50 protein-coding genes and 1 tRNA gene (1 of these 51 cut by a window edge) are annotated in these 57,322 nt (G+C 72.6%); 16 read left to right on the forward strand and 35 right to left on the reverse strand.

Going from position 1 to position 57,322, the window contains the following annotated elements; genetic code table 11:
- Window positions 1-804: 804 nt before the first annotated feature.
- The 13 genes from V6U82_RS15610 to glyA form a co-directional block, all read right to left on the reverse strand.
- Window positions 805-1,260, reverse strand: a complete 456-nt coding sequence (locus tag V6U82_RS15610) for a DUF2550 domain-containing protein (RefSeq protein ID WP_120573385.1) — start codon at window positions 1,258-1,260, stop codon at window positions 805-807.
- A gap of 12 nt (window positions 1,261-1,272) precedes the next feature.
- Window positions 1,273-1,551 (reverse strand): F0F1 ATP synthase subunit epsilon, encoded by a 279-nt coding sequence (locus V6U82_RS15615; RefSeq protein WP_047893558.1) that lies wholly within the window; start codon window positions 1,549-1,551, stop codon window positions 1,273-1,275.
- Between the two features lie 109 nt (window positions 1,552-1,660).
- Window positions 1,661-2,806, reverse strand: coding sequence for an LCP family protein (locus tag V6U82_RS15620; protein WP_128136759.1), 1,146 nt, complete (start codon window positions 2,804-2,806; stop codon window positions 1,661-1,663).
- Window positions 2,807-3,021: 215 nt separating this feature from the next.
- Window positions 3,022-4,467: a F0F1 ATP synthase subunit beta gene (gene atpD, locus V6U82_RS15625; RefSeq protein ID WP_128136758.1), complete on the reverse strand. Its 1,446-nt coding sequence runs from the start codon at window positions 4,465-4,467 to the stop codon at window positions 3,022-3,024.
- Window positions 4,467-5,396, reverse strand: a complete 930-nt coding sequence (locus V6U82_RS15630) for a F0F1 ATP synthase subunit gamma (protein ID WP_120573382.1) — start codon at window positions 5,394-5,396, stop codon at window positions 4,467-4,469. Before V6U82_RS15630 ends, atpD begins: the two co-directional genes overlap by 1 nt.
- A gap of 4 nt (window positions 5,397-5,400) precedes the next feature.
- Complete coding sequence (gene atpA, locus V6U82_RS15635) at window positions 5,401-7,053, reverse strand: F0F1 ATP synthase subunit alpha (protein WP_128136757.1); 1,653 nt, start codon at window positions 7,051-7,053, stop codon at window positions 5,401-5,403.
- An 85-nt stretch (window positions 7,054-7,138) separates the two neighbouring features.
- Entirely contained in the window at window positions 7,139-7,960 is an 822-nt protein-coding gene (locus V6U82_RS15640; protein WP_128136756.1) for a F0F1 ATP synthase subunit delta, read from the reverse strand.
- A complete protein-coding gene (locus tag V6U82_RS15645) occupies window positions 7,960-8,499 on the reverse strand; it encodes a F0F1 ATP synthase subunit B (RefSeq protein ID WP_091422605.1) in 540 nt (179 codons plus the stop codon). The genes V6U82_RS15640 and V6U82_RS15645 overlap by 1 nt, the downstream gene beginning before the upstream one ends.
- A 29-nt stretch (window positions 8,500-8,528) precedes the next feature.
- Window positions 8,529-8,756: an ATP synthase F0 subunit C gene (locus V6U82_RS15650; protein ID WP_091422600.1), complete on the reverse strand. Its 228-nt coding sequence runs from the start codon at window positions 8,754-8,756 to the stop codon at window positions 8,529-8,531.
- A gap of 70 nt (window positions 8,757-8,826) precedes the next feature.
- Window positions 8,827-9,624, reverse strand: a complete 798-nt coding sequence (gene atpB / locus V6U82_RS15655; RefSeq protein ID WP_128136755.1) for a F0F1 ATP synthase subunit A — start codon at window positions 9,622-9,624, stop codon at window positions 8,827-8,829.
- A gap of 11 nt (window positions 9,625-9,635) precedes the next feature.
- Window positions 9,636-9,872, reverse strand: coding sequence for an AtpZ/AtpI family protein (locus tag V6U82_RS15660; RefSeq protein ID WP_091423295.1), 237 nt, complete (start codon window positions 9,870-9,872; stop codon window positions 9,636-9,638).
- A gap of 174 nt (window positions 9,873-10,046) precedes the next feature.
- The gene (locus V6U82_RS15665) at window positions 10,047-10,478 is read right to left on the reverse strand and encodes a hypothetical protein (protein WP_334461864.1); all 432 of its coding nucleotides are present in this window, start codon (window positions 10,476-10,478) and stop codon (window positions 10,047-10,049) included.
- On the reverse strand, window positions 10,471-11,760 hold the full coding sequence (glyA, locus tag V6U82_RS15670) for a serine hydroxymethyltransferase (RefSeq protein WP_334461866.1): 1,290 nt from the start codon (window positions 11,758-11,760) through the stop codon (window positions 10,471-10,473). The genes V6U82_RS15665 and glyA overlap by 8 nt, the downstream gene beginning before the upstream one ends.
- Window positions 11,761-11,795: 35 nt before the next feature.
- Here glyA and V6U82_RS15675 point away from each other — a divergent pair, with 35 nt between their 5' ends.
- Window positions 11,796-13,259, forward strand: coding sequence for an SDR family oxidoreductase (locus V6U82_RS15675; RefSeq protein WP_334461868.1), 1,464 nt, complete (start codon window positions 11,796-11,798; stop codon window positions 13,257-13,259).
- Window positions 13,260-13,400: 141 nt separating this feature from the next.
- Here V6U82_RS15675 and V6U82_RS15680 read toward each other — a convergent pair whose 3' ends face one another.
- The 4 genes from V6U82_RS15680 to prmC form a co-directional block, all read right to left on the reverse strand.
- Window positions 13,401-15,509 (reverse strand): transglycosylase domain-containing protein, encoded by a 2,109-nt coding sequence (locus V6U82_RS15680; RefSeq protein ID WP_334461870.1) that lies wholly within the window; start codon window positions 15,507-15,509, stop codon window positions 13,401-13,403.
- A gap of 116 nt (window positions 15,510-15,625) precedes the next feature.
- Window positions 15,626-16,237: an arsenate reductase/protein-tyrosine-phosphatase family protein gene (locus V6U82_RS15685; RefSeq protein WP_334461873.1), complete on the reverse strand. Its 612-nt coding sequence runs from the start codon at window positions 16,235-16,237 to the stop codon at window positions 15,626-15,628.
- Window positions 16,238-16,882, reverse strand: coding sequence for an L-threonylcarbamoyladenylate synthase (locus tag V6U82_RS15690; protein ID WP_334461875.1), 645 nt, complete (start codon window positions 16,880-16,882; stop codon window positions 16,238-16,240).
- On the reverse strand, window positions 16,882-17,772 hold the full coding sequence (prmC, locus tag V6U82_RS15695; protein ID WP_436836998.1) for a peptide chain release factor N(5)-glutamine methyltransferase: 891 nt from the start codon (window positions 17,770-17,772) through the stop codon (window positions 16,882-16,884). Before prmC ends, V6U82_RS15690 begins: the two co-directional genes overlap by 1 nt.
- 130 nt (window positions 17,773-17,902) lie before the next feature.
- On the opposite strand from prmC, the gene V6U82_RS15700 reads away from it, so the two are divergent.
- Window positions 17,903-19,456: a GGDEF domain-containing protein gene (locus tag V6U82_RS15700; protein WP_334461878.1), complete on the forward strand. Its 1,554-nt coding sequence runs from the start codon at window positions 17,903-17,905 to the stop codon at window positions 19,454-19,456.
- Window positions 19,457-19,528: 72 nt separating this feature from the next.
- Here the strand turns inward: V6U82_RS15700 and prfA are convergent, their stop codons facing one another.
- The 12 genes from prfA to argS all read right to left on the reverse strand — a co-directional run bounded on the left by prfA (window position 19,529) and on the right by argS (window position 39,362).
- Window positions 19,529-20,617: a peptide chain release factor 1 gene (gene prfA, locus V6U82_RS15705; protein WP_334461880.1), complete on the reverse strand. Its 1,089-nt coding sequence runs from the start codon at window positions 20,615-20,617 to the stop codon at window positions 19,529-19,531.
- Window positions 20,618-20,705: 88 nt separating this feature from the next.
- Window positions 20,706-20,930, reverse strand: coding sequence for a 50S ribosomal protein L31 (rpmE, locus tag V6U82_RS15710; RefSeq protein ID WP_013288272.1), 225 nt, complete (start codon window positions 20,928-20,930; stop codon window positions 20,706-20,708).
- Between the two features lie 363 nt (window positions 20,931-21,293).
- Window positions 21,294-24,722: a phosphodiester glycosidase family protein gene (locus V6U82_RS15715; protein WP_334461888.1), complete on the reverse strand. Its 3,429-nt coding sequence runs from the start codon at window positions 24,720-24,722 to the stop codon at window positions 21,294-21,296.
- 141 nt (window positions 24,723-24,863) lie between these two features.
- A complete protein-coding gene (rho, locus tag V6U82_RS15720) occupies window positions 24,864-26,936 on the reverse strand; it encodes a transcription termination factor Rho (RefSeq protein ID WP_334461890.1) in 2,073 nt (690 codons plus the stop codon).
- A 335-nt stretch (window positions 26,937-27,271) separates the two neighbouring features.
- Complete coding sequence (gene thrB / locus V6U82_RS15725) at window positions 27,272-28,174, reverse strand: homoserine kinase (protein WP_334461891.1); 903 nt, start codon at window positions 28,172-28,174, stop codon at window positions 27,272-27,274.
- Between the two features lie 64 nt (window positions 28,175-28,238).
- A complete protein-coding gene (locus V6U82_RS15730) occupies window positions 28,239-29,483 on the reverse strand; it encodes an MFS transporter (protein ID WP_120573342.1) in 1,245 nt (414 codons plus the stop codon).
- 9 nt (window positions 29,484-29,492) lie between these two features.
- Window positions 29,493-30,314 carry a polysaccharide deacetylase family protein gene (locus tag V6U82_RS15735; RefSeq protein ID WP_334461894.1) on the reverse strand — a complete coding sequence of 274 codons (822 nt, stop codon included), beginning with the start codon at window positions 30,312-30,314 and terminating at the stop codon, window positions 29,493-29,495.
- 116 nt (window positions 30,315-30,430) lie between these two features.
- Window positions 30,431-33,673 carry an efflux RND transporter permease subunit gene (locus V6U82_RS15740; RefSeq protein ID WP_334461896.1) on the reverse strand — a complete coding sequence of 1,081 codons (3,243 nt, stop codon included), beginning with the start codon at window positions 33,671-33,673 and terminating at the stop codon, window positions 30,431-30,433.
- Window positions 33,674-33,785: 112 nt separating this feature from the next.
- Window positions 33,786-34,835 carry a threonine synthase gene (thrC, locus tag V6U82_RS15745; RefSeq protein ID WP_120573339.1) on the reverse strand — a complete coding sequence of 350 codons (1,050 nt, stop codon included), beginning with the start codon at window positions 34,833-34,835 and terminating at the stop codon, window positions 33,786-33,788.
- Between the two features lie 112 nt (window positions 34,836-34,947).
- On the reverse strand, window positions 34,948-36,252 hold the full coding sequence (locus V6U82_RS15750) for a homoserine dehydrogenase (protein WP_334461900.1): 1,305 nt from the start codon (window positions 36,250-36,252) through the stop codon (window positions 34,948-34,950).
- On the reverse strand, window positions 36,249-37,634 hold the full coding sequence (gene lysA / locus V6U82_RS15755; protein ID WP_120573337.1) for a diaminopimelate decarboxylase: 1,386 nt from the start codon (window positions 37,632-37,634) through the stop codon (window positions 36,249-36,251). Before lysA ends, V6U82_RS15750 begins: the two co-directional genes overlap by 4 nt.
- 60 nt (window positions 37,635-37,694) lie before the next feature.
- A complete protein-coding gene (gene argS, locus V6U82_RS15760; protein WP_334461903.1) occupies window positions 37,695-39,362 on the reverse strand; it encodes an arginine--tRNA ligase in 1,668 nt (555 codons plus the stop codon).
- 98 nt (window positions 39,363-39,460) lie between these two features.
- On the opposite strand from argS, the gene V6U82_RS15765 reads away from it, so the two are divergent.
- The 8 genes from V6U82_RS15765 (at window position 39,461) to V6U82_RS15800 (ending at window position 46,640) form a co-directional block, all read left to right on the forward strand.
- The gene (locus tag V6U82_RS15765) at window positions 39,461-40,297 is read left to right on the forward strand and encodes a DUF3105 domain-containing protein (protein WP_128136662.1); all 837 of its coding nucleotides are present in this window, start codon (window positions 39,461-39,463) and stop codon (window positions 40,295-40,297) included.
- A 10-nt stretch (window positions 40,298-40,307) separates the two neighbouring features.
- A complete protein-coding gene (locus V6U82_RS15770; protein ID WP_128136661.1) occupies window positions 40,308-40,982 on the forward strand; it encodes a DUF305 domain-containing protein in 675 nt (224 codons plus the stop codon).
- 312 nt (window positions 40,983-41,294) lie between these two features.
- Entirely contained in the window at window positions 41,295-41,990 is a 696-nt protein-coding gene (locus tag V6U82_RS15775; RefSeq protein WP_026267749.1) for a winged helix-turn-helix domain-containing protein, read from the forward strand.
- A 76-nt stretch (window positions 41,991-42,066) separates the two neighbouring features.
- Window positions 42,067-42,138 (forward strand) — tRNA-Arg (locus V6U82_RS15780).
- Window positions 42,139-42,266: 128 nt separating this feature from the next.
- Window positions 42,267-42,662, forward strand: coding sequence for a GntR family transcriptional regulator (locus V6U82_RS15785; protein ID WP_046568276.1), 396 nt, complete (start codon window positions 42,267-42,269; stop codon window positions 42,660-42,662).
- Complete coding sequence (locus V6U82_RS15790) at window positions 42,659-43,558, forward strand: ABC transporter ATP-binding protein (protein ID WP_334461905.1); 900 nt, start codon at window positions 42,659-42,661, stop codon at window positions 43,556-43,558. The genes V6U82_RS15785 and V6U82_RS15790 overlap by 4 nt, the downstream gene beginning before the upstream one ends.
- Window positions 43,555-44,532 (forward strand): ABC transporter permease subunit, encoded by a 978-nt coding sequence (locus tag V6U82_RS15795; RefSeq protein ID WP_128136659.1) that lies wholly within the window; start codon window positions 43,555-43,557, stop codon window positions 44,530-44,532. The genes V6U82_RS15790 and V6U82_RS15795 overlap by 4 nt, the downstream gene beginning before the upstream one ends.
- Window positions 44,533-44,639: 107 nt before the next feature.
- Entirely contained in the window at window positions 44,640-46,640 is a 2,001-nt protein-coding gene (locus V6U82_RS15800; protein ID WP_334461907.1) for a helix-turn-helix transcriptional regulator, read from the forward strand.
- A gap of 44 nt (window positions 46,641-46,684) precedes the next feature.
- Here V6U82_RS15800 and V6U82_RS15805 read toward each other — a convergent pair whose 3' ends face one another.
- Both V6U82_RS15805 and V6U82_RS15810 read right to left on the reverse strand, forming a co-directional pair.
- The gene (locus V6U82_RS15805) at window positions 46,685-47,836 is read right to left on the reverse strand and encodes a cupin domain-containing protein (protein WP_334461909.1); all 1,152 of its coding nucleotides are present in this window, start codon (window positions 47,834-47,836) and stop codon (window positions 46,685-46,687) included.
- The gene (locus tag V6U82_RS15810) at window positions 47,820-48,065 is read right to left on the reverse strand and encodes a hypothetical protein (protein WP_334461911.1); all 246 of its coding nucleotides are present in this window, start codon (window positions 48,063-48,065) and stop codon (window positions 47,820-47,822) included. Before V6U82_RS15810 ends, V6U82_RS15805 begins: the two co-directional genes overlap by 17 nt.
- Before the next feature lie 186 nt (window positions 48,066-48,251).
- On the opposite strand from V6U82_RS15810, the gene V6U82_RS15815 reads away from it, so the two are divergent.
- Window positions 48,252-48,983, forward strand: a complete 732-nt coding sequence (locus V6U82_RS15815) for a DUF1275 family protein (protein ID WP_334461913.1) — start codon at window positions 48,252-48,254, stop codon at window positions 48,981-48,983.
- A 12-nt stretch (window positions 48,984-48,995) separates the two neighbouring features.
- Here V6U82_RS15815 and ligD read toward each other — a convergent pair whose 3' ends face one another.
- The gene (ligD, locus tag V6U82_RS15820; RefSeq protein WP_334461915.1) at window positions 48,996-49,952 is read right to left on the reverse strand and encodes a non-homologous end-joining DNA ligase; all 957 of its coding nucleotides are present in this window, start codon (window positions 49,950-49,952) and stop codon (window positions 48,996-48,998) included.
- 89 nt (window positions 49,953-50,041) lie between these two features.
- Between ligD and V6U82_RS15825 the strand changes: the two genes are divergently transcribed.
- A complete protein-coding gene (locus tag V6U82_RS15825) occupies window positions 50,042-50,443 on the forward strand; it encodes a winged helix-turn-helix transcriptional regulator (protein WP_334461917.1) in 402 nt (133 codons plus the stop codon).
- Window position 50,444: 1 nt separating this feature from the next.
- Here V6U82_RS15825 and V6U82_RS15830 read toward each other — a convergent pair whose 3' ends face one another.
- Window positions 50,445-51,623, reverse strand: coding sequence for an FAD-dependent oxidoreductase (locus tag V6U82_RS15830; protein ID WP_334461919.1), 1,179 nt, complete (start codon window positions 51,621-51,623; stop codon window positions 50,445-50,447).
- Between the two features lie 56 nt (window positions 51,624-51,679).
- Here V6U82_RS15830 and V6U82_RS15835 point away from each other — a divergent pair, with 56 nt between their 5' ends.
- The 3 genes from V6U82_RS15835 (at window position 51,680) to V6U82_RS15845 (ending at window position 55,116) form a co-directional block, all read left to right on the forward strand.
- Entirely contained in the window at window positions 51,680-52,270 is a 591-nt protein-coding gene (locus V6U82_RS15835) for a PadR family transcriptional regulator (RefSeq protein ID WP_334461921.1), read from the forward strand.
- A gap of 91 nt (window positions 52,271-52,361) precedes the next feature.
- The gene (locus tag V6U82_RS15840) at window positions 52,362-52,907 is read left to right on the forward strand and encodes a TetR/AcrR family transcriptional regulator (RefSeq protein ID WP_128136554.1); all 546 of its coding nucleotides are present in this window, start codon (window positions 52,362-52,364) and stop codon (window positions 52,905-52,907) included.
- Window positions 52,908-52,935: 28 nt separating this feature from the next.
- On the forward strand, window positions 52,936-55,116 hold the full coding sequence (locus V6U82_RS15845; protein ID WP_334461923.1) for an MMPL family transporter: 2,181 nt from the start codon (window positions 52,936-52,938) through the stop codon (window positions 55,114-55,116).
- A gap of 36 nt (window positions 55,117-55,152) precedes the next feature.
- Here V6U82_RS15845 and V6U82_RS15850 read toward each other — a convergent pair whose 3' ends face one another.
- Window positions 55,153-56,409 (reverse strand): erythromycin esterase family protein, encoded by a 1,257-nt coding sequence (locus V6U82_RS15850; RefSeq protein ID WP_334461925.1) that lies wholly within the window; start codon window positions 56,407-56,409, stop codon window positions 55,153-55,155.
- A gap of 92 nt (window positions 56,410-56,501) precedes the next feature.
- Between V6U82_RS15850 and V6U82_RS15855 the strand changes: the two genes are divergently transcribed.
- Window positions 56,502-56,696, forward strand: a complete 195-nt coding sequence (locus tag V6U82_RS15855; protein ID WP_091422483.1) for a DUF2795 domain-containing protein — start codon at window positions 56,502-56,504, stop codon at window positions 56,694-56,696.
- Here V6U82_RS15855 and erm read toward each other — a convergent pair.
- Window positions 56,680-57,322 carry the 3' portion of an ErmE/ErmH/ErmO/ErmR family 23S rRNA (adenine(2058)-N(6))-methyltransferase gene (gene erm, locus V6U82_RS15860; protein WP_334461927.1) on the reverse strand. It continues 164 nt past the right edge of the window, so 643 of the gene's 807 nt are visible here — the last part of the coding sequence; its start codon lies beyond the right edge, outside the window; it ends in the stop codon at window positions 56,680-56,682. The two genes, V6U82_RS15855 and erm, sit on opposite strands and share 17 nt — an antisense overlap.

The following is a 57,322-nucleotide window of genomic DNA, read 5'->3' on the forward strand; positions in this document are numbered from 1 at the left end:
GGGGTGCCTCTGCGCGGCGCCGCAAGCATGTCCAACGACCCACCACCCGCCACCATTCCCGGGGCGGTACACGCCACCGGAGGAGGCAGACGCGGGGGTTCACGTCGTCGGAACCGTGTCCAACGACCAGCCCGCCGGGATCATTCCCCGCGACTCACGTCACCAGAACCACACCCAACGACCAACCGCCCGGGGGTCATTCCCAGGGCTTTGCGGGTGCCGCCCCGCTCGGGGGGCGAGCCGGTGCTCGTCGTTCACCCGGATACAACGCCACCCACCCGCCAGCCATTCCACCGTCGGAGTGCCGCCGACCACCCCCGAACCCGACACCCACCCCACCCACACCCCCCGGGCCCAGCCGAGGCAACACGCCCTACACCCCCCGGTGATCAAGGAGTTTGCGTCGACATCCGGCCCGGCCGAGGACACAAACCCCTTGATCACCGCCGAACAAGCCCTCGGGCAACCACCAAGGCGTCGATCATGAGGTTAGCGGCGACAAAACGGACACCAACCGCGGCTAAGTTCATGATCGACCCACACAGGGCCAGGGCTGGCGCGGAGCGGAGCGGAGCGGGAACGGGAGCAGAAGCGGGAGGGGTCGCCGGGTCGCCCGCGCGATCTTGCAGTTCGCGCCCTCCGCGTGCCCTGTTTGCGCGGTTTGCGGGGTACTGAAGTGCAAGATCACGGGGTGCTGCGGGGACGCTTTGGCGATCTTGGAGTTGTGGTGGCTCGCGAAGGGGGCGAACCGGGCAGCCTGGGCGTCACACGTCCGAGATCGACGGAAGCTGAGGCGCGCGGGGGTCAGGCGGCGGGCCAGTCCTGGGAGGCCAGACGCGGCGAGACCGCCCCGGGTGGGGCGGCCTCGAGCCAGGACAGGAATCCGGTAACGGTGGATCGCGCCATGGCGATCTCGATCGGCGCGTGGTGACTGGTACAGCGCAGGATCACCCACTCGGCGGGCATCGACATGCGCTCCTGCCCCTCGGGCAGCCGGCGGCGCTCGACCGCCAGCCCCTTACGCGACAGCACCCGCTTGGGGCGCAGCGCGAAGCTGAACATGCGATACCAACGGAGCTCGTCGCCCACGAAGCGACCGAACCCGGGTGACCAGCCACGACCGTCGAGGATCGTGTTGACCCGGACGCTCAGCCGGATGATGCCACCGCTACGCGTGAACAGGGCCCGCCGGATGAAGAGGATCAGAAGCGCGACGACGACGATCGCGACGCCGATTCCGATCCCTTCGACGATCTCCATCGGCGGGTCGGCTCAGCGGGCCGGGGTGGCGGGGGTTGCGCTCTCGGCGAGGACCGTGACGCCCTCACCGGTCACCGACAGGAAGCCGCCGGCCACGTCGTACGCGACCTGCTGGCCACCGGCCTGCTTGATGCGTACCTGGCTGGGTTCGGCGAGCTGGCCGAGCAGAGGTGCGTGCCCCGGCAACACACCGAGCTCACCCTCGGTCGTCCGGGCGACGACCATCTCGGCCTCGCCGGTCCAGACCTTCTCCTCGACGGCTACGAGCTCGACGTGAAGCTGCTGTGCCACGCTGTCTCCTTGCTGCGGCGGCGGATTGCCGAAAGTCTAGTCGCGCCCCCGCAGCCCACCCAACGCGGGTGGTGAGAGCCGGACCACCACGGCCCCGCATCCGCTCAGGCTACTTGGTCTTCTGGACGAAGTCGGGGTGCTCCAGCAGGAAAGCGTCGAGCTGCTCGGTACGCAGGGCGGTGAAGAAGTCCTCCGCCGGTTCGAGCAGTTGCTCACCCCGGTAGTTGCTGCCGGTGCCGATCCCCCCACCCGGCAGCTTGATCGTCTCGATCGCGTCCGGGCGGATGTCCTTCAGGGCCAGCCCGAAGTCCACCACGCTGTTGCCGCGCCCGTTGAACACCAGCGACTTCCCGGCCGCACGCAGCACCCGGTCCAGCTTGACCGGGTTGGTCACCACGTCGGCGCTGAACGCCTGGCTCGCCATCGCCTTGACGAACTGCTGCTGGTGCCGCTGCCGGCCGTAGTCGCCGTCCGGCACGCCGTTCTTCGGGTAGCGCTGTCGGACGTAGTCCAGCGCCTGCCAGCCCTCCAGGTGGGCGTTGCCCTTCTCGTACACGGCCTGCGGGCCGAGGTAGCCACCGCCGCCGGGCCGGAGCTGGCGCGGCGTGCCGTCCGGCTGGAGGTGCTCGGAGCGCACCTCCCGCTCGATGTACATGTCGACACCGCCCATGGCGTCGACGATCTTCTTGAACCCGCTGAAGTTGATGATCGCGCCGGCGTCGAAGCGCTTGATGCCGGTGACGTCCTGCACGGTCTTGGCGAGCAGCTCGAAGCCCTGCGCGGTGCTGGGGTTCTGTCCGGGCACGTTGCTGCCGTGCGACATGGCCGCGTTGAGCCGGTCGTTGGCGCCCGCGTAGTCGGCCTTGGGGAACGCCGGGATGTCCACCCGCAGGTCGCGCGGGAGCGAGAAGAGATAGCCGCGGTCCATGGTGGCGGGCACGTGCAGGACCATGATCGAGTCGGCCAGCGGGCGGGCGGTCGACGTGCGGGGGTCCACGCCGACGAGCAGGATGTTGAGCGGGCCCTTGATGTCGCTCTTCTTCTCGTTGGCGCCGGCGGCCTGGTCACCGAAGAGGTCGGCCTTGCCCACCGACCCCTCGTAGCGGGCGACCAGGGCGCGGGAGCCGATCAGCACGGAGCCGCTGAGCACTACCATGACGATGCCCAGGATCGTGCAGACGCGGGCCCACCGGGGCACACCGCGCCACATGGACCGCTTCCCGCGATCCGCGCCGCCCTTACCACCCACGAGCATCTCCAATCGTCGCGCCCACGGGTAGGAAGACGGGCGCGGGGGTCCGTTTGGTTGCAGAGATCAACGGCCGGGATGTGAAGTCGTGTCAGGAACGGTACCGCGCGATCCGGCGAACTGCTTGCCGGAGAACCGGGCATCTGGTAGTGCAGTGGCCGGAAAAGGCGAGGGCCGCCCCGGCTTTCGCCGGGACGGCCCTCGTGGGTGTGAGCGGGCTCTCAGCCCTCCTCGCCCATCAGCTCCTTGGCCTTGGCCCGGAGGTCGTCCAGGCCGCCGCACATGAAGAACGCCTGCTCCGGGAAGTGGTCGAACTCCCCCTCGCTGATCCGGCGGAAGGCGTCGATGGTCTCGGCGATCGGGACCGTCGAGCCGGGCACGCCGGTGAACTGCTCCGCCGCGTACGTGTTCTGCGAGAGGAACCGCTCGATCCGGCGGGCGCGGCCGACGGTGAGCTTGTCCTCCTCGGAGAGCTCCTCGATACCGAGGATGGCGATGATGTCCTGCAGGTCCTTGTAGCGCTGCAGGATCCGCTTCACCTCGGTGGCGACGGCGAAGTGCTCCTCGCCGACGAACTCCGGGGCGAGGATCCGGGACGAGGACGCCAGCGGGTCCACGGCCGGGTAGATGCCCTTGTCGGAGATCGACCGCTCCAGGTTCGTGGTCGCGTCGAGGTGGGCGAACGTGGTGGCCGGCGCCGGGTCGGTGTAGTCGTCGGCGGGCACGTAGATCGCCTGCATCGAGGTGATGGCCTGGCCCCGGACGGAGGTGATCCGCTCCTGGAGCTCGCCCATCTCGTCGGCCAGGGTCGGCTGGTAACCCACGGCGCTCGGCATGCGGCCGAGCAGCGTGGAGACCTCGGAACCGGCCTGGGTGAAGCGGAAGATGTTGTCGATGAAGAGCAGCACCTCCTGCTTCTTCACGTCACGGAAGTACTCCGCCATGGTCAGCGCGGACAGCGCGACCCGCAGGCGGGTGCCCGGCGGCTCGTCCATCTGGCCGTAGACCAGCGCGGTCTTGTCGATGACGCCCGACTCGGTCATCTCGGCGATGAGGTCGTTGCCCTCGCGGGTGCGCTCACCCACGCCGGCGAAGACCGAGGTACCACCGAAGTTCCGGGCCACACGGGTGATCATCTCCTGGATGAGCACCGTCTTGCCCACGCCGGCACCGCCGAACAGGCCGATCTTGCCGCCCTTGACGTACGGGGCGAGCAGGTCGATGACCTTGATGCCGGTCTCCAGCATCTCGGTCTTCGGCTCCAGGTCGGCGAAGGCCGGGGCCTTGCGGTGGATGCCCCACCGGTCGTCGGCCTGGATGGTCTCACCCTCGGTGAGGTTGAGGCACTCGCCGATCGCGTTGAACACGTGGCCCTTGACCGCGTCGCCCACCGGCACGCTGATCGGCGCACCGGTGTCGCGCACCTCGGTGCCGCGGACCAGGCCGTCGGTCGGCTGCATCGAGATGGCGCGGACCAGGTTGTCACCCAGGTGCTGGGCGACCTCCAGGGTCAGCGTCTTCTCGCCGCCGGAGAGCGTCACGTTGACGTGCAGGGCGTTGAACAGCTCCGGCATGGCGTCGCGCGGGAACTCGGCGTCGACGACCGGGCCGATGACCCGGACCACGCGACCCGTGGCCGTCTTGGTCTCAACTGCGGATACAGTCATCACACTTCACTTCCCGACGCGGCCAGCGCGTTCGCGCCGCCGACGATCTCACTGATCTCCTGGGTGATGCCGGCCTGACGGGCCGAGTTCATCTCACGCGTGTACTTCTCGATCATCTCTTCGGCGTTGTCGGTGGCGCTCTTCATCGCCCGCCGGCGGGCGGCCGACTCACTGGCCGCCGACTCCAGCAACGCCGCGAAGATCCGCGTGTTGATGTACTTCGGCAGCAGGGCGTCGAGCAGCGACTCCGGCTCCGGCTCGAACTCGTACGCCGGCAGCAGGCCCTCGGACCGGGGCCGGTCCTCGACCTGCATCGGACCGACGATCCGGGTCACCGGGTTCTGCGTCATCAGGGACTTGAACTCGGTGTAGACGATGTGCAGCTCGTCCACGCCGAGGATCCCGTCGGCGCCGGCGTCGTTGTCCGTGTCGTCCGCGCCCGCGGTGAACGCCTTGATCAGCGTCTCACCGACCTCGCGGGCGTCCTCGAACGTCGGCTGCTCGGAGAAGCCCGTCCAGCTGGCGGCGATCTGCCGGTTGCGGAACCGGTAGAACGCCACGCCCTTGCGGCCGATGACGTAGAGCACGGGCTCCTTGCCGTCGGCGCGCAGGCGGGCGATCAGCGACTCGGCGGTCCGGATCGCGTTCGAGCTGTAACCACCGGCCAGGCCCCGGTCGGCGGTGACCAGCAGGACGCCCGCCCGCCGCACCCGCTCGCGCGGGGTGAGCAGCGGGTGGTCGATCCGCGCGTTCGAGGCCAGCGCCGTCAGCACGCCGGTGATCGCCTCGGCGTACGGCAGCGAGGCCGCCACCTTGGCCTGGGCCTTGGCGATGCGGCTCGTCGCGACGAGCTCCATCGCCTTGGTGATCTTCTTCATCCCCTTGGCGGAACGGATCCGCTGCCGGAGAACGCGTACCTGGGCGGCCATCGGATCAGCTCTCGGCCGGGCGGTCGGTGCTGCCGTCGCGGAAGCGGGTCACCGTCTCGCGGGTCTCCTCGCCCTCCAGCGGCTTGGCCGGCGCGTCGTTGACCCGGACCTCGTCCTCCTTGCCCAGGAAGACCTGCTTGAACTCGGCGATCGCGGAGTCGAGCGAGGAGATGATCTCGTCGTCCCACTTGTTGTCCGCGATCCCGGCCAGGACGCCCTCGTGCTTGTGGCGGAGGTACTGGAGGAACTCGGACTCGAAGCGGCGGACCTCGCCGACCGGGACGTCGTCGAGCTTGCCCTCGGTGCCGGCCCAGACGGAGACGACCTGCTCCTGCACCGGGTACGGCGAGTAGTTCGGCTGCTTGAGCAGCTCGACCAGGCGGGAACCGCGGTCCAGCTGGGCCCGGGAGGCCCGGTCCAGGTCGGAGGCGAAGGCGGCGAACGCCTCCAGCTCGCGGAACTGGGCCAGGTTCAGCCGCAGCGAGCCGGCGACCTTCTTCATCGGCTTCACCTGCGCGGCGCCACCGACCCGGGAGACCGAGGTGCCGACGTTGATGGCCGGCCGGACGCCCTGGTTGAACAGGTCGGTCTCCAGGAAGATCTGGCCGTCGGTGATGGAGATGACGTTGGTCGGGATGAACGCCGAGATGTCGTTCGCCTTGGTCTCGATGATCGGCAGACCGGTCATCGAGCCGCCGCCCAGCTCGTCGGAGAGCTTGGCGCAGCGCTCCAGCAGACGCGAGTGCAGGTAGAAGACGTCACCCGGGTAGGCCTCGCGGCCCGGCGGGCGGCGCAGCAGCAGCGACACGGCGCGGTACGCCTCGGCCTGCTTGCTCAGGTCGTCGAAGACGATCAGGACGTGCTTGCCGCCGTACATCCAGTGCTGTCCGATGGACGAGCCGGTGTAGGGGGCGAGGTACTTGAAGCCGGCCGGGTCGGAGGCCGGGGAGGCGACGATGGTGGTGTACTCCATCGCGCCCGCCTCCTCCAGCGTCCCCTTGATGGAGGCGATGGTGGAGGCCTTCTGGCCGATCGCGACGTAGATGCAGCGAACCTGCTTCTTCGGGTCGCCGGAGCGCCAGTTCTCGCGCTGGTTGAGGATGGTGTCCAGGGCGACGGTGGTCTTGCCGGTCTTGCGGTCACCGATGATCAGCTGGCGCTGGCCGCGGCCGATCGGGGTCATCGCGTCGACGGCCTTGATGCCCGTCTGGAGCGGCTCGTCGACCGACTTGCGGGACATCACGTTCGGGGCCTGGAGCTCCAGCTCGCGGAAGCCCTCGTTGGCGATGTCGCCGAGGCCGTCGATCGGCTCGCCGAGCGCGTTCACCACGCGGCCGAGGAACGCGTCGCCGACCGGCACGGAGAGCACCCGGCCGGTGCGCTTGACGCGCTGCCCCTCTTCGATCCCGCCGAAGTCACCGAGGACGACGACACCGATCTCCCGGACGTCGAGGTTCAGCGCCACGCCGAGCGTGCCGTCCTCGAACTCCAGGAGCTCGTTGGTCATGGTCGAGGGGAGACCCTCGACGTGGGCGATGCCGTCACCGGCGTCGGCGACGGTGCCGACCTCCTCGCGGGAGACGTCGGCCGTGTAGGAGGAGACGTAGCGCTCCAGGGCGCCGCGGATCTCCTCCGTCGAGATGGTCAGCTCGGCCATCCTCTGCTTCCTTAAGTATCAGGGGCCCGGGATACCTAGTACCGACCGGTCCGATGGCGTCGAATCAGGGCTGCTAAGACGCTGGTCAGCGCTTCGCGAGCGCGTTGCGGGTCTCGTTGAGGCGGCGCAGGACGGTCCCGTCGTACAGGTCGGATCCGACCCGTACGCGCACTCCGCCGAGCACGTCGGGGTCGACCGTCTGCTTGACGGACACCTCCCGACCGTACATCTGGGAGAGGCGGGCGCCGAGGCGTCGCTCCTCCTCGTCGTTCAGCGGAGCCGCCACGGTCACGTACGCGACCTGACGGTCCCGCCGGTCGGCGGCCAGCTCGACCAGCCGGGTGAGCGCACCGGTGAAGGAGCGTCCCCCGAAGCCGGCGAGCGCGGCCTCGACGAGGCGGACGGTGACCGGGCGGGCCTTGCCGGCGAGCAGCTGCCGGGCCAGTTCGGCCCGCCGCTCGACAGTGGCCATCGGGTCGGAGAGCGCGTTGGACAACTCGCCGGAGCCGGAGACGACCTGCCCGAAGCGGAACAGCTCGTCCTCGACCTCGCCCAGCTCGCCGGTCGAGTCGGCGCTCGCCAGGAGCGCCTCCACGCCGAGCCGCTCGACGCCGTCGAGCAGCTCCGACGGGGCCGACCAGCGACCGGAGACCATCGTCGTCAGCAGGTCGAGCGCGTCCGCGCCGACCTTGCCGCCCAGGATCCCGGTGAGCAGAGCGGCGCGGTCCTCGCCCGAGCGCGCCGGGTCGGACAGCGCCCGGCGCAGCCGCGGCTCACGCCGCAGCAGGGCGGCGACGGAGAGGATGTCGTCGGCGGTGGAGGCCACCGCCGACGGCTCCGCGCCGCGGGCGTACGCGTCGAGGCGCTCGGCCCCGGCGGAGTACGACTCCCGGCTGGCGGCCTGCATCAGCGGGCCCCCGTGCTCTCGAGACCGCTCAGGAACCGGTCGACGGTGCCCTTGCGACGCGCCTCGTCGGCCAGCGACTCACCGACGATCTTGCTGGCCAGGTCCACCGCGATGGTGCCGACCTCGGTGCGCAGCTCGCGCACGATGGTGGCCCGCTCCGCGGCGAGCTGCTCCTTGCCGGCGGCGATGATCCGGTCGGACTCCTCGCGCGCCTTGGCGAGGATGTCCTGGCGGATGCCCTCGGCGTCGGCCCGGGCGTCGTCACGGATCTTGGCGGCGTCGGTACGCGCCTCCGCGAGCTGGGCCCGGTACTGCTCGAGCAGCTGGTTCGCCTCGGCCTGCGCGGCCTCGGCTCGCTTGATGCCGCCCTCGATCGCGTCCACCCGGGCCTGGAACGTCTGCTCCATGCGCGGGAAGACGAACTTCATCAGCACGAAGCAGAGGACACCGAAGGCGACCAGCCCGACCACGATCTCCTGCCAGACAGGAATGATCGGGTTGTGGGTCGTCTCACCACCCTCAGCGGCGAGGAAGTACATGGGAAAACCTCCCGGTCAAAGGGGCTGGTTCAGCCGGCCCAGATGAAGCCGAAGGCGATGCCCAGCAGCGCCAGCGCCTCGATGACGGCGAAGCCGATCCAGACGTACGGAAGGGTCATCCGGGACGACTCCGGCTGGCGGGCGGTCGACTGGATGTAGGCCGAGAAGACCAGGCCCACGCCGATGCCCGGGCCGATGGCCGCGAGACCGTAGCCGATGGCGGCGGTGCTGCCCTCTACCGCGGCGTAGATGTCCATTGGTTGGTTCCTCCTGGTTATCACGCGTGACGGTCACGCGGGACGACAACGGTTGGTGCGAAAGATCGGATCAGTGCTCGTCGGCGAGGGCGCCCTGCACGTAGCTGGCGGTCAGCACCGTGAAGACGTACGCCTGCAGACAGATCACCAGGAACTCGAGGAAGGTCAGCGCGATCGTCATCACCCAGGACAGCACCGAGACCGGTGCCAGCCAGACGTTGGCGCTGAGCATGGCGAACCCGCCGAGCGTGAAGACCAGCAGGAGCATGTGGCCGGCGAACATGTTCGCGAAGAGACGGACGGCCAGCGAGAACGGCCGCACCAGGAACGTCGAGAAGAACTCGATCGGGATCAGCAGCGGCAGGATGTACCAGGGCGCCGGCGGGACCAGAGAGTTCTTGAAGTACTTCACGAAGCCGTGGTGCCGGATGCCGACCCAGTTGAACATCACGTAGCTGATCACGGCGAGGATGGCCGGGAAGGCGATGTGCGAGTTCGGCGAGATCTGGAAGAACGGCACGATCGCGAAGAAGTTCGTCAGCAGGATGAAGCAGAAGAGCGTGGTGAAGTACGGCGCGAACCGCACTCCCGCGTGCCCGATCATGTCCACCGCGATGTTGTTGCGCACGAAGCCGTAGATCGACTCGGCGAACCACTGCTTCTTGGTGGGAACGAGCTGCGGCTTCCGGTACGTGGCCAGGAAGAAGATGATCAGCACGCCGACGGCGATCCACACCATCGCCGTGATCTTGGTGAACCAGTACGAGTTCTCCGCACCCCAGGGCAGGATGCTGGGCAGGTAGAAGTCCCCCACACTGGGTGGGAATTCCGCCTGGCCCTGAGCCAGGACGTTCGCCTGTCCGAACACCGCGTCCCTTCCTAAGTAGGCGTGCCCAGTCGGCGGACGACCAGGATGATCCCCCCGGCCATGCCGAGCACGACCCCGATACCGGTGGCGACGCCGCCGGTATCGAGCCAACGGTCGACCAGCCAGCCGATGAAACCCCAGACGAGCATGCCCCCGATGAGGTATGAGAGCGCGGTCCAACCCTGACCGGCACCGGACGGAACGTCGCCCGGGCCGCCAGTGTCGGGGGGTTTCTGGTCACCGGCCATGACGGGGCGAACGATATCAGTCGAGCAGAAGAGGCTGTGCCTCACCCCCCGCACAACCTGGTTGTGTGGGACACGGGCGGGCGAAGTCGTCTGGAGGCACGGTACTCCTCCCCCGCCACTGAGAGAATGACCGATCGCGGACAGAACCACGCGTCGCCCGAAGGGTGGGACGGCTCAGTGCGGCAGCCGTCGGGCGTGGACCGTGGTCAGCCACCAGACGTGCACGCCGGTCCACACGACGACTCCCGCGGCGATGCCGAGACAGAACGGAATCAGTCCCGGCCAGCCGGTCGAGGCGACCAGCACCATCACCCCGCCGAGCGCGGTGATCTTGGCGACGTAGAGGCCCAGCCCGAACGGCAGCACGAGCTGCGGGTCCTTGGAGTCCGCCCAGGCCAGGACCACAGTGGTCAGCGTGTAGCTCGCCGCTGTGACGGCCACCCCGGCCGCCGCGCCGAGCGCGCCGTCCGCGCCGCGCCACACCCCGCCGGCCACCGCCGCGACAGCGGCGAGCACCGCCACCGCGGCCAGCAGCACGGGCAGATGACGCAGTCGCCAGCCGTGGTCCGCGGTCTCCTCCGCCGCGCGCGTCCCGGGCTCAGCCACGGGGGTACGCCGGGAACTCGGTGACCAGCGCGGTCACGTCGGCGGCGATCCGGGTCAGCTCGTCGCCACCCCCGGGGGACTCCGGATCGGTCCGCACCGCACGCCCGATCAGCGTGGCGATCCGGCGCATCTCCCCCTCCCGCATGCCCTGGGTGGTGACGCTCGGCGAGCCCACCCGGATGCCGGAGGCCACCGCCGGCGGCTGCGGGTCGTACGGGACGGCGTTCTTGTTGAGCGTGATGCCGGCGGCGTCGCAGCGGGCCTCGGCCTGGGCGCCGGTCACGCCGGTCTCGCGCAGGTCGAGCAGGGCCAGGTGGGTGTCGGTGCCGCCGGAGACCGGCGGCAGCCCGTCCGCGGCCAGTCCGTCGGCGAGCGCGCGGGCGTTGGCGACCACCTGCGCGGCGTACGTGCGGAACTCCGGCTGCGCGGCCTCGCGCAGCGCGACCGCCTTGGCCGCGACGGCGTGCATCAGCGGGCCGCCCTGGGTGAACGGGAAGACCGCCTTGTCGATCCGGGCCGCCAGCGGCTCCCGGCAGAGGATCATGCCGCCGCGCGGGCCGCGCAGCACCTTGTGGGTGGTCGCGGTGACCACGTCGGCGTACGGCACCGGGGACGGGATGGCACCGCCGGCGACCAGGCCGATGAAGTGGGCGGCGTCCACCATCAGGTACGCGTCGACCTCGTCGGCGATCTCCCGGAAGCGGGCGAAGTCGATCAGGCGTGGGTACGCGGTCGCGCCGCAGATGATCATCTTCGGCCGGTGCGCGCGGGCCAGGTCGCGTACCTCGTCGTAGTCGATCGTCCCGGTGTCCCGCCGGACGGTGTAGCCGACCGGGTGGAACCACTTGCCGGAGAAGTTCACCCGGCTGCCGTGGGTCAGGTGCCCGCCGTGCGGCAGATCCATGGCCAGCACCGTGTCACCCGGCTGCACCAGCGCGGCGTACGCGGCCAGGTTGGCGCTCGCCCCGGAGTGCGGCTGGACGTTCGCGTGCTCGGCGCCGAACAGCTCCTTCGCCCGGGAGACGGCCAGTTCCTCGGCCCGGTCCACCTCGGCGCAGCCGCCGTAGTAGCGCCGTCCCGGGTAGCCCTCGGCGTACTTGTTGGTGAGCGTGGAACCGAGCGCGGCCAGCACGGCCGGCGAGGTGAGGTTCTCGCTGGCGATCAGTTGCAGGCCGCCGCGCAACCGGTCCAGCTCGCCCAGCACCACCTCGGCGATCTCCGGGTCGACGGCACTGAGCTGCTGGAAGTCCGGTCCCCAGAAGGTGTCCCTCGCGTTCTCCACAGCGAAGGAGTCTACGGAGCCGCACACTGGATGCCGTGAGATGCCTCGTCACCGGCGCTACCGGCTACATCGGCGGACGCCTCGCGCCCCGGCTGCTGGCCGAAGGGCACACCGTACGCTGCCTGGCCCGCACCGCCGGGCGCCTGCGGGACGTGCCGTGGGCGGCCGAGGCGGAGGTCGTCGAGGGCGACCTGCGGCGGCCGGAGACGCTGCCGACCGTGTTCGCGGGCATCGAGGTCGCGTACTACCTGGTCCACTCGCTGGGCCAGCATGGTTTCGAGGCGGCCGACCGGGAGGCGGCGACGAACTTCGCCGAGGCGGCGCGCGCCGCAGGCGTACGCCGGATCGTGTACCTCGGTGGGCCGGAGCCGCCGGAGCGCGACGGCCTGCCCTCGGCGCACCTGCGCTCCCGGGCGGAGGTCGCGCGGATCCTGCTGGACAGCGGCGTGCCCACAGCGGTGCTGCGCGCCGCCGTGATCATCGGATCCGGTTCGGCCTCGTTCGAGATGCTCCGCTACCTGACCGAGCGGCTCCCGGCGATGGTCACCCCGCGCTGGGTGCGCAACCGGATCCAGCCGATCGCGGTCCGGGACGTGCTGCGCTACCTGGCCGGGTGCGCGCACCTTCCGGCCGACGTCAACCGGGCCTTCGACATCGGCGGCCCGGACGTGCTGACCTTCAGCGACATGATGCAGCGCTACGCCCGGGTGGCCGGGCTGCGGCCCCGGGTCATCCTGCCGGTACGCCCGCTCACCCCGTCGCTCTCCTCGCACTGGGTCGGCCTGATCACCCCGGTGCCGAACGCGATCGCCCGGCCGCTGGTGGAGAGCCTGGTGCACGAGGCGGTGGCGCACGAGCACGACATCGCCCGGTACGTGCCGGACCCGCCGGACGGGCTGACCGGCTTCGACCAGGCGGTCGCGCTGGCGCTGACCAAGGTGCGCGACGCGCAGGTGGAGACGCGCTGGTCGAACGCGAGCGGGCCGGACGCGCCCGCCGAGCCGCTGCCGTCGGACCCGCGCTGGTCCGGCGGCACCGCGTACACCGATCTGCGGGAACGGACGGTGGACGCGCCACCGGCGGCGCTGTGGCGGGTCATCGAGGGCGTCGGCGGCGAGAACGGCTGGTACTCGTTCCCGCTCGCCTGGTCGGTGCGCGGCTGGATGGACCGCCTGATCGGCGGCGTCGGGCTACGGCGGGGCCGGCGCGACCCGCACCGGCTCCAGGTCGGCGAGGCGCTGGACTTCTGGCGGGTCGAGGAGATCGTCCCGGGTGAGCTGCTGCGGCTGCGGGCCGAGATGCGGCTGCCCGGCCGGGCCTGGCTGGAGATGCGCGCCGAGCCGGACGGGGACGGCCGCAGCAGATACGTCCAGCGCGCCGTGTTCCTCCCGCGCGGCCTGCCCGGCCACCTCTACTGGGCCTCGGTGGCCCCGTTCCACGCGGTCGTCTTCGGCGGCATGGCCCGCAACATAGCCCGAGGCGCCGAACACCCGAACTGACCCGCCCCGCCCCCCGGGCCCCGCGCGCGCCCCGCGCCGGCGATCTTGCACTTGTGGCCCTTGACGTGCCCCGTTGTGCACGTTCTGTCCGGGCAGCAACCGCAAGATCGGCACGGTGGGGCGGGGCGGGGTGAGGCGGGGTCAGTTGCCGGTTCGGGGGCTGGTGTGCTGGAAGGCTACGGCCTGGCCGGGCGGGACGAAGTCGCGTACCGGCTCGTCGCGCAGCGACCACGCGAGGATGCGGCCCACGGCCTCGATCTGGCGCTTCTGCACGCCGCCGCCGACCGCGTCCCGGGGGTCGTCCGGGTTCGCGGCGATCGTCGCCACCGCGAGCTGCGGCGTGAACGCGACGACCGTCTCGGTGGCGTTCCGCTCCGAGCTGCCGGTCTTGCCCGCAACCGGCCGGCGCAGGCCCGGGGCCAGTTCCTCGGCGGTGCCGCCGTCGCAGCGGCGGTACATCGACTGGTCGCCGACCGGGCAGCGGCTGGCGTCGGCCGCCGCGCGGGCGACCTCGGTGTCGAGCACCTGCCGGCAGTCGGTGTTCCCGGCGGCCACCGTCCGGCCGCCCGGATCGGTGATCGAGGTGACCGGCGTGGGCCGGCACCAGGTGCCCTCGGCGGCCACCGCGGCGTACGCGCCGGCCAGGTCCAGCGGCGTGGTGGCGGAGACGCCGAGCGTGAACGGTCCCCAGCTCTTGGCGCCCTCGCGGGCCATCTCGGCGTCGGCCGGGGCGCGGAACACGATGCCCAGCCGCTGGGCCATCTCGACCACCCGGTCCGCGCCGACGCGCTCGGTCAGCCACGCGAAGTACGTGTTCACCGACCGGCCGAACGCGTCCCACATGTCCCGGTCGCCGTCCATCCAGTAGGTGTTGGCGTTCTCCGGACACCACCGGCCGCCGCAGCTCGCCGGGCCGGCGCCGACCGGGTACTGCGTCACGTAGACGCGCGGCGCGTCGAACTCGGTGTCCAGCGGCAGCCCGGACTCCAGCGCGGCCAGCAGCGCGAACAGCTTGAACGTGGAGCCCGCCTGGTAGCCGGTGATGCCGCCACCGCCGGCCACCAGCTGGTTGACCGTGTTCGGGTAGTTCTGCTGCCCGTCCGGGTTGGCGGTCGTGCCGTAGGTGCGGTTCACCGCCATGGCCAGCACCCGGCCGGTGCCCGGCTGCACCACGGCGGTCGGCGCCGCCCGCGCGATCGTCTCCGGGTAGATCTCCCGCACCTGCTCGCTCGCCTTGGCCTGCACGTCCGGGTCGAGCGACGACACGATCTTCCAGCCGCCGCGGCGCAGCGTCCGCTGCCGCTCGTCCACGTTCTCGCCGAACGCCGGCTGGGCGTTCCACCACTGGGTGAACCAGTCGCAGAAGAAGCCCCAGTCGTTGTGGTCGGCGGGCACCGCCGCGCAGTCGTTCGGCGTGGTGTTCGGCTTGAGGGCCAGCTCCGTGGCCTTCGCCGCCTCGGCGTCGGCCGCGCTGACCCGTCCGGTCTCCACCATCCGGTCCAGCACGTATGCCCGGCGTTGCCGGGCCGCGTCCGCGTCGCCGTTGATCGGGTCGTCGGCCGGGGACCGGACCAGCTCGGCGAGCAGCGCGGCCTGGGCCAGCGTGAGCCGGTCCGGCGTGGTGGAGAAGTAGCGCTTGCTGGCGGCGGCGATGCCGTACGCCCCGGCGCCGAAGTACGCGATGTTCAGGTAGCGCCCGAGGATCTCGTCCTTGCCGATCTGCCGTTCCAGCGTCAGCGCGTACCGCATCTCGCGGATCTTGCGCCCGACGGTGATCTCGGTGGCGGCGGCGCGCTGCTCCTCGGTCAGCCGGGGGTCACCGGCCAGCGCGTTGCGCACGTACTGCATGGTCAGCGTGGAGGCGCCCTGTCGGGTGCCCTCGCGGCGGTTGGCGGTGAACGCCCGCGCCACGCCGCGCACGTCGACGCCGTGGTGCTCGTAGAAGCGCACGTCCTCGGCGGCCACGATGGCGTCGCGCATCACCGGCGCCACCTCGCCGACCGGCACGTCCACCCGGTCCTCGACGTAGAACGAGGTGATCAGCGTCCGTCCGTCGTTGGCGTACAGGTTGGAGCGCTGCGCCGGCTGCGGCGTCTTGAGCGCCTCCGGCAGCACGGTGTACGGCATCAGGTTCTTCACGCCCAGCCCGAGGACCAGCGCGGCCGGCAACGCGGCCGCCGCCAGGGCCAGTCCGGCGAGCACGCCGGCGAGCACAACGGTGAACAGCTTGTCGAGATAGGCCCGGTTCATCAGCTCTCCCCGCAGGAGCCGGCCGTACGGACCCGTTCAGAATGACCGGAATGGCCGCTTTCGCCGCCATCTTCGGCGAAATGCGCAGGAAGTTCGCGAGGAAGGATGAACCGCGATCAGGGGAGCAGGACGGCAGCCAGCGGCTGCACCGTCTCCTCGATCTCGTCCGCGACCCGGCTGAAGCACTGGTCGCCCCGGCCCCACGGGTCGTCCAGATCGTCGGTGGGCAGCGCGGAGGCGTTCTGCCGGGCCTCGTCGGCGGCCGCGACGAGGGCGACGCCGCGCGCGTACACGGCGTCCGGCGTGGGCTCGGCCGGTGGCAGCGCGGACCGGTCCAGCCCGCCGAGCAGACGGCCGAACTCGCCGAGGACGAACGTGCGCGCGGCGGCGTCCGGCCGCAACGCCACCACGTACTCTTGCTGGTCGGCGGTGGCGGTGAGCACCAGGTCGGCGGCGTCGATCAGGTCGGAGCGCAGCCGCCGGGCGGCGAACCCCTCGGTGTCACCGCCACGCGCGATCACCTGCCGCGCGGCGGGCGGGTTCATCTCCTCCCCCGCGTGCCAGCCGCCGGTGCCGGCGCTGTGGCTGTGCACGAGCGCGTCCGACCCGGTCGGGTCGACGTCGAGGCGGGCCAGCCGCTCCCGGACCGCGAGCAGCAGCAGCCGCTCGGCCATCGGCGACCGGCAGATGTTGCCCATGCAGACGTGCAGGACGGTGAAGGGCGGCACTCAGACCCCCCGCTCGTCGAGGATGTCCGGCACGACCTCGCGCAGCTTCGCCAGCGTCACCGCGCCCGCACGCAGCACCCGCGGCACGTCGCCGGTCAGGTCGACGATGGTGCTCGGCACCGGGTCGACCGCCGGCCCGGCCTCCAGGTAGGCCCGGACGCCGTAGCCGAGCTGGTCGCGCGCCTCCTCGGCGGTGAGCGCGGCGGGCTGGCCGATCTTGTTGGCCGACGCGACGGCCATCGGCCCGGTCTCCCGCAGCACCTCCAGCGCCACCGGGTGCAGCGGCATCCGCACCGCCACCGTCCCGCTGTTGTCGCCCAGGTCCCAGGCCAGGCTCGGCGAGTGCTCCACCACGATGGTCAGCGCACCGGGCCAGAACGCCTCGACCAGGTCGCGGGCCGCGCCGGGCAGCGAGAAGACCAGGCCGTCGAGCGTGTGCCGGGAACCGATGAGCACCGGAGGCGCCTGCCGGGCGCCGCCCTTGGTGTCCGCCAGGGCCTTCACCGCGTACGGGGTGAAGGCGTCCGCCCCGATGCCGTAGACCGTGTCGGTCGGCAGGACGACGAGTTCCCCGTTCTTGACCGCCTCGATGGCAGCGGCGATGCCGCGGTCCCGGTCGGCGGGCGACCGACAGTCGTAGAGCATCACGAGGAGTCAGTCTGCCACGCCGGGGCCGGGTCGGCGTGGGTGCCGTCCGCCCGCCGGGACGCGCTCGCCCAGCGGGGCCGCCCGGCCAGGTCCGGGTGTTCCGCGACCCGGTCGTAGCGGCCGTCTTCGCGCAGCAGCGCGGGCACCGCCGCCGCGTGCGTGTCGTCGTGCTCGATGCCGATCGCGCCCCCCGGGCGCAGCAGCACGGCGGCCCGGCCGACCACCGGCCGGATCACGTCCAGCCCGTCCGTGCCGCCGAACACCGCCTCGTCCGGGTCGTGCCCGGCCACCTCCGGCGGCACCGTCACCGACCTCGGCACGTACGGCGGGTTGCAGAGCAGTACGTCGACCCGCCCGGCCAGGTCGGCCAGCAGGTCCGGATCGGTCACGTCGGCGGCCACCACCTCGATCGGCCGGTCCCCGGCGGCGGCCCGGCCGGCCGCGTTGCGCCGCAGCCACGCCAGCGCGGCCGGGGACCGTTCCACCGCCACCACCCGGGCCGCGGGCACCTCCTGCGCGACCGCGAGGGCGATCGCGCCGGAACCGCTGCACAGGTCCACCACGAGCGGCGCGGCGTACTCCCGGGCCCGCTCGACCCCCCAGCCGGCCAGCAGTTCGGTCTCCGGCCGGGGCACGAAGACGCCCGGCCCGACGGCCAGCTCCAGGTGCCGGAAACCGGCCGAGCCGAGCAGGTGCTGCAACGGCTCGCGCGTCACCCGCCGCCCGACGAGCGCGTCCAGGCGGTCGCGCTGCGCCGGGGTGAAGCCGTCGGCGAGCGCCAGCCGGCCACGCGGCACTTCCAGGACGTACGCGGCGAGCTGCTCGGCCTCGGCGCGGGGCGCCTCGACGCCCGCCGCGGCGAGCGCGCGCGCCACCCGGGCGATCACCAGCGAGGGGCGTTCGCGTTCTGTCCCTTCGGACGGGTGTTGCGGGAGTGCGGTCACGCAATAATCATGAGGCGTCGCGGCCCACCTCACGAGCGGGTGCGTCCGGGCGCACACCGCAGGGAGGTCGCGAGTGGGCTGGCTCGACCAGGTCGAGGACCAGGTTGACGCTCTCCGCCGCGCTCGGTCACTGCAGGAGGCCAGCCGGTCCGCGGAGGCGTGTGCCCTGCTCGACCGCGTCATCCGCGCCACCGACGACCCGTACGCACGCGCGGACGCACTGGTGCAACGCCTGTCCGCGCTGATCAATCTCGGCCGCACCGCCGAGTTCACCCGGGCCGTCGAGGACGCCTCCGCCGCCGTCCGCGACCTGACCGAGCCCTACCTGCACGGGCACCTCAACGCGCTGGCCGCGCTCGCCGCCCACCACCAGGGTGCGCTGGACAGGTGCGTGATGCACCTGGTCCGGGCAGCCCGCGCGCTCAGCGCCGACGACACCCCCGACCGGGACACCGCCTGGGGCTGGCACGACCTGGCGATGGCGTACTCGTACCTCAGCTTCCACGGCCACGCGCTCGGCGCGATCGAGCGGGCCCGGGAGGTCGGCCTCAGCGTCGGCATCCCCGAGGAGACGTTCGCCGCGCCCGGGATCCGGCTGCGCAACGCGGTCGCGCTCGACCACAACGGCGACAGCGACGGGTGCCTGCGGGTGCTGCGCGACGTCGCCGGTGACCTGGCCCGGTTCCTGCGCGGCGGGGGCGCCGGCAACCTGCGCCCGAGCAGCCTCGCCGCGTACGGCTACGCCGCCGCCCGCCGGGCCGCGCTCGGCGACCGGGTGGAGTCCGCCGGGGACGCCGACCCGACCCGGCTGCTCGGCCACGGCGGGGACAGCGCCCGCGCCCGCGACCTGCGCCAGCTCGGTCAGGTCTGCCTCGCGGTGGCCGCCGGCCGCCCGATCGAGGCGGTCACCCGGCTGGACGCGCTCCGGGTCTCGGACGAGACGCTCGGCGCGGCCGAGGCGCCCCGGCTGCGCAGCGTCGCGCTGTCCCGGGCCGGTGACCACGCGGGCGCGCACCGGGCCGACCGGCACGCGTTCCGGCTGGCGGCGCGGCGCAGCGACCGGCTGCGGGACGTCTACATCGACGGCATCGCCGCCCGGATCGACCACGAGGAGATGCGCCGCGAGGCGGCCCGGTACGAGGGCGAGGCGCTCACCGACCCGCTCACCGGCCTGCCCAACCGGCGCCGGCTGGAGCGCTACCTGGGCGCCGTGGTGTCCCGGGGCGAGCGGGTGGTGATCGGCGTCTGCGACCTCGACGGGTTCAAGGCGGTGAACACCCGGCACGGCCACCACTCCGGGGATCTGGTGCTGCAACGGGTCGCCGGGGTGATCAACCGGGTGATGCGGCGGGGCGACTTCGTGGCGCGCTACGGGGGCGACGAGTTCGTCGTCGTGCTGCCCGACACCGGCATGCCCGAGGCGGTCGAGGTGGCCCGCCGGATCGAGGCGGCCGTCCGCACCGAGGACTGGGAGTCCCTCGTACCGGGCACGCCGGTCGGGGTGACGATCGGCTTCGCCGAGGTCGACGGCAGCACCACTGTCAGCGTCCGGGAGGCACTGGGCGCCGCGTTCGAGCTGGCCGACCGGGAGATGCTGCGCGCCAAGGCGCGGTTGCGGGCGAGCTGAGGCCGTACCCCGGGGGGTTGCCTTCGCCCTTGCGAGCCGTGCGGGCGGCGCGGCGCGCGGGGCCGCGCCGGGTCAGCGGCGGGACAGCTCGGTCCCGCCGGCCAGCCGGGCCGCGCGGTCCGCCTCGGCCAGCGCGTCGAGCACCCCGTCCAGCTCGCCGGCCAGCGCCAGGTCGAGGTTGTACGCGGTGTAGCCGATGCGGTGGTCGGTGATCCGGTTCTGCGGGAAGTTGTAGGTGCGGATCCGCTCGGACCGGTCCACGGTGCGGACCTGCGCCTTGCGGGCGTCCGACGCCGCCGCGTCCGCCTGCTCCTGGGCGGCGGCGAGCAGCCGGGCGCGCAGGATACGCATGGCCTGCTCCCGGTTCTGCAACTGCGACTTCTCGTTCTGGCAGGAGACCACGATGCCGGTCGGCACGTGGGTGATCCGGACCGCCGAGTCGGTCGTGTTCACCGACTGCCCACCGGGGCCGGACGAGCGGAACACGTCGATGCGCAGCTCGTTCGGGTCGATGGTGACGTCCACGTCCTCCGCCTCGGGCAGCACCAGCACGCCGGCGGCGCTGGTGTGGATCCGGCCCTGCGACTCGGTGACCGGGACGCGCTGCACCCGGTGCACGCCGCCCTCCCACTTGAGCCGGGACCAGACGCCGTTGCCGCCCTCCGGCACACCCTTGCTCTTGATCGCCAGCGAGACGTCCTTGACGCCGCCCAGGTCGGAGTCCTGCGCGTCGATCACCTCGGTGACCCAGCCGTGCCGCTCGGCGTACCGGGTGTACATCCGCAGCAGGTCGCCGGCGAACAGCGCCGACTCCTCGCCGCCCTCGCCGGCCTTGATCTCGACGATCACGTCCTTGGCGTCGTGCGGGTCGCGCGGGATGAGCAGTTCCGCGAGCCGTTCCTCCAGCGCCGGCAGGGACGCGGCGATGCTGTCCGCCTCGGCGGCGAACGTCGCGTCCTCGGCGGCCAGCTCCCGGGCGGCGGTCAGGTCGGCCCGGGCCTGCTCCAGCTCGCCGGCCGCCTTGTGCAGCGGGACCAGTTCGGCGTACCGACGGCCGACCCGCCGGGCGGTGCCCTGGTCGGCGTGGATGGCCGGGTCGGCCAGCCGCCGCTCCAGCTCGGCGTACTCGTCGAGGAGGGCGGCCAGGCGCTCACTGCTCATGCTGCGGATGCTCCTTGGAGATGGAACCGGCACAAACGGACGAACGCCCGTGCCCGGCAGGAGCCGGACACGGGCGTCGTCGACGGAGCTACTTGGCCTTCTTGGCCTGAACCTTGGCGTACTTCTGCTGGAACTTCGCGACCCGGCCGGCGGTGTCCAGCACGCGCTGCTTACCGGTGTAGAACGGGTGGCAGGCGCTGCAGGTCTCGACGCTGATGGCGCCGCCCTTGGCGGTGCTGCGGGTCGTGAACGTGTTGCCGCAGGAGCAGCGGACCTCGGTGGTCACGTACTCCGGGTGGATGTTGGGCTTCATGTCGCCTCGGTCCTTTCGTCGGTGGTCGCCGGGTCGCCGTCAGTGCTCCCCGTCGTCACGACGGGCTCGGGCGTGAACCGGAACCGGTGGCCGATTGACCAGTCTGCCACGGGCGTCTTCCACCCGGCACAGGAGGTCCGCCACCCCCAACGCCGGCCCACCCGTCAGCATTCCCACCCCCACCCCACCCACTCCCCCACCGACCCGCCCCCGGCTCGGCCTCACCCCGGCGACCCCGACCCCGTCGATCATGAGGTTGACGGCGTTTCCTGCCGCTTTTGTCCGGGCCAACTTCATGATCGACGGGGCGGGGCGGGGGGCGGGGGCGGGGCGGGGCGGGGGCGGGCAGGGTGGGGTGGGGGGTTAGGGGGTGGTGGTCACGTGGGCCTCGGCCTTCACTCCGTTCACCGTGACCGTCAGCTGGACCTGGGCGCCGGGGCGCAGGGCGGTCAGCTTGCCGGTCAGTGGGTCGAAGCGGGCGGCGTGCCAGGGGCGTACGCCCGCCGCGCCGCCGACGTGCAGGTTCGGCGACCCGGACCAGTCCGCGCTGACCGGCGCGGTCACCGGCACCTGCCGGCCGCTGGGCTGGGTGAGCGTGGCCGTGACGTCGGCCGGCGTACGCCGGGACACCTGCGCGGGGGCGGCCAGCGCGAGCCGGTCGACGTGGGCGTGCATCTCCGCGCTCACCCACGTCGGCCCCTCGGCCAGCGGGTCACGGCGGGCCCGCTCGGCCTCCCCCGGCGTCACCGGATCCACGCCGAACTCGGTCCAGCCGGTGAACCCGCCGAGTGCCGCCGGGGTGGACGGGTCCTTGCCCGAGTTGCCGTTGATCACGTACGGGACGCCGTCCACCCGGTCGGCGTGGAACGTGCCGACATGGCCGTTGACCATCAGCGCGCCCTTGCCGGTGCGGTGCTGGAAGTCGGCCAGCCACTGCTCGACCAGCGCCGCCTCCTTGCGGTCGCCGAGCTGGCTGGCCTTGGCCGGGCTCGGGTCGCGCGGCGGGTGGTGGAAGAACACCGCCACCGAGCCCACCGAGCGGTCGGCGGCGGCCTGGTCGAGCGTCCGGCGCAGCAGTTCCACCTGGTCGAACCCGCCGCCGCGCAGCGACCCGGTGGCGGTGCTGAGCGTGAGGAACCGGGTGCCCCGGTGGTCGAAGACGCGCGAGGTGTCCCCGAAGACGCTGCGGAAGTTGTCGATCGGCGCGCCCATGATCTCGTGGTTGCCCGGCACGTAGTGGTAGGGCACCTCGCCGCCCAGTTCCTCGTCCAGGATGCGCTTGGCCAGGGCGAAGTCCGCCGGGTAGGCGGTGTCCACGAAGTCGCCGTTGATGATCAGGAAGTCCGGCCGGGCGGCGCGGACCTCGCGCAGCGTACGGCGGGCCTGGGCGACCAGGTCGCTGTCCGGGTTGGCGGCGACGAACTGGGCGTCGGAGAGCACCGCGAAGCGCCAGGGCGCCCCGTCCACGGTGCCGTCGCGCACCACGACCCGGTCGGTGCGGTTCGGCTCCGGCGGCGCCTGCACGTCCGGCGGCACCCGGGCCACCAGGTCGTCGATCACCACCTCGCTGCGGTACTGCTTGGCCGGGTCGGTCTCGGCCACGTAGAACCGGCGCACCCGCACCGGGTACTGCACACCCGGCGGTACGGCGAACTCGACATACTTCCAGCCGGTCCAGTCCAGGTACGGGCCGCGCAGCACGAACTGGGTGTCCTGCGCGTCGTGCAGGTGCAGGCTGGGCCACTCGCCGGTGCCGTTGGCCTTGATCCACATACCGAACGCCTGCGGCTGGCCGGGCACGTCGATCCAGGCGGGCGGGTCGGCGTACGCGGCCCGGGTGCCGGTGGACTGGCTGAAGTCGTACGACATCCGCAGCCCGGTGCCGGTGTGCCCCTCGGCCGGCGCGACCGACCCGGCGGCGCGGGCCTGGCTGAACTTCCACGACGCCGCGTCGTCGAATCCGGCCACCGGCACGTCGGTGAGCCCGACCGTCACCGGCAGGACCGTGGTGCGGTTGCCGACCCGCGCGGTGACCAGCGCCGAGCCGGTCGCGGCGAGCGCCTTGACGGACAGGTTGCCGTCGGCGGTGGGGGTGACGGAGAGCAGGTCGCTGTCGTACTCCAGCGTCAGGTCGGCCGGCTCGATCGGCGCGGTGTTGCCCTCGGCGTCGTAGCCGACGACGCCGAACAGGCCGCTGTCACCGGCCCGGTCCAGGCCGACCCGGTCGACGGTGCCGTCGATGCGCGCCAGCGGCCCGAGCACTGTCAGCTCGATCGTGCCCCGGGCCCGGCCGCGCGCGGCGGTAACGGTGCTGCGGCCGGGGACGGCGGCCCGGAACACGCCGTCGCCGTCCACCCGGCCGTGGGTGGCGTGCCAGCGCGGCTCGCCCGCGGCCGGTCCGTACGTCTCGTCGTATCCGGCGGCGGTGAGCCGGCGGGTGAGGCCGGGGAAGACCCGGTCCGGCCGGCCGCCGCGCACCGGGGCTACGCCGGGTGCGGCGGTCGGGTCGCTGGCGGTCTCCAGCCAGTAGCCGGTGAGCCGGCCGCTGCCCTTCGGGGCGTAGACGGCGAGCCCGTTGGGCACCGGTCGCTCGCTGCCGTCGGACGGGCTGTTCTCCACCTGGACCGTGGCCGCGCCCGGCTCCCGGGCCAGCAGCGTGGAGGAGCCGCCGCCGTCGAGGTTGAGCGCGTTCGCGGCGCCCAGCTCGGCCATCATGCGGCCCATCTCGGTCTGGGTGGCGCCCCGGCTGTCCATCTGCCGCCCGTCCACCGTCAGCATGATCATCTTGCGGCCGTCGGCGGAGAAGCCGACAGCGGTACGCGGGGCCAGCGACTGGTCGGCGATGTCCTGCACCACGCCGTCGCGCACGAGCACGTTGCCGCCGCCCACCGCGGCACGCAGGTCGCCGCCGTCGGAGGCCCGCGGTCGCCAGGTCAGGTCCACCGCGTCGCCGGGACGCAGCGCGGCGAGCGCGTCGGCGCCGGCCTCGCGGCCGAGCAGCACGCTGCTGCCGGCCGGGATCGGCCCCTCGCCCGCCGTGGTGGCCACGCTCGCCACCCGGCCGCCGGTCACCGTCACCTCGACCGTCCGGGCCGCGCCCTCCACCGCCCGCTTGCGGGTGTACGAGCCCCAGAGCGGCGTGAACACACCCACGCCGTCGCGCTGCACCATGTTGTTGAACTGGGTCAGCGGCACCGGCCCGGCGGGCAGCGTCGCGGTGCCCTCGAAGCCGACCTGGACGACCCGGCCGATGCCCTGGGCGCTGATCGCGACGGCGTTGGGGTGCCCGGCCACGGGCGACTGCACCAGCTCGCCGGAGCGGACGCCGACGCCCTGGGCGGCGCCGGAGTTGTTGATGTCGAAGAAGTCGCCGTTGACCGCCGCGACGGCACGGGACCGGTCGACCGCGGCGCGCAGCGGCTCGTCCTTGGTGACCTCGCCGGAGTTCACGTAGTCCACTGTCAGACCGCCGGCCAGGTCGGCGGTGAGGGCGTCGGCGCGCAGCCAGCCGGCCGCGTCGTACCGGTCGAAGGAGGTCAGGTCGAGACCGGGCGCGACCGGCCGGGTGGTCTTGGCGGTCTCCAGGCCGCCGGCCGGTTCCACACCGGCGAGCGCGACTGCGGAGTCGGCGCGGGACGAGGCGCGTGGCGCGTCCTCGGCCGCGGTGGCGGCGGACGGCGCGACAGCCGGCGGCGCTGCCGTGGCGGCGGACGGCGCCGGCGCGGTGAGGGTCAGCAACGGCGTCAGCAGCAGGACGCCGGCGAGATGGGCGGGTCGACTGCGGGTTCGCATGGACGACAGTCAACCCGACGGTGAACAGAAGTTTCAATACCTCGCGGCTTAACCGTAGAAAAACTTCACGGTCGGCCGCCCGGTACGCGACGAGGGGCACGGCCGATGCGGCCGTGCCCCTCGTTCGTCGGATCCGTCAGCTCACTCGCCCGGAGTGGACTTCGCGATCTGCATCAGGAACTCGATGTTGGTGCGGGACTGCTTGAGCCGGTCCAGCAGGAGGTCGAGCGCCGCCTGCGAGTCCAGCGAGTGCAGCACCTTGCGGAGCTTGTGGATGATCGCCAGCTCCTCCGGCGCGAGCAGGACCTCCTCCTTGCGGGTGCCGGAGGGGTTGATGTCGATCGCCGGGAAGACCCGCTTGTCGGCGATCTTCCGGTCCAGCTTCAGCTCGGCGTTACCCGTGCCCTTGAACTCCTCGAAGATGACCGTGTCCGCCATGGATCCGGTCTCCACCAGCGCGGTGGCGAGAATGGTCAGCGAACCGCCGTTCTCGATGTTGCGCGCCGCGCCGAGGAAGCGCTTGGGCGGGTAGAGCGCGGTGGAGTCGATACCACCCGACATGATCCGGCCGCTGGCCGGCGCCGCCAGGTTGTACGACCGCCCGAGCCGGGTCACCGAGTCGAGCAGCACGACCACGTCGTGCCCCAGCTCGACCAGGCGCTTCGCCCGCTCGATCGCCAGCTCGGCGACCGTGGTGTGGTCCTGCGGCGGACGGTCGAACGTGGCCGCGATGACCTCGCCCTTCACCGACCGCTGCATGTCGGTGACCTCTTCCGGCCGCTCGTCCACCAGCACCACCATCAGGTGGCACTCCGGGTTGTTGCGGGTGATCGCGTTCGCGATCGCCTGCAGCACCATCGTCTTACCGGCCTTCGGCGGCGACACGATGAGCGCCCGCTGGCCCTTGCCGATCGGCATGACCAGGTCGATCACCCGGGTGGTGAGGATGTGCGGCTCGGTCTCCAGCCGCAGGCGCTCCTGCGGGTAGAGCGGGGTGAGCTTGTAGAACTCCGGCCGGCGCTTCGCCTCGTCCGGCTCCATCCCGTTGATGGTGTCCAGCCGGACCAGCGGGTTGTACTTGTCGCGCCGCTGCTCGCCGTCCCGCGCGGCCCGCACGGCGCCGGTGATCGCGTCACCGCGGCGCAGGCCGTACTTCTTGATCTGGGACATCGAGACGTACACGTCGTTCGGGCCGGCCAGGTAGCCGGTGGTCCGGACGAAGGCGTAGTTGTCGAGCACGTCGATGATGCCGGCGACCGGGACGAGCACGTCGTCCTCGCCGACCTGCGGCTCGCGGCCGCCACCGTTGTCGCCCTCGCCCCGCTCGCCGCGGCCGCGACGACGGTCCCGGAACCGGCTGCGCCGGCCCCGCCGGCCGCCGCCCTCGCCGTCGTCGTCGCCGTCGTTGTCCCGCTCGGCGCGCTGACCACGGTCGTTGCGGTCACCCCGGTCGTTGCGGTCGTTGCGGTCGTTGCGGTCACCGCGCTCGTTGCGCTCGGCGCGCTCGCCCCGCTCGGCCCGCTCGTTGCGGTCGCCACGCTCGGCCCGGTCGCCACGCTCGGCGCGATCGCCACGCTCGGCGCGGTCACCACGGTCGTTGCGCTCGCCACGGTCGGCCCGCTCGCCGCCGCGCTCGGCGCGGTCACCGCCGCGCTCGCCGCGCTCACGGCCCCGGCCCTCGTTGCGCTCACCGCGCTCGGCCCGGTCACCGCCACGCTCGGCCCGCTCGCCGGTCTCGGCGGGCGCCTCCTCGGCGCGCGTCGTCTCGGCCGGTCGCGCCTCGGCCGCCGGCGTCTCGGCCGGTCGCGCCTCGGTGGTCGCGGCGGCGGCCCGGCTGCGGCGGCCACGGGTACGACCCTCGGTCACCTCGGCGGCCGGCGCCTGCTCGGCGGGGCGTGCCTCGGCCCGCTCCTCACGGACCTCCGCGTGCACCTCCTCACGGGCGGGAGCGGCCGCAGCCGCCACCTCGGCTCGCGGTCGAGGGGTTCCGGCCGCGGCGCCGCCCTGCTGCCGCTCGGTGATGGCACTGATCAGCTCGCCCTTGCGCATGCGAGCGGTACCAGAGATGCCGAGCGACGCGGCCAGGCTCTGGAGCTCCGGCAGCAGCATCGCCGACAGACCGGTGCCGCTCCGCCGGCGGCGCGTGGGGGCGGCGGTGGTGGCATCGCCAGCGACGTTGGAAACATCCGACGTCACGTCGGTGGTGTCGCTCAATGGATTCCTTCCCTCGATAGGCCGGGCTGCCCGGAGTCGTGGAACCAGGTGGCCGGGCGGCCTCGGTGCACCCGCCTCGCATGACGCGTCGCGGGAGTCTGTGACACAGCAGCCGGTGGTTTCCCGACTCACCACCATCGGTGAGCAGGTCTCGCCGTCTGCGGCGACCTGTGGAAACTGCGGCGCGGCGTGGGCCTTGAGCAGGGGTGACGGGCTACCGCCGAGAGCTTCGGGGGTGCGCCGAACCGCAGGAAGATCGCATGCTTCGCGGCTGTGCTAGGTCTAGAGCGTAATCGCCTCGTCCGACCTGCGGCAACAGGGCCCCGCTCGGCGTGTCAAAGTCTACCCCGGATGACCCGGGCACCGCTGACATCTATCGGCAACTCCCACCGGCGCCAATCTGTTCCCGCCTGGAATCCCGCCGGGACCTCGGAGAGCGCCAGTACCGTCGGGCCCGCCCCACTGACCACAGCCGCCACATCCGCCGCACGCAGCGCGGCGGCGAGCGCCGCCGTGGCCGGCATCCCCGGCGCCCGCTGGTCCTGGTGCAGCCGGTCGACGGTGGCGGGCAGCAGCAGCGCGGGATCGGCCGTCAGCGCGTGCACCAGCAGAGCCGCCCGGCCCGCGTTGAACGCCGCGTCGGCGTGCGGCACGGTGGCCGGCAGCGCCGCCCGGGCCACCGAGGTCAGACCGCGCTCGGCGGGCACGAAGACGGTCGGGCGCACGGCCGGCACCACCGGCAGCGAGACCGCCCGCGCGCCGCCCGGTTCCGTCCAGGCGATCGTGAAGCCGCCCAGCAGGCAGGGCGCGACGTTGTCCGGATGCCCCTCCAGCTCCGCCGCCAGCCGAAGCGCGGCGTCGTCGTCCAGCCGCCGGTCGCCGTCGGCCACCAGCGCACGGGCCGCCAGCACCCCGGCCACGATCGCCGCCGACGACGAGCCGAGCCCCCGGGCCTGCGGGATGCGGTTGACGCACTCCAGCGCCAGGCCGGCCGGCTGCGCGCCGAGCGCGTCGAAGGTGGCCCGCATGGCGGTGACGATCAGGTGCCGCTCGTCCGACGGCAGCTCACCGGCGCCCTCGCCGGTGACCGACACCCGCACGCCGCCGTCGGTCACCTCGGCCGTGACGTCGTCGTGGCGGCCGAGGGCCAGACCGAGCGCGTCGAAGCCGGGGCCCAGGTTGGCGCTGGTCGCGGGCACCCGGACCCGCACCGGGCCGGGGGTGAATGTGGTCGGCACCGGCTCATGCTAGGACGTCACCCCGACAGCCCGGCCGGACCGCCCGGAGCGTGGGACCGGCGTGTCAGCCGGTGCGCTCGGGGGTCGGCGTGTCGACCGGGTCGGTGAGCGAGAGCCGCCGGGTGGCGAACCGCCAGCCGATCGCGTACACGACTGTGACCAGGCCACAGCCGGCCAGCACGGTGCGCTCGTCCACCCGGTCCACCACGAGCGCCACCACCAGCTGGCTCACCGCGATGGCGAGCGTCGCCAGCATCATGTCGGTGGCGAAGACCCGCCCGCGGAGCCGGTCCGGCACCTCGCCCTGCAACGCGTAGTTGGACAGCACCCAGTTGCTGCCGCCGCCCAGGTGGGCCAGGAACACCAGGACCAGTACCAGCGGGAACCAGGTCACCACCGAGGCGCCCAGGTAGGCCAGGCCGTACATCGACATGGACAGCGCCAGGCCGGTGAGCAGCCAGGCCCTGTTGCTCAGCACCCGGCGCATCATGATCGGGCCGACCAGCGCCCCGGCGCCGCGGGCGGCGAAGAGCAACCCGGCCCCGACCGCGCCGACGCCGTACACCCCGGCGAGCAGCGGGAAGACGGTGAGCACGCCGTTGCCCAGGCCGACCGCCGACTTGACCGTGACCAGGGCCAGCACGCGCGGGCGGTGGGCGATGTAGCGCAGGGCCTCCCGGATGGCCGCCCAGGTGCGCGGCACCGTCGCCGCCGGGTCGCGCGGCGCCTGCAACGGCCGGCGGATCAGCGCGGCCAGGCCCGCGGCGGCGAGCAGGCCGACGGCGGCCACCCAGAAGCTGGCGTACGGGCCGGCCACGGCGCTCAGGATGCCGCCGAGCGAGGCGCCGACCACTGTCATCGTGCCCCATGCCGAGCCGGCGACCGCGTTGCCGGCGGCCAGGTCCTCCGGGTCGACCACGTTGGGCAGAGCGGCCTGGGCGGCCGGCGAGTAGAACGCCTTCGCCACCGCCACCAGCGCGATCGCCGCCAGCGCCAGCCAGGCCGTACCGGCACTGCGCACGCCGAGCAGCAGCAGCACCCCGGCGAGCGCGCCCACGTTGGCCACCATCATCACCTTGCGGCGGTCGAACCGGTCGGCGATCGTCCCGGCGTACGGGAGCAGCAACGCGGTCGTGCCGGTGTCCACCGCCAGCACCAGCGCACCCCAGACGCCGCTGCCGGTCAGCTCGGGCAGCAGCACCAGCAGCGGCACCATGACGAACCAGTCCGCGCCGAAGACCACCAGCTCGGCGAGGAACAGATGGCGGAAGTCGCGGTTGCGGACGAGGACCGAGAGGGTGGGTGACACGCGGGCACCCTACCGGGCCGCCCCGGGCGTGGCAGCGCGGCGCAGCAGGTCGGAGACCGTGACGAAGGTGTATCCCCGGGCCCGCAGACCGTTGATCATGTCGGGCAGGCCGCGGAGTGCGACGAGCCGGCCGTCGTTGCCGACGTCGTGGCCGAGCAGGATCGTGCCGGGTCGCACGTCGGCGACGATCCGCCGGGCGTGCCCGGCCGGGTCGTGCGGGAACTCGCTCTCGACCATCTGGAGCGTCCAGAGCACCAGGCGGTAGCCCAGCCGGGCCGACGCGTACAGCACCGAGCCGCCCAGGTGCCCCCAGGGCGGGCGGAGCAGTCGGGGCGCCGAACCGGTGGCCGCCGTGATCGCGTCGTGGCTGCGGCGCAGGTCGTCGTAGACCGTCGCGGCGTCCATCCGGGCCAGGTCGCGGTGCGCCCAGCTGTGGTTGCCGACCTCGTGGGTGCCCATCCGGCCCCGGACCAGGGTGGCGTGCTCGCGGGCCCGCTCACCGACCAGGAAGAAGGTGGCCGGCACCCGGTGCTCGTCGAGCGTGTCGAGCACCATCGGGGTCCACTGTGGGCGGGGGCCGTCGTCGAAGGTGAGCGCCACCAGGGGTTCCTCGGTGCGGACGCCCCAGACGACCTGCATCCCGCCGGTGCCGACGTCCTGGTGGCGGTTGCCGAGCGTGGCGCTGGCCGGGCCGCCCGAGATCGGGAGCCGGCGGTCGGCGACCCAGGTGCTCTCGACGGTCGCGACGGAGCCGACCACCGCCCCGCCGAGCAGGAGCGCGGAGCGGCGCAGCACGGTACGCCGATCCCACCGGCCCGCACCCCCCGCCATCACGCCTCCGAACCGAAAGTAGGCAGCAGCTCACTGAGCGTACCGCCCGGTGCGGCTCGGGTGTGTCCCGCGCGCCGAGTGCCGGGAGGTGCCCGCGCGGGGCCCCTCCCGGCCGGTCACTCGGTGGGCGGGAGCGGCGACTGGCGGCTCTTGGGCAGGCGGAGCACCTCGAACTGGTCGGTGCCGTCGACCAGCGCGCCCGACGGGCGGGCCGGCGGCGGCGCCACGGCCCGCTCCTCGGCCCGCTCCCCGCCGCCGACCGCCACCGGCACCGGGTCCGGCTCCGGCCGCGGCTCGACCGGCTCGGGGGCGCCGCCCCGCCGCCGGTTCCGGAACGAGCCCTTGGTGTGCTCGACCATGGTGTAGAGCGTCGGCACCAGCACCAGCGTCAGCAGCGTCGAGCTGAGCAGGCCGCCGATCACCACGATCGCCAGCGGCTTGGAGATGAAGCCACCCTCACCGGTCAGGCCGAGCGCCATCGGCAGCAACGCGAAGATGGTGGCGACGGCGGTCATCAGGATCGGCCGGAGCCGCCGCCGGCCGCCCTCGACCACGGCCTCGGTCACGTCCATGCCCTGGGCCCGGTACTGGTTGATCAGATCCAGCAGCACGATCGCGTTCGTCACCACGATGCCGACGAGCATGAGCACGCCGATCAGCGCCGGCACACCCAGCGGCGTGCCGGTGACCAGCAGCAGACCGATCGCGCCGGTCGCGGCGAACGGCACCGAGATCAGCAGGATCAGCGCCTGGGTCAGGCTGCGGAACGTCGCCACCATGATCAGGAAGACGATCGCGATGGCGGCCAGCACCGCGAGCCCGAGGTCCGCGAACGCGTCGGCCTGGTCGGCGCTGACACCGCCGATCACGTACGTGGCGCCCGGCACGTCCAGCGCGTCCAGCCGCTTCTGCAGCTCCTGCGTGGTGGCGCCGAGGTTCGAGCCGGTCGCCGTGCCGGTGACCGAGACGCTGCGCTCCCCGTCGATCCGGGTCACCAGCTGCGGGCCGTCGACCTGCTCGACGTCGGCGATCGCGTCCAGCGGCACCGCGCCGACCCGCAGCGCCCGCAGCTCCTCGACGGTCAGCGGCGGCCGGGCACCGCTGCTGAGAACCACGTTCTGCGCCGTACCGTCGAGCGTCACCTGCCCGAGCGGCGCCCCCCGGTACGTCTGCGCGACGAGCTGCCCGACGGCCGCCTCGGTGAGACCCGCGCGGGCCGCGGCCACCCGGTCCACTGTCACCTCGACGCGCGGCACCTGGGTGGCGAGGCTGCTGGTGACGTCCTCCACGCCCGGCGTGCCGGCCATCGCGCCCCGTACCGCCTCGGCCGCCCGGGTCAGCGTCTCCTGGTCGGCGGCCTGCACGACCACCTCGACCTGGTTGGCGGAGGCGTTCTGCCCGCCGCCGAACGTCAGCTCGCCCACCTCCGGGCCGAGCGCGTCGAGCTCCTTGCGCAGGCCCTGCCGTACCGTCGCGGCGTCGGTGTCGTCGGAGAGCGACAGCGACCAGGTAGCCCGGTCGCTGCCGCCGCCGGCGAACGGGTTGTCCCCGCCACCGGCGCTGACCTGGTAGGTCTCCACCCCAGGGGTACGCCGCAGCACCTCCTCGACCCGCGCGGCGGCCCGGTCGGTGCCGGCGAGCGAGGTGCCGGCCGGCATCTCCTGCCGGATGGCGAGCGTGTCCTGGCCGGAGTCGTCCAGGAAGTTCGTCTCCAGCTTCTGCGCCAGGCCGAACGTGCCCAGGAGCACGAGCAGGCCGAGGCCCACCGTGGCCCAGCGGGTCTTCCGCGAGCGGGTGGCGAAGTCGATCACCGGCAGGTACGCCCGCTGCAACGGGTTGCGCAGCTCCTTCTCCTCGGCGGCGCGCCGGGCGGCGGCGTCGTCGGCGCCGCCGCGCGGCCGCAGGAACCAGTACGCCAGCACCGGGATGACGGTCAGCGACACCAGCAGCGAGGCGAGCAGCGCCACCGTCACGGTGATCGCGAACGGGGCGAACAGCTGCCCCACGAAGCCGCCCACCAGGGCGATCGGCGCGAACACGGCGACCGTGGTGAGCGTGGACGCGGTCACCGCGCCGGCCACCTCGCGGACCGCGGTGAGGATCGCGTCGCGCTTCGGTTCGCCGTACTCCAGATGGCGTTTGATGTTCTCCAGCACCACGATGGAGTCGTCCACCACCCGCCCGACGGCGATGGTCAGCGCGCCGAGGGTGAGCAGGTTCAGCGAGTAGTCGCCGGACCAGAGCACGATCAGCGCGACCAGCACGGACAGCGGGATGGACACCGCGGTGACCACCGTGGAGCGCACCGACAGCAGGAAGACCAGGATCACCACGACCGCCATGACCAGGCCCAGCAGGCCCTCGGTGGTCAGGCTCTCGATGGACTTCTCGACGAACGGGGCCTGGTCGAAGACCACTGTCAGTTCGGCGCCCGCGGCGTCGCCCAGCTCGTCCAGCCGGTCCCGGATCTCGTGCGAGATCTCCACCGCGTTGCCGTCCGGAGCGGCGGTCACCGCGATGCCGAGGCTCGGCTTGCCGTTGGTGCGGGTGAACGAGGTGGCCGGGGCGAGCTGCTGCTCCACTGCGGCCACGTCGCCGAGGCGTACCGGGGCGGCGGGGGCCGTGGTGAGCACGATGCCGCGCAGGTCGTCGAGCGTACGGATCGGCGTGCCCACCTGCACCGGCAGCGACCGGTCGCCGTCGGCGAGCGCGCCAGCCGGCACGGCCACGCCGTTGCTCTTGAGCGCCGAGGCGATGGCGGTCGGCGCCACCTTGGCGGCGGCCAGCTTCGCCGGGTCCGGCGTGATTGTGACGACCTGGTTCCGGGCGCCGGTGACGTCCACCGCGCGGACGCCGTCCAGCGCCTCCAGCTCCGGTACGACGGCGCTGCGCAGCTTCTCCGCCAGCGCCCGCTCGTCGCCGTCACCGGTCGCGGCGACCACCACGGCGGGCAGGTCGTCGGTGCTGCCGGCGATCACCTGCGGGTCGACGCCCTCGGGGAGCTGGGAGTCGATCCGGTTGAGCACGGTCTCCATCTTGTTGACCACGTCGTCCAGGTCGGTGCCGAACTCGTACTGCACCTGGACCGTGGCCGCGCCCTCGCGCGAGGTCGAGGTGACCTTGTCCAGGCCCGGGATGCCCTTGAGGCTGTTCTCGATCGGCTCGGCGACCTGGGATTCCACGATCTCCGGCGCGGCGCCCGGGTACGTCGCCACGATGAACGCGGCGGGGAACTCCAGCGACGGCAGGAGCTGCTGCTTCAGCGACGGCACGGCGAACAGGCCGAAGGCCGTGGTCACCAACGCGATGAGGGCGATCAGCCCCCGGTTGGCGAGGCTGAATCTGGCGAGCAGCGACATCGGCGTTACTCACTCCTGGAGAGGTGTCTGCGGGGGTGTCTGAGTCTGCCGCACGCCCCGGCACTCCCGGCATCCGCCCCAGCCGATGACACTTCCGATGAAGCGGGAGCCCTCAGACCAGGTCGAGGGAGCGGGCGGCGGCCAGCGCGTCGTTGGCGATGGTCACCGGCGCCGGGGCGGTGGAGATGGCCCACTCCGGGTCCTTCAGGCCGTGCCCGGTCACGGTGCAGACCACGCGCGACCCGGCCGGCACCCGGCCGGCGGCGGCCTGCTGGAGCAGACCGGCGACGCTGGCCGCGCTGCCCAGCTCGACGAAGACGCCCACCTCGCGGGCCAGCAGCCGGTACGCCGACAGGATCTCCCGGTCGGTGACCGCCGAGATCAGACCGTCGGAGGCGTCCCGCGCGTCGATCGCCTTCGTCCAGCTCGCCGGGTTGCCGATCCGGATGGCGGTGGCGATCGTCGACGGCTCCGGCACCACCTGCCCGGTGACGATCGGGGCGGCGCCGGCCGCCTGGAAGCCGTACATCCGGGGCGCCTTCGTGGCGTTGCCGTCGCGCAGGTCCTCGGAGTAGCCCATCCAGTACGCGGTGATGTTGCCGGCGTTGCCGACCGGCAGGCAGTGGATGTCGGGCGCGTCGCCGAGCGCCTCGACGATCTCGAAGGCGGCGGTCTTCTGGCCGTGCAGCCGGTCGATGTTGACGGAGTTGACCAGCGCGACCGGGTAGTCCTGGGCGAGCTTGCCGGCGAGCCCGAGGCAGTCGTCGAAGTTGCCCTGCACCTGGAGCAGCTTCGCGCCGTGCACGAGCGCCTGAGCCAGCTTGCCCAGCGCGATCTTGCCCTGCGGCACCAGCACCGCGCAGGTGATCCCGGCGCGGGCCGCGTACGCGGCGGCGGAGGCGCTGGTGTTGCCGGTGGAGGCGCAGATGATCGCCTTGTCACCGGCCTCGACGGCCTTGGAGACCGCAACGGTCATGCCGCGGTCCTTGAACGAGCCGGTCGGGTTGGCGCCCTCGACCTTGAGCCACACGTCCGCGCCGACCCGGGCGGAGAGCACCGGCGCCGGCAGCAGCGGCGTGTTGCCCTCGTGCAGGGTGACGACGGGAGTCGCCCCGGTGACCGGCAGCCGATCCCGGTACGCCTCGATCAGTCCCCGCCACATGTCGTGCTCCTCGCCTCCGTCGCCCCGCTCCGGGGCCTGTCACCAGCGTGGACCAGCCTGCCCGGCCGGCCACCGGCACACCCTGCTCTAACCATCAGGCGGGACGCGCGGGTTACGCGCCACCCTCCACCCGCAGCACACTCGTCACCGAACGGACGATGTCGAGTCCGCGCAGCTCACCAACGGTGGCCGCGAGCGCGGCATCGGGCGCGACGTGGGTGACGATGACCAGTTCGGCGTCCCCGCCGGCCGGGCCCTGCCGGACCGTGGCGATGGACACCTCGTGCCGGGCGAAGACGCCTGCCACCCCGGCCAGCACGCCCGGCCGGTCGGCCACGTCGAGGCTGATGTGGTAGCGGGTGAGCGCCTCGCCCATCGGCCGCACCGGCAGGTCCGCGTACGCCGACTCGCTCGCCGCGTGCACCCCGGCGAGGCGGTTGCGGGCCACCGCCACCACGTCGCCGAGCACCGCGCTGGCGGTGGGCGCACCACCGGCGCCCCGGCCGTAGAACATGAGCTGCCCGGCGGCGTCGGCCTCGACGAAGACCGCGTTGAACGCGTCGCCGACGCTCGCGAGCGGGTGCGTCAGCGGGATCATCGCCGGGTGCACCCGGACGTTGACTGTCTCCCGGCCCTGCGCGTCGACGCCCCGGGCCGCGATGCAGAGCAGCTTGATCGTGCAGCCCATGGCCTTGGCGCTGGCCACGTCGGCGGCGGTCACCTCGGTGATGCCCTCACGGTGCACGTCGGCGGCGGTCACCCGGGTGTGGAACGCCAGCGAGGCGAGGATGGCGGCCTTGGCGGCGGCGTCGAAGCCCTCCACGTCGGCCGTCGGGTCCGCCTCGGCGTACCCCAGCTCGGTGGCCTCCTCCAGCGCCTCGGCGAACCCGGCGCCGGTGGAGTCCATGGCGGAGAGGATGAAGTTCGTGGTGCCGTTCACGATGCCGGTGACCCGGGTGATCCGGTCGCCGTGCAGCGACTCGCGCAGCGGGCGCAGCAGCGGGATGGCCCCGGCGACGCTGGCCTCGTAGTAGAGGTCGGCGCCGCCCTCGGCGGCGGCGTCGTGCAGCGTCGCGCCGTCCTCGGCGAGCAGCGCCTTGTTGGCGGTGACCACGCTCTTGCCCGCGCGCAGCGCCTCGACCAGCCAGCCTCGGGCCGGCTCGATGCCGCCGACCACCTCGACCACCACGTCCACGTCGTCGCGCTTGATCAGCCCGAGCGCGTCGGTGGTGAACAGTGCCGGGTCGACCGGCAGGTCGCCGCGGTCACGGCCGATCCGGCGTACGGCGATCCCGGCGATCTCCAACGGGGCGCCGATCCGGGCGGCGAGGTCTTCCGACTGCTCGTGCAGCAGCCGGACCACGTCGCTGCCGACAGTGCCGCAGCCGAGCAGCGCCAAGCGAACCGGTGAGGTCATCCCACATCCAATGCCAGCAGGTCGTCTTCGGTCTCCCGGCGGACGATCAGCCGCGCCCGACCTTCGCGGACGGCGACGACCGGGGGCCGCGGGACATGGTTGTAGTTGCTCGCCATGCTCCGGCAGTAGGCCCCGGTGCCGGGCACCGCGACAAGATCTCCGGGCTGCACGTCAGCGGGCAGGAATTCATCCTTCACCACGATGTCCCCGGACTCACAATGCTTTCCCACCACGCGGGCGAGCATCGGCTGTGCGGTCGACGTGCGGTTCGCCAGCGTGGCCGAGTACGAGGCGTCGTAGAGCGCGGTACGGATGTTGTCACTCATCCCCCCGTCCACACTGACGTACGTCCGCAGGCCGTCCACATCTTTCACGGTCCCGGCCTGATAGAGCGTGAACACGGCCGGACCGACGATCGCGCGGCCCGGCTCGACCGACAGGTGCGGCACGGCGAGGTTCTCCGCCGCGCACTCCCCGTCGACGATCTTGCGCAGGCGCTTCGCCAGGTCGTGCGGTGACGCCGGGTCGTCCTGCGTGGTGTACGCGATGCCGAAGCCGCCGCCCAGGTCCAGCTCGGGCAGCTCCACACCCCGGGCGTCGCGGATCTGCGACTGGAGGGCGAGCACCCGGCGGGCGGACACCTCGAAACCGCTGGCGTCGAAGATCTGCGAGCCGATGTGCGAGTGCAGGCCGCGCAGCTCCAGCACGTCCTCGTCGAGGATCTTGAAGGCGGCCGCCGCGGCGGCGCCGCCCGCGAGCGAGAAGCCGAACTTCTGGTCCTCGTGCGCGGTGGCGATGAACTCGTGGGTGTGCGCCTCCACGCCGACGGTGACCCGGACCAGCACCTTCGGGCGTACCCCGCGCTCGCGGGCCAGCTCGGTGAGCCGGTCGATCTCGGTGAACGAGTCGACGATGATCCGGCCCACGCCGGCGTCCACCGCCCGGGTCAGCTCCGCCACCGACTTGTTGTTGCCGTGGAAGCCGATCCTCTCCGGCGGCATCCCGGCCGACAGCGCGGTGGCCAGCTCGCCGCCGGTGCAGACGTCGAGGAACATGCCCTCCTCGGCGATCATGCGGACCACGGCGCGGCACAGGAACGCCTTGCCGGCGTAGTAGACGTCCGCGTCCGGGAAGGCCGCCCGGAACTCGCGGCAGCGCTCGCGCAGGTCGTCCTCGTCCAGCACGTACGCCGGGGTGCCGTACTCCGCGGCCAGGTCGCGGACGTCCAGGCCCGCGACGGTGAGCGCGCCGCCGGGGCCGCGCGCCACGTTGCGCGGCCACAGTTGCGGCACCAGGGCGTTGACGTCGACCGGGGTACGCAGCCACGCGGGCCCCCGGGTGCCGATCTCGCCGTGCAGTGCGCCTGCCTCGTGAGCCCGCATGTCTACTCGTCTCCGCTTCGCGACTGCGGGGCTCGCAAGCTCACTCCTCGCGCTCGCACGCTACATCCGCTCCGGCGCGGACACCCCGAGCAGGTGCAGGCCGTTGGCGATGACCACCCGGGTGGCGTCGTTGAGCCAGAGCCGGGCCCGGTGGGTGTCGGTGATCTCCTCGTCACCCTGCGGGGCGATCCGGCAGTTGTCGTAGAACCGGTGGTACGCCTGCGCGACGCTCTCCTCCAGGTAGCGGGCCACCCGGTGCGGCTCCCGCAGCTCGGCCGCGGTGGCCACCACCGCCGGGAACTCCGCGAGCGCCTTGAGCAGCTCGTTCTCCTTGTCGTGGCCGAGCAGCTCCGGCTGGAACGCGGCGGCGTCACCACGGGTCAGCCCGATCTCGGCCGCGTTGCGGGCCGCACCGGCGGTCCGGGCCGCGACGTACTGCACGTAGTAGACCGGGTTGTCGTTCTTGGCCCGGGTCCACAGCTCCACGTCGATGTCGATGGGCGAGTCGGCCGAGTAGCGGGCCAGCGCGTACCGGGCGGCGTCCACGCCGATCGCGTCGACCAGGTCCTCCAGCGTGACCACGGTGCCGGCCCGCTTGCTCATCCGCACCGGAGCGCCGTCGCGGACCAGGTTGACCAGCTGGCCGATGAGGATCTCCAGGTTGCGCGCCGGGTCGTCGCCGAAGCACGCGGACATCGCCTTCATCCGGCCGATGTAGCCGTGATGGTCGGCGCCCAGCATGATCACGACCCGGTCGAAGCCGCGCTCCCGCTTGTTCAGGTAGTAGGCGCAGTCCGCGGCGAAGTACGTCCACTCGCCGTTGGACTTGCGCAGCACCCGGTCCTTGTCGTCACCGAACTCGGTGGTGCGCAGCCAGGTCGCGCCCTCGGACTCGAAGACGTGCCCCTGCTCCCGCAGCCGGTCCAGCGCCGCGTCCAGCGCGCCCCCGTCGTGCAGGTCCTTCTCGTTGAAGTAGGTGTCGAACTCGACCCCGAAGTCGCGCAGCGAGGACTTGATCTCGGCGAACATCAGCTGGACGCCCTCGTTCCGGAACACCTCCTGGGCGGCCTCCTCGCTGAGGTCGAGCACGTCCGGCCGCAGCCGGACCACCTCGGCGGCGATCTCCGCGATGTACGCGCCGCCGTAGCCGTCCTCCGGCGCGGGCTCGCCCTTGGCGGCGGCCAGCAGCGAGCGGGCGAACCGGTCGATCTGGGAGCCGGCGTCGTTGAAGTAGTACTCGGTGCCCACGTCCGCGCCGGTGGCGCGGAGCAGGCGGCTGAGCGCGTCACCGACGGCCGCCCAGCGGACCCCGCCGATGTGCACCGGGCCGGTCGGGTTCGCCGAGACGAACTCCAGGTTGATCCGCTGACCGGCGAGCGTGTCGCTGCGCCCGTACGCCGGACCGGCCTCGACGATGACCTTGGCGAGCTGGCCGGCGGCGGCCGCGTCCAGGCGGATGTTCAGGAAGCCGGGCCCGGCGATCTCCACCGACTTGATCCCCGGCGCCTTGGCCAGCTCGTCGGCCAGCGCTGTCGCCAGCTCCCGCGGAGGGACGCCCACCTTCTTGCTGAGCTGGAGCGCCAGCGTCGAGGCGTAGTCACCGTGATCGGGATTACGGGGTCGCTCGACGGTGGTCTGCGCGGGCAGGGCGGCGCGGTCCAGTCCCCGCTCGTCGAAGACGGCGTGGGCTGCGGCGAGGACGACCTCGGCGAGTTCTGCGGGAGTCACTGATCCATGTTATCGGGGGTAGACTCGGGCACCGCGGAGGCGACCCAGCATGTGAACCGGCCCCGCGCTCCCCTGACCGACCGACCTGACGAGGCACGATGAGCATCAGCACCCCGGGCGGCCCGGAGCGCCGTCCCACCGTGGTCAGCACCGGCAAGAAGCCGGCCGCCGGCCGGCCCGCGGCTGCCGACAAGCCCGCCGCGAAGGCCGGCTCGGGCAAGGCCGGGGGCGGCAAGGGCACGCCACGGCAGGGCGCCGGGGGCAAGGGCCGCAAGCCGGTAGCCCCGGTGAAGGTGAGCCAGGGCCGCTCGTGGGGCCCGATCGCCCTCTTCGTCGCGGTCGGCGTACTGGCCGTGGGCATCATCGGCGTCGGCGCCTGGGCGGTCTACCAGGGCGGCCAGCCGTGGCAGAAGCGGGCCGAGGCGATCGACGGCATCGTCGACTACCGCGCCAAGGACAAGGAGCTGGTCAAGGGCGGCAACCACCAGCCCGGCGCGATCAAGTACGAGATCCTCCCGCCGGTCGGCGGCCCGCACAACCAGGCGTGGCAGAACTGCATGGGTGACGTCTACGACGCCCCGATCGCCAACGAGCACGCGGTGCACAGCCTGGAGCACGGCACGGTGTGGATCACCTACCGCCCGGACCTGCCCGCCGACCAGGTGGAGAAGCTCCGCAGCAAGGTGCAGGGCAAGGAGAAGACGATGCTCAGCCCGTTCGAGGGGCTGGACAAGCCGATCTCGCTCCAGGCCTGGGGCTACCAGCTCAAGGTCGACAACGCCGACGACGGCCGGATCGACGACTTCATCAAGACCCTGCGGGTGAACGCCTCCATCGAGGGCCCGAACGCGCTCTGCGACCAGGGCGTCACCGCCACCGGCACCACCCCGCGCGACAACCTGCAGAACACCATGCCCCAGCAGCCCACCCAGTGAGGACGCCGCGATGACCGCCCCGCTGACCACCGACAGCGAACTGGACGAGGCTCCGGCCGCCGACCAGGGCGGCCGGGGCGCGGTGCGCCGCTACGGTTTGCTGGCGGTGGCCGCCGCCCTCGTGGTCGGGCTGGTCCTCGGGTACGCGGGCGGCCTGCTCACCCCGACGCTCACCCGTCCGGGTGAGAACTCGGCGGAGGCCGGGTTCGCCCGGGACATGACCGCCCATCACAACCAGGCCGTGGCGATGGGTCTGCTGGCGTTCAGTCAGGGCCAGGACCCCGAGGTACGCCAGGTCGGCGTGGACATCGCCACCGGCCAGCAGGGCGAGATCGGCACCATGCAGACCTGGCTGCGGTCCTGGAAGCTGGACCCGACCGGCGAGCAGGCGCCGATGGCGTGGATGAAGGACGGCGGCGGGCTGATCAAGGACGGCCTGATGCCGGGCATGGCGACGCCGGAGGAGATGGCGAAGCTGCGCGCGGCGAGCGGCCGCGAGTTCGACGTGCTCTTCCTCCAGATGATGATCCGCCACCACATCGGCGGGGTGCACATGATCGACGGCATCCTCGACGAGGGGGGCGACGACGACGTGCTGGCGGTCGCGCAGACCATGAAGAACACCCAGCAGAACGACCTGACCAACCTGAGCGCCGCCCTGAAGCGTCTGGGCGGAACCCCGTAACACCCCGCCCCGCGCACTCCGAGGCCCGGTCCCCCTCCCCAGGGGCACCGGGCCTCACCGTCTCCGCCCGACCCTCCCCGCCCGCCCGTTCGCCCCGGCGATCTTGCAGTTGCTGCCCCAGTGATGCCGGATTCGCCCCGTTACGGGAGGGCCGGAAGTGCAAGATCGCGCGGGGTGAGGGTCGGGGCTGAGCCGGGTATGTCCTGGTATGGGGGTTTGTAACGGTTTGGGGTTAACGGGTCATTGTGGGGGTTGGAGAGTTTTCTACCCACATATCGTGACCAGTTGCGATTCGGGCTCGTTGCCCAAGACGTGGGGGTTGCACTCAGAGACGCAGGGCGGTCGGTGACCAGCTGGTGCCGACGCCACACCATCGGCGGTGACGGAGCGGTGGCAGCCGTCCGTCGCGGACTGCGGCAGGGCGAGCCGGGAACGCTCAGCCGCGAACAGGAACTCGAACTCATCGACGTGCTCCGGGGTGTCCACCCCGACGAGTTCGGCCTCGACGAGGAGCTCTGGACACGGCAGAGCCTGACCGCCCTCATCGAGCGCCGGTTCGGGCTGGCGATGGACGCCGGCACCGTCGGGGCGTACCTCCGGGCCTGGGGCCTCGGGCCGCGCGAGCCGCGCGAGCGGGCCTGCGGCCTGTGCGTCGGCGCGGTCGAGCGCTGGGTACGCAGCGAGTACCCGGCGATCACGCGGGCGGCCCAGGAGCACGCCGCGGAGGTCTACTGGATCGGCCGGGTACGCCTGCGCGGCACCATGCCCGCCGCCGACGTCGTCTCGGCGGTCTCCTCGCGGGGGCGGGTGCGGTTCATGGTCACCACGCCGTCGGTGGACCCGCCGCTGCCCCGGGACTTCGTGCTGCGGCTCAGCGGCGCCGAGGAGCGCACGGTGCACCTGATCGTGGACGGCTCGTGGCCGCGCAACGAGTGGCCCCGCCGGCTGCCCCGGCGGGTCGTGCTGCACCCGCTGCCGAGCTGCGGTCGCGCCGTCGCCGCGGCCTGATCCGACGAAGATCGACTCGCGGGGGTACCGATTCGGTGATCCGGGAGGGGGTTTGCTACTCTTCTCGGGTCGCTGAGCCCCCGTAGCTCAGGGGATAGAGCACCGCCCTCCGGAGGCGGGAGCGCAGGTTCGAATCCTGCCGGGGGCACCTCACAGAAGACCTTCACGAGCCCGACAGCCACTTGGCTGCCGGGCTCGTTCCGTTGGCGGGCGAGCCGGCTCCTTGACCACCATCCACTGCTTTACTACGTTACTAGTAAAGCAGTGAGGAGCACCGTGTTCGTCTTCCGGCTCGACACCCACTCCGGCGTGCCGCCGTACCTGCAACTCGTCCAGCAGGTCCGCCAGGCGGTGCTGCTGGGCTTCCTCCAACCCGGTGACCGCCTCCCGCTCATCCGCGAGGTGGTCGAGGACCTGGCGATCAACCCGAACACCGTCGCCAAGGCGTACCGGCAGATGGAGCAGGAGAACCTGGTCACCGGCCGGCCCGGCCAGGGCACGTTCGTCAACGAACAGCAGTCGGCCGCGATGTCGGCGTCGACGTACACGTCGCTGCGCCGCGGCCTGGCGACCTGGTTGCGCCGCGCCTACGCGGCCGGCCTCGACGAGCAGGCGGTCGACGCGCTCTTCACCTCCGTCCACCAGCAGACCAGGAACGAGGACGTGGCGTGACGGCGACCGACTTCGCGCTGCGGACCCACGGCGTGGGCAAGCGATACCGCAAGGGCTGGGCGCTGCGCGACTGCACCCTGTCGCTGCCGACGGGCGGCGTGATCGCCCTGGTCGGGCCGAACGGCGCGGGCAAGACCACGCTGCTGCGCCTGGTCGTCGGGTTGCTGGCGCCGAGCACCGGCACGGTGGAGGTCCTCGGCCGCGACGTCACGGCCAGCACCCCACAGACGCTGTCCCGGGTCGGGTTCCTGGCCCAGGACCACCCGCTGTACAAGCGCTTCACAGTCGCCGAGATGCTCCGCTTCGGCCGTGCCTGCAACCTGCGGTTCGACCAGGGGCTGGCCGAGCGCCGGCTGGCGAAGCTGGGCATCCCGCTCGACCGCAGGGCCGGTTCGCTCTCCGGCGGGCAGCAGGCCCAGGTCGCTCTGGCTCTGGCCCTGGCGAAGCGGCCGGACCTGCTCGTCCTCGACGAGCCGGTGGCCAGCCTCGACCCGCTGGCCCGGCACGAGTTCCTCCAGGTCCTCATGGGCGCGGTGGCCGAAGGCGGGGTGACCGTCCTGTTCTCCTCCCACGTCGTGCACGAACTGGAGCGCGTCTGCGACCACCTGGTCGTGCTCAACCAGGGCCGGGTCACGCTCACCGGTGACATCGACACCCTCCTCGCCGAGCACCGGCTGCTCGTCGGCCCGCGCACGACGAACGACCTCGACCGGGCCGGCGCCGTCGTGGAGGCCGTCCACAGCGACCGGCACACGACCCTGCTGGTACGCGACGGCGGGATCCCGGCCGCGCCCGGGTGGCAGGCCCGGCCGGTCGCGCTGGAGGAGCTGGTGCTGGCGTACCTGCGCCGGCCGTCCGAGCCGGGCGCCGGTGTCCCGTCGGGGGTGGCGGCGTGACGTGGTTGATCTGGCGCCAGCACCGGACCGAGGTCTGCGTCCTGGGCCTGCTCGTCGGCCTGTTCGGCATCGCCCTGCTCGTGCTCGGGACGCAGGCCCACGACCTGTTCCCGGGCGGCGCCGCCCGCTGTGCGGGACAGGCCGGTGTCGACGAGGCCTGCGCGGCCTCCTTCCGCCGCCTCGACGACGGGTTCGGGTACGTCGAGAACCTGCTGGCGGCCTTCTACCTGGTCCCCGTCGTCATCGGCGCGTTCCTCGGTGCGCCGCTGCTCGCGCGCGAGCTGGAGGACGGCACCTGGCAGCTCGCCTGGACCCAGGCCGTGCCGCGGATGCGCTGGCTGGCGGCCAAGCTCGGGGCACTGGCCGGCGTCACAGTCGTGCTCACCGGGATGTTCACCGCGGTGCTCACCTGGTTCCGTCAGCCGTTCGACGCGTGGGAGGGGCGGTTCCAGTACGACGCCTTCGACCTGGAGGGACTCGTTCCGGTGGCGTACGCGCTGTTCGCGTTCGGTGTCGCCACCGCGGCGGGGGCGATCCTGCGGCGCAGCCTGCCCGCGTTCGGCGTCGCGTTCGGGGCGTTCCTCGCCGCCCGGATGTCGGTGGCGCTGCTGGCCCGTCCCGCGTACGCCACGCCGCTCACGTCCATGGAGCCGGTCCCCGCCGGCGGCTCGACGGGTCAGGCGGGGCACCGGCTCGTGCCCGGTGTCGCCGACTGGGTGATCGAACGCGGCTACGCGGACTCCACCGGGCACAGGCTGAGCAGCGCCGAGTACTACGAACTGGAGGACGCAGCCAACCGGGCCGGCAGCAATCTCAACCAGTTCCTGCACGCGCGGGGCATCCAGCAGTTCGGGGTCTACCACCCGGCCGACCGGTTCTGGACGTTCCAGCTCATCGAGGCGGCCCTGTTCGTCGCCGTCGCGGCGATCCTGATCGGTGTGGTGGTCTGGCGGGTCCGGCGCCGGATGATCTAGCTTCCGCGCCGGCGAACCGCTTTCACCTTTGTCCCCGATTCGCGGATGGGCAGGTCACGAGCTGGCTAACCTCGCGGTGAACGGGTCGAACCACAGCACCTGCGAAGGTGAGCCAGTTGCCCGAGACGCCGTCGACCAACCGTCCCAAGATGCACACGGGCGTCGCGTCGTCGCTGACCACCGCACAACGGTGGGTCCTGCGCGGCGTCGCCGTCGCCGACGCCCCCTGCGGCCTGTGGTTCCTCGAAGCGGTGGCCGCTCGCACCGGCACCACGCCGGACGAGCCGGTCGACGCGACGGCGGAGGAGCTGATCTCGCGCGGGTTCCTCGTCGACACCGCCGCCGGGCTGCGGCTGGCCTCGATCGCGCTGCGCGACGACGTCCTGCGGGACACTCCGCCGTCGGTACGCCAGTCGCTGCGCGAGGCGGCGGCCGAGGTGCTGGCCGACGCCGGGCGCTCGGCGCAGGCCGCCCGGCAGCTCCTGCGGGTCCTGCCGGCGGTGAGCCGGTCCGCGCGGGCGCTCGCCGCGCGGCTGGCCGGCGACCCGGCGGTCGGTCCCAGCCTCGCCGCGGATCTGCTGCTCGCCGTCCCCGTGCCCGGCCCGGCCGACGCGCGCCTGGCCTGGCTGGTCGACGTCGCCGACAACCTCTACCTGGCCGGCCGGGTGGACGAGACGCTGCGCATGCTGCACCGGGAGGTCGCCGCCGACCGGTACGGGCCACGTCAGCGGGCGATGCTTCTCGGGCGGCTCGGGGCGTACTACGCGACCCAGCGCCCCTCGCTGTCCCTGACGTACCTCGGGCGGGCGCTGAACCAGGAGCTGGACGCCGCCGGACGGAGCTGGACGCTCACCATGCTGGCGTCGCTGGCGGCCCGCTTCGGGCATCCCGACGCCACCGAGCTGGTGGCGGCGGCGGAACGGGCGCACGAGCGCAGCCCCTCCCCCGGCGGCGGAATCCGGCTGGCCCTGGCGAACGCGTCCCGCGCCACGGCCGCCGGCGACCTGCCCCGCGCCGCGCGGATCCTGCGGGAGGTGGACGCGGGCGAGCCCGCCGCCCGCATGCAGGCGGTCTTCCTGCGCGTCGACCGGGTGGCGAACCAGATCGCGCTCGGCCGGTACGTCGACGCGGCGACCGCGCTCGACAGCGTCGCCGCGGAGATCGACACGCTCGGCACGGTGGGGCAGCCGCTGGTGACCGCGCTGGACTGCGTCCTGCGGCTCGCCACGGGCGAACTCGCCGAGGCACAGGCACGCGCCCGGCTCGCGTTGGCCGGACGCGGCGCCGCCCTGCCGGCGCAGGCCCGGGTGGACCTGCTCGCCACGGTCGTGGAGGTGCTGCTGCGCCGGGGTGAGGTGTCCGCGGCCCGGGCGCTGCTGGCGGACGAACGCCCCGCCGTGGGCTGGCCCGACGACATGCAGTGGTTCCGGCTCGGCTGCGCCGCCGCGGGCGACCCGGAACCGGGCCGGCACGCGGCGCTGCTGGGAGCCGCGTTCGTCATGCCGGACCGGTCGACGGCTCCGCTGCTGCTGGTGCCGCACCACGGCCCGCGCCTGGTCCGCGCGGCGCTGGCGCTCGGCGACCGGCAGCGGGCCGAGACCCTCGCCGATCACCTGAAGCGGGCCGCCGGCATGACCAACAACGCGCTCTGGCGCGGCGTGGCGCACCAGGCCGACGGGCTGCTGACCGGTGATCCGGCGGCGCTGCGCGCGGCGGTACGGCTGCTCCGCACCACCTCCGCCCGGCCGGCCCTGGCCGACGCGCTGCACGACCTGGCGCGGTCGCCCGGGCTGCCGCCGGCGGAGGCGCCCGGCCTGCTCGCCGAGTGTGCCGCGATGTACACCCGGATGGGTGCCGGGGACGGGACGTGGGAGCCCGACGGCGCGGCCGGTGACGACGCCTGCCGCCCGGCCGTGGCCGCGCTGACCCCCGCCGAGGTACGGGTGGCCGAGCTGCTCGCGGTCGGTATGACCAAGCAGGAGGCGGCCCGGGACCTGTTCGTGTCGTTCCACACCGTCGACACCCACCTGCGTTCGATCTACGCGAAGCTCGGCGTCCGCAACCGGGTGGAGCTGGCGCTGGTCTGGGAGTCCCGGGACGGTGCCTGAGCGCGGACGCCACGGCCCTGTGGCGTCCGCGCTCAGGCGCGTGCTCAGTGCCGTTGCAGCGGGCTCTTCGTCTTCGGCAGCGCCTCGATCAGTTCGCGCGGCACGTTGATCGTGTCGGCGACCACCTCCGGCGGGATGTTCGCCAGCCACTGCGCGAGCGACACGTCCTCGAACTTCGCGGTCCGGAACAGCTCCAGATAGACGAAGGGCTTGTCGCCGATGTTCTCGATGTAGTGGCCCATGGAGATCGGCACGTAGCCGACGTCGCCGGTCTCCATGTTGAAGGTGCGGGCCGTGGCGTGGTTGGCGAAGACGCCCATCCGCCCCTTGCCCGAGATGACGTACTGCATCTCCGCCCCGTTGGGGTGCCAGTGCAGTTCCCGCATCGCGCCGGGCTCGATCTCCACCAGCGCGGCGGTGGTGGTGACCGCCGCGGCGAAGTTGCTCGAGTCGGCGATCCGTACGCTGCCGCCCTCGAACTTCTCCGGTGTCTGGGCGAGCAGGCTGTGCTTGAACGTGCGGGGCACGTCGCCGGTCGGGCTGAAGACCCGGTCCTCGGCCAGCGGCGGCGGCACCTGCCCCGGGAAGATGTACCGCTCGGACTCGGCCGGGAAGTTCGCCATCTGCTGCATGGTCCAGCCGAAGTTCTTGGCGATGACCTCCCGCGGCACGTGCGCGAAGAAGTCGGTCACCTGGAACGTCCCGTCCTCGGAGTAGCACCCGTCGTCGAAGACGAGCAGGAACTCGACGCCCTCCTCGAACGCTTGGATGTGGTGCGGGATGCCGGCCGGGAAATACCAGAGGTCACCCGCCTTGACGTCCTCCAGGAAGTTGCGTCCCTCCTGGTCCACCGCCGCGATCCGGCAACTGCCGGACAGGATGAAGGCCCACTCGGACTGGATGTGCCAGTGCAGTTCCCGGTAGGCGCCGGGGTCGAGCTTCATGTTCACGATCGCCAGGTCGTGGGCGATCGGCAGCAGGCGGTTCGTGACCTCCCGGGTCCAGCCGCCGCTCTCCCGGCGGGTGTGCGCCAGCGAGAACGGGAACACCAGGTTCGGCATGAGGCCGTGGTCGGTCGACGGCGGGTTCACCAGGTCCGGGTGCGTCTCGTCGATCGCCGGGTTGCGTGGGACCGTGCCGACCATCGAGTGGTCCTTCGCCGACCCCTTGCCGACAGGGTCAGTGGATCTGGGCATGACGGATGTCCTTCCGGGTGAGGGCCGCCGGCTCGGCGGCCCGGGACGGGACGAACAACGCCCGCAGGTGTTCCGGGCTGTGAAAGGCCACCGCGAGCGGAGTCGCGACACACAGGAACAGCGACGCCGCGATGCTCCAGAAGGGAGCACCGGTGGCGACTCCGGCGACGGCCAGGACCGCGAGCGAATAGAACGAGACGCGGATTCTGGCGACGGGGAGCACGAACATGCTCTCGGCCTCCTTCGGCTTCGAGTCTCGCCGTCGAGACGCAATTGCGATGCTGCCGAATCGGATCCCCCCGGTGAATAACGCGATCGCGCTATTCACCGGAAAGGACGGGAAACCCTTTTCCCGGCACCTCCGCGCATCGCGCGCCGCACCGTTTCACGGGTGCGACCGGGGGTAGAGAGCGAGATGTCCAATAACGCGGAGGATCGCTGGCGGGTGGGGGAACACGACTTCCACATCCCGTTTCTGGCACTTGCGCTCGCCACCGGCCTCGCCGGCGTGGTAGACGCCTTTTCGTTCCTCAAGTACAAGGTGTTCGTGGGTATCCAGACCGGCAACGTGGCGTTCGTCGGAATGGGTGCCGCCGATCACTTTCCGCCCTGGCCGGCCGCGGTGGCGTCGCTTGTCGCGTTCGGTCTCGGCGGTCTGCTCGGCGCCGGGATCCGCCGCCTCCGCCCGGCCGGCCCGCTCACCCCGCCAGGGATGGAACTGCTCGCCATGCTGGCGCTGCTCGTGCTCTGGGGGCTGGTGGACCGGTCCCTCGACTCGGGGCGCGACTCGCTGACCGAGCGCACGATCCTGACCGCGCTGCTGGCGTTCCCGGTCGGCATCCTCGGCGGGCTCGTCGTCCGCACGTTCGGCGTGCAGACCGCCACGTCGTACCAGACCGGCACCGTGCTGCGCACCACGAAGGGCATCGCCGACTGGGTGTTCGAGCCGCAGGGCCGCAGCGCGGCCGGGCGGCTCGCCGCGACCGGCCTGCTCTGTCTGGTCAGCTACGCGATCGGCGGGTTCGTCGGCGCGGCCACCGAGACCCGCCCGATCTGGACGATGATCGTCACCTGGGCTCTTGCCGTGGTGCTCATCGCGTTCACCTGGGGCAAGCGGCCACCGGCGACGGCGACCCGGCGTCGCTGACGCGGACCCGCGTCACCCGGCCTCGCGGCGGGCCTTCGCGCGACGTTTGCCCTCGTGCATCGCCTGCACCCGGGCCACCGGGATGGTCCGGCCGTGCTCGACCAGCTCCGCCGGCAGCCGCTGCGGCGCGGGCATCGCCTCCGCCCAGGGATCCCGGTCGCCGAGCAGCGCGGGCACGGTCCGCACGGTGAAGTCGGCCGGGCTCGCGCTCTCCAGGTCGGCCCAGCCCACCGGGTACGACACCGGGGCGCCGGGCCGGATCCGGGGACTGTAGGCGGCCACCACCGTCGCGCCGTACGCCCGGGTGGAGTCGACGAAGACGCGGCCGCCGCGGTCGGCGACGATGAACGCGGTGGTCGCGGCCGCCGGGTCGAGCCGTTCGGTACGGGCGGCGAGCGCCCGGGTCGCCGCGGCGGCCTCCTCGGCGGTGGTGGCCGGGTCGACCGGCACGATCACGTGCAGCCCTTTGGCGCCGCTCGTCTTCACCGCCCCGGCCAGCCCGGCGTCGGCGAGCGCCTGCCGCACCAGCAGCGCGACCCGCACCACGTCGCCGAAGACGTCCCCCTCCGGCGGGTCGAGGTCGAGCACCAGGTGGGACGGGTGCTCGGTCTGCCCGGCGCGGGCCAGCGTCGGGTGGTACTCCACCGCCCGCTGGTTGGCGAACCAGAGCAGCGTCCGGCGGTCGTCGCAGAGGGCGTACGAGATCCGCCGGTGCGACGCCTCCGCCCACACCTCGGTGCGGCGCACCCAGTCGGGCGTGTACTTCGGCAGGTTCTTCTGCATGAACGGCTCCTGGCCGGGCCGCACCCGCAGCACCGACAGCGGCCGGTCGCGCAGTTCCGGCAGGATGCGGTCGCTCACCGCGTCGAGGTAGTCGACCAGGTCGCGCTTGGTCGCCCCGGCGCCGTCGAACAGCGGCTGGTCGAGGTTGGTCAGCGACACTCCGGCCCGGGTCTCGTCGGCGCCCATCGGACCACCATCCCGGGCCGGGCCCGGCTCGGCAACCCCGACACGGTGCCCGGCGCGCCTCGCCGCCGCGCACCTGCGACGATCGGGGCGTGGGTGAGGCAGAGGCGGACGGGTGCGGGTCCGGCGCGGCGGAGCAGGCCGGCGCCTGCACCGTGCGGGAGGCGCTGGACCGGGTCGGCGGCAAGTGGGCCATCGGCATCCTGATCGCCGCCTCGGCCGGCCCGGTCCGCTTCACCGAGCTGGAGCGCCGGGTGGAGGGAATCAGCCGGCGGATGCTCACGCTGACGCTGCGCAACCTGGAGCGGGACGGGCTGCTGGACCGGCACGTGCATCCCACGGTGCCGCCGAAGGTGGAGTACACGGCCACGCCGATGGCCCGGGAGCTGTACGAGTCGCTGGTGGCGCTGACGAGCTGGGCGGAGCGGCACCGCGAGGCGATCAGCGCGGCCCGGGCCGAGTACGACCGCAGGCACGGCGGCCCACCGGCCTGACTCAGTCCCGTACCGGAGTCGCCCAGTCGATGTGGTGGTCGACCAGCCAGGCCTGGGCGGCGCCGCCGTCGCGCGCCAGGTAGCGGGCGGCGAGCGGCATGCCCAGATCCCGGACCAGCCGTCCGACCGGTCCGGCGACCTTCGTGGTGCTGGTCCGCCGCCCCTGCGCGACCACCCGCTCCACCCGGTCGCGGCGCAGCCGCTCGTAGGCCCGGAACGCGGCCGGCACGTCCGGCAGGTCGCGCAGGCAGCGGGCGAGCTGGACGGCGTCCTCGAAGGCCATCGCCGCGCCCTGCCCGGAGGAGGGGGCGGCGGTGTGCGCCGCGTCTCCGATCACGATCATGCGGTGGCGGTGCCAGACCGGCACCGAGGGCAGGTCGTACGTCGGCCAGCCGTACTCGATCCGCGCGGTGTGGTCGAGGATCCGCGTCGCCGGTCCCGGATCGGCGGCGAGCAGCGCGCGGAGCCGGGACCGGGCCTCGTCCGGGCCGATCGCGGCGAGTTGTTCCCGGCTCGGCTCGACCGGCTGCGGCGGATTGGCGAACCACCAGACCTCGTCCTCCCCCACCACGATCCAGCAGAAGAAGCAGCGCCGGCCGAACATCATCTGCATCACGCCGCGCTCGTCGGGCAGGCGCAGCCCGCGGGCGAAGCCACCGGCGTTCAGCAGCGGTACGTAGCGCGGCGCGGGGGCGGCCGGGTCGATCAGCACGCGGACCCGGGAGCGCAGCCCGTCGGCGCCGACGAGCAGGTCGCCGTGAGCGGTGCGGCCGTCGGCGAACCGGGCGGTCACACCGCCGTCGGTCGTGTCGGCGCCGGTCAGCCGGGCGCCGTGGACGAACTCGACGCCCCGGCGCAGCGCCTCGTCGCGCAGCGCACGGTAGAGGTCGGAACGGCCGACCGTACGGCTGCCGGGGGCGCCGAACTCGGCGAGCCGGCGCCCCCTGTGGTTGTGCATGAGCATCCGGGGCGTCGGGTGTCCCAGCCCGGCCACCAGGTCGTCGAGGTCGATCGCGCGCAGCGCGTCGAGCCCGTTGGCCGAGAGCGTCAGGAACGCGCCCACCCCGACGGCATCCCGCGGGTACGCCTCGTACACCGAGGCGTCGATGCCGGCGCGCCGCAACGCCATGGCGGCGACCGGGCCGGCCAGTCCGGCGCCGACGACGACAGCTTTAGTCATGTGATGACTATACATAAAATGACTATGGCGCGACAGGGGGCACCTAGGGTGATGCCATGACGGTTCGTCGCTCGCCGCTGGCGATGATGGTGCTGGCCCTCCTGGTCGAGGAGCCGATGCACGCGTACCGGATGCAGCAGCTCATCCGGGAGCGGGAGAAGCAGGACGTGGTGAACGTCGCGCAGCGCAACAGCATCTACCAGACCATCGAGCGGCTGCGCCGCGACGAGCTGATCCGGGTGGCCGAGACCAGGCGCGAGGAGGGGCGGCCGGAGCGCACCGTGTACGCGCTCACGCCGGCCGGCCGCCGCACGCTCGACGGGTGGCTCGCCGACGCGCTCGCCACCCCCGCCCGGGAGTTCCCGGAGTTCCCCGCCGCGCTGTCGTTCCTGCCGATCCTGCCGCCCGAGGAGGCGGCCCGGCGGCTCGACGAGCGGGCGGGCGCCATCGAGGCACGGTTGCGCGAGCGTGAGGCGGCGCTGGCCGGGGTACGACTGCCCCGGCTCTTCCTGGTCGAGGACGAGTACCAGCTGACCCTGCTCCGCGCCGAGCTGGACTGGGTACGCGGACTCGTCGCCGACCTGCGCTCCGGCGCGCTCACCTGGTCCGGGGAATGGCTGGCCGACTGGACCGGAACACCGACCTGACCTGCGGAAACAGGCCGTTGTGGCGAACGCCACGCAAGGGATCTGACCGATCGGTCAGCACCTGACCGATCGGTCAGGCATGCTGGAGGACATGGCGCGACCCACCACCGCCACCCACGACGAGCTGCTGACCGCGGCCGCTCGCCGCTTCGCCGTCACCGGGTACAAGGGCACCTCACTCCAGGACATCGCCCGCGAGGTGGGTTGTTCCAAGGCCACCGTGCTCTACCACTTCGCCAGCAAGGACGCCCTGCTCTGCGAGCTGATGGCCCCGGCCATCACCGTGCTGGAGGAGCTGGACGCCCGAATCGCCGCGCACACCGGCGGCGAGGCCCAGCGCGTCGCCGCGGACGGCTTCGTCGACCTGGCGGTCCGCTTCCGCCGGGAGATCGCGCTGCTCCGGGGAGAGTTCCCCGACCTGCTCCAGCAGCCCGCGTTCGCCCACATCCAGCAGATCTCCGAACGACTCGTCGCCGCGTTCGCCGGCTTCTCCGACCGTCCGGAGGCACGCGTCGCGGCGCTCGTCGTGCTCGCCGGCATCGCCGAGACCTGCGGCGAGTTCCTGGACATCCCCGACGAACAGTTGCGACCCGCGCTGCTCGCCGTGGCGTACCGCGCGCTCGAAGTCACCACCTGATCCGAACCTGCGAGGACAAGGAAGGTCCATGGCGACCCTGCTGTACCGGCTCGGCCGGGCATCCCTGCGCCGGCGGCGACTCGTCGCCGTCGTCTGGCTCGTCGTACTCGTCGGCCTCGGCCTGGCCGCGGCCACGCTGAAGGGCCCGACGGCGAGCAACTTCACCATGCCGGGCACCGAGTCGCAGAAGGCGATCGACCTGCTCGCCGACCGCTTCCCGGCGGCCAGCGGCGCCACCGGCACGATCGCGGTCAAGGCGCCGCAGGACGGCGCGCTGACCTCACCCGCCGGACAGGCGGTGGTCAAGCAGGTCACGGAGGAGGCGGCCACGCTCCCCGGCGTGGTCGGCGCGGTCGACCCGTACCAGGCGCAGGCGCTCACCCCGGACGGCCGGTACGCGCTGATCCAGGTGCAGTTCGCCGGCGGCGCGGACGAGGTCACCGACGAGCAGCGCGACGCGTACGAGAAGGTCGGCGCGCAGGCCGAGGCGCAGGGCTGGCAGATCGCCCCCGGCGGTGAGGTGCTCAACGCCGAGCCGGAGGTCGGCTCGACCGAGGCGATCGGCGTGCTGGTCGCGGCGATCGTCCTGGTGATCACGTTCGGCTCGCTCGTGGCGGCCGGGATGACCATGCTGAACGCGCTGATCGGCGTCGGCGTCGGCATGGCCGGTCTGTTCGCGCTCAGCGGCGCGGTCGAACTGACCAGCACCGCGCCGATCCTGGCGCTGATGCTCGGGCTCGCGGTCGGCATCGACTACTCGCTGTTCATCACCTCCCGGCACCGGCAGAACCTGCTCGACGGGCTGTCCCCGGAGGAGGCGGTCGGCCGCGCGGTCGGCACCGCCGGCTCGGCTGTGGTCTTCGCCGGCGCGACCGTGGTGGTGGCGCTCGCCGGCCTGGCCGTGGTGGGCATCCCGTTCCTCACCGTGATGGGCCTGGCCGCGGCCGGCACCGTCACGATCGCCGTGCTGGTGGCGATCACGCTGGCCCCGGCACTGCTCGGCTTCGCCGGCCACAAGGTGCTGCCGCGCAAGCTGCGCGACCGGAAGGCGGTCGAGGACCCGGCCACCGGCTCCGAGGACCGCTCCGGCTTCGGCTTCCGCTGGGCCCGGTGGGTGACCAAGCTCCGCATCCCGGTCATCCTGGTCGGGCTGCTCGGCCTCGGCCTGCTCGCGATCCCCGCCCAGGACATGCGCCTGGCGCTGCCGGACGCCTCCGCCGCCGCCGAGGGCACTCCGGCCCGGGTCAGCAGCGACCTGATCCGGGAGGGCTTCGGCCCCGGCTTCACCGGCCGGCTCGCGGTCGTGGTCACCGCCGACTCCCCGCAGGCAACCCAGGCCGCCATCCCGCAGGTGACCGCGCTGGTGCAGAAGACCGACGGGGTGCTGGCGGTGGCCCCGCCGCAGGTCGACCCGTCGGGCCGTACCGCGCTCATCGGGGTGATCCCCAAGACCGGGCCGACCGACGAGGCCACCGAGACGGTGGTGCACGACATCCGCAAGCAGGTGTCGGGCATCCAGAACGCCGACGTGCTGCTCACCGGCGTCACCGCGGTCGGCATCGACGTGTCGGAGAAGCTCTCCGACGCGCTGCCGGTCTACCTGCTGCTGGTGGTGGGCCTGTCGATCCTGCTGCTGATGCTCGTGTTCCGGTCGATCCTGGTGCCGGTCAAGGCGGCGCTGGGCTTCCTGCTCACCGTAGCGGCCACGTTCGGCATCACCGTGGCGGTGTTCCAGCAGGGCCACCTGGCCGACCTGGTCGGCCTGGACACCCCGGCCCCGCTGGTCAGCTTCCTGCCGATCCTGCTCATCGGCATCCTGTTCGGCCTGGCCATGGACTACGAGGTCTTCCTGGTCTCCCGGATGCGCGAGGACTTCGTGCACGGCGACACCGCGCAGCAGGCCACCATCAACGGCATGGGGCACGGCGCCCGGGTGGTCACCGCCGCCGCGCTCATCATGATCTCGGTGTTCGGCGGCTTCGTCTTCCTGGAGGACCCGATCATCAAGTCGATGGGCTTCGCGCTCGCGATCGGTGTCGCCATCGACGCGTTCGTGGTCCGGATGACGATCGTGCCGGCGGTGATGTCGCTGCTGAACAATGCCGCCTGGTGGCTGCCGCGCTGGCTGAACAAGATCCTGCCCAACGTGGACGTCGAGGGTGAGGGCCTGCGCGCCCACCTCGCCGAGAAGCAGCACGCGAACGTGTGATCCGCACGGGTGGGGCCCCGCCGGGGCCCCACCCGGTCACACCCCCGCCGGATACGTCTCCATCTCACCGGGTGTGACACAGGCCGGCAGCGGGTGCAGCGCTGTCGTCTCGTCGCACCAGATGAACGCGTCGTAGCGCTCACCCAGCCGGGTCGGCACGTAGTTGCCCCAGGACTCGAAGCTCGGGTCGTACACCACCCCGACGGCCCTGTGGTCCGCCTCGCCGGTCACCCACTCCGGCTGGTCGTCGCCGCCGAAGACCAGCACCGCACGGTCCGGCATCAGCTCGTGCAGCCGGTGCTCCACCGAACCCTCCCGGGCCGGCGGCACCACCATCGTCTCGGCCGGCGAGCCCCAGCGCGGCGCGGCCACCACGCTGCCGCGAAAGCTGCCGAAGCCGATCAGCGCCACCGCGTCCCGGCCGTGCCGTTCCCGGCCGAGCTGCCCGATGTTGACCATGCCGTCCGCCGCCATGTCGGTGGCGCGGGCGTCGCCGACGTGCGTGTTGTGCGCCCACACGATGCCCCGCGAGCCCGGCCCGTACCGGTCGAGCAGCCGGTCGAGCGTGTCGGCCATGTGGACGTCGCGCACGTTCCACGACTCGGGCCCGCCGCCGACCATGGCCCGGTAGTACCGTTCCGCACCGGCCACCACCTCCGCGTTCTGCCAGGCCGAGAAGCGGTCCGGGCCGTCCGCGGCGGCCTGTTCCCGGGTACGCGCCAGCAGCCGGACCACCTCCTCCTCGCACCGGGCGGAGACGAACCGGCTGGCCATCCCGTACTCCTCGGGCCGCTTGCCGTACGGCTCGAAGCAGCGGTACGCCTCCTGGGCCGCCTCCAGCGAGGCCGGATCCTCCTCACCGAGGTAGTCGAAGATGGCCTGCATCGACTCCCAGAGGGAATACACGTCCAGCCCGTGGAAGCCGGCCCGCTCCCCCTCGGGGCGCTCCAGGTTCCACGCCCGCAGCCAGCGGCAGAAGCGGGCCACCTCGGCGTTCGCCCACATCCAGGTGGGCCAGCGTTCGAACTGTTCCAGCGCGGCGAGCGGATCGGCGAGCCCGTCCGGCGCGCCGACCACCGACCGGTGCACCCGGTCGCAGTCCGGCCAGTCCCCCTCCACCGCCACGAAGTCGAACCCCTGTTCGGCGATGAGCCGCCGGGTCAACTGTTCCCGCAGCCGGTAGTAGTCGTAGCTGCCGTGCGTCGCCTCGCCGATCATCACCACCCGGGCGTCCCGCACGCGGTCCAGCAAGGGGTCGAAGTCGCTCGGCGCGCCGAGCCGCTGTACCAGCATGTCAGCGGCTACCCGGGGCCCGCCGGGACAAACCGCCGCCGCGGCCCGGCGGCAGCGGGCATGCCGCCGGGCCCAGCGGGTAGCCGGGCGGCATGACCGTCACCGGCGCGCAGTTGCAGGAGTTCCTGGCCGGGCTGGACTACCCGGTCTCCCGGGAGGACCTGGTCCGCTGGGGCCAGGAGAACGGCGCCAGCACCGAGACGCTCCAGCGGCTGCGCACGCTGCCGGCCGAGGAGTTCGACACCCCGGCCGAACTGGTCGAGGCGCTCGTCACGCTCGCCGGTTGAGCGGCGCGTGCAGCAGCCGGAACAGCACCAGCCACTGTTCCGGCCAGACCAGCCCGACCGGGGTGTCCGGCGCGATCCGCGCGGCCCGCAACGCGCCGTCGACCCGCGGCCGGGGATGGCCCGCGCGCAGCGAGGCCGCGAGCGAGCCGCCGGCTCCGCCGAAGCCCAGCTCCACCATCCGCCGGTACGCGGGCAGCGCCGCCGGCGCCACGAGTGGCGTCGTCCGGCGCTCCAGCCGCAGGATGCCCCCGTCCACGCCCGGCACCGGCCGGAACGCGGCCCGGGGCACCCGCCCGGCCAGCCGCCAGTGGTACTCGGGCCAGGTGAGCACCGTCAGCCGGCTCCACCGGCCGTGGTCGCCGGTGCGCTTGCGGGCGTAGTCGAGCTGGGTGAGCAGCGTCGCGGCACGCAGCCGCGGAGCGGACAGGCACCAGCGGACCACCGCCGCGGTGAGGGACCAGGGGATGTTGCCCGCCACCGAGAACGGACCGGCGGGCGGGGACGCGGCCAGGAAGTCGGCCGCCCGTACCTCGACGTTCGGCAGCGGAGCGCAGGCCGCTGTCAGCTCGGGCAGCACGGCCGGGTCGACCTCGTACGCGATCAGCCGCCCGCACCGCGCGGCGAGC

This window comes from Micromonospora sp. CPCC 205554 (assembly GCF_036902745.1).
GTDB classification, from domain to species: Bacteria; Actinomycetota; Actinomycetes; order Mycobacteriales; family Micromonosporaceae; genus Micromonospora; species Micromonospora tulbaghiae.

Bases quoted from the DNA above. Each gene is read 5' to 3' on its own strand.
- V6U82_RS15610 (WP_120573385.1), bottom strand. From the start codon at position 1,260: ATGGAGATCGTCGAAGGGATCGGAATCGGCGTCGCGATCGTCGTCGTC.
- V6U82_RS15620 (WP_128136759.1), bottom strand. From the start codon at position 2,806: ATGCTCGTGGGTGGTAAGGGCGGCGCGGATCGCGGGAAGCGGTCCATG.
- atpD (WP_128136758.1), bottom strand. From the start codon at position 4,467: ATGACTGTATCCGCAGTTGAGACCAAGACGGCCACGGGTCGCGTGGTC.
- V6U82_RS15630 (WP_120573382.1), bottom strand. From the start codon at position 5,396: ATGGCCGCCCAGGTACGCGTTCTCCGGCAGCGGATCCGTTCCGCCAAG.
- atpA (WP_128136757.1), bottom strand. From the start codon at position 7,053: ATGGCCGAGCTGACCATCTCGACGGAGGAGATCCGCGGCGCCCTGGAG.
- V6U82_RS15640 (WP_128136756.1), bottom strand. From the start codon at position 7,960: ATGCAGGCCGCCAGCCGGGAGTCGTACTCCGCCGGGGCCGAGCGCCTC.
- V6U82_RS15645 (WP_091422605.1), bottom strand. From the start codon at position 8,499: ATGTACTTCCTCGCCGCTGAGGGTGGTGAGACGACCCACAACCCGATC.
- V6U82_RS15650 (WP_091422600.1), bottom strand. From the start codon at position 8,756: ATGGACATCTACGCCGCGGTAGAGGGCAGCACCGCCGCCATCGGCTAC.
- V6U82_RS15660 (WP_091423295.1), bottom strand. From the start codon at position 9,872: ATGGCCGGTGACCAGAAACCCCCCGACACTGGCGGCCCGGGCGACGTT.
- V6U82_RS15680 (WP_334461870.1), bottom strand. From the start codon at position 15,509: ATGAACCGGGCCTATCTCGACAAGCTGTTCACCGTTGTGCTCGCCGGC.
- V6U82_RS15690 (WP_334461875.1), bottom strand. From the start codon at position 16,882: ATGCTCTACGACTGTCGGTCGCCCGCCGACCGGGACCGCGGCATCGCC.
- prfA (WP_334461880.1), bottom strand. From the start codon at position 20,617: ATGAGCAGTGAGCGCCTGGCCGCCCTCCTCGACGAGTACGCCGAGCTG.
- rpmE (WP_013288272.1), bottom strand. From the start codon at position 20,930: ATGAAGCCCAACATCCACCCGGAGTACGTGACCACCGAGGTCCGCTGC.
- V6U82_RS15715 (WP_334461888.1), bottom strand. From the start codon at position 24,722: ATGCGAACCCGCAGTCGACCCGCCCATCTCGCCGGCGTCCTGCTGCTG.
- V6U82_RS15735 (WP_334461894.1), bottom strand. From the start codon at position 30,314: ATGGCGGGGGGTGCGGGCCGGTGGGATCGGCGTACCGTGCTGCGCCGC.
- V6U82_RS15740 (WP_334461896.1), bottom strand. From the start codon at position 33,673: ATGTCGCTGCTCGCCAGATTCAGCCTCGCCAACCGGGGGCTGATCGCC.
- thrC (WP_120573339.1), bottom strand. From the start codon at position 34,835: ATGTGGCGGGGACTGATCGAGGCGTACCGGGATCGGCTGCCGGTCACC.
- V6U82_RS15750 (WP_334461900.1), bottom strand. From the start codon at position 36,252: ATGACCTCACCGGTTCGCTTGGCGCTGCTCGGCTGCGGCACTGTCGGC.
- lysA (WP_120573337.1), bottom strand. From the start codon at position 37,634: ATGCGGGCTCACGAGGCAGGCGCACTGCACGGCGAGATCGGCACCCGG.
- V6U82_RS15765 (WP_128136662.1), top strand. From the start codon at position 39,461: ATGAGCATCAGCACCCCGGGCGGCCCGGAGCGCCGTCCCACCGTGGTC.
- V6U82_RS15770 (WP_128136661.1), top strand. From the start codon at position 40,308: ATGACCGCCCCGCTGACCACCGACAGCGAACTGGACGAGGCTCCGGCC.
- V6U82_RS15805 (WP_334461909.1), bottom strand. From the start codon at position 47,836: ATGCCCAGATCCACTGACCCTGTCGGCAAGGGGTCGGCGAAGGACCAC.
- V6U82_RS15810 (WP_334461911.1), bottom strand. From the start codon at position 48,065: ATGTTCGTGCTCCCCGTCGCCAGAATCCGCGTCTCGTTCTATTCGCTC.
- V6U82_RS15815 (WP_334461913.1), top strand. From the start codon at position 48,252: ATGTCCAATAACGCGGAGGATCGCTGGCGGGTGGGGGAACACGACTTC.
- ligD (WP_334461915.1), bottom strand. From the start codon at position 49,952: ATGGGCGCCGACGAGACCCGGGCCGGAGTGTCGCTGACCAACCTCGAC.
- V6U82_RS15830 (WP_334461919.1), bottom strand. From the start codon at position 51,623: ATGACTAAAGCTGTCGTCGTCGGCGCCGGACTGGCCGGCCCGGTCGCC.
- V6U82_RS15835 (WP_334461921.1), top strand. From the start codon at position 51,680: ATGACGGTTCGTCGCTCGCCGCTGGCGATGATGGTGCTGGCCCTCCTG.
- V6U82_RS15840 (WP_128136554.1), top strand. From the start codon at position 52,362: ATGGCGCGACCCACCACCGCCACCCACGACGAGCTGCTGACCGCGGCC.
- V6U82_RS15845 (WP_334461923.1), top strand. From the start codon at position 52,936: ATGGCGACCCTGCTGTACCGGCTCGGCCGGGCATCCCTGCGCCGGCGG.
- V6U82_RS15850 (WP_334461925.1), bottom strand. From the start codon at position 56,409: ATGCTGGTACAGCGGCTCGGCGCGCCGAGCGACTTCGACCCCTTGCTG.
- V6U82_RS15855 (WP_091422483.1), top strand. From the start codon at position 56,502: ATGACCGTCACCGGCGCGCAGTTGCAGGAGTTCCTGGCCGGGCTGGAC.